Origin of the sequence: Erysipelatoclostridium sp. An173 (assembly GCF_002160495.1) — a bacterium.
Lineage (GTDB): Bacteria > Bacillota_I > Bacilli_A > Erysipelotrichales > Coprobacillaceae > Thomasclavelia > Thomasclavelia merdavium.
The window spans coordinates 1-51,341 of sequence record NZ_NFKR01000019.1; the positions used below are offsets into that span (position 1 = coordinate 1).

Annotated in this window: 48 protein-coding genes; 11 read left to right on the forward strand and 37 right to left on the reverse strand. The window is 29.7% G+C overall.

Annotation, left to right across the window (positions count from 1 at the left end; translation table 11 throughout):
* Positions 1-1,572 (forward strand): DDE-type integrase/transposase/recombinase (locus B5F09_RS08980; protein WP_087373712.1); only part of this gene is annotated, 1,572 nt, incomplete at its 5' end.
* A gap of 190 nt (positions 1,573-1,762) precedes the next feature.
* Here B5F09_RS08980 and B5F09_RS08985 read toward each other — a convergent pair.
* Both B5F09_RS08985 and B5F09_RS08990 read right to left on the reverse strand, forming a co-directional pair.
* Positions 1,763-1,867, reverse strand: coding sequence for a zinc-ribbon domain-containing protein (locus B5F09_RS08985; RefSeq protein ID WP_158095835.1), 105 nt, complete (start codon positions 1,865-1,867; stop codon positions 1,763-1,765).
* Positions 1,868-1,901: 34 nt separating this feature from the next.
* Positions 1,902-2,687, reverse strand: a complete 786-nt coding sequence (locus tag B5F09_RS08990; protein WP_087373716.1) for a YARHG domain-containing protein — start codon at positions 2,685-2,687, stop codon at positions 1,902-1,904.
* Between the two features lie 212 nt (positions 2,688-2,899).
* On the opposite strand from B5F09_RS08990, the gene B5F09_RS08995 reads away from it, so the two are divergent.
* Both B5F09_RS08995 and B5F09_RS09000 read left to right on the forward strand, forming a co-directional pair.
* Positions 2,900-3,040: a zinc ribbon domain-containing protein gene (locus tag B5F09_RS08995; protein WP_087373718.1), complete on the forward strand. Its 141-nt coding sequence runs from the start codon at positions 2,900-2,902 to the stop codon at positions 3,038-3,040.
* A 619-nt stretch (positions 3,041-3,659) separates the two neighbouring features.
* Positions 3,660-4,211, forward strand: a complete 552-nt coding sequence (locus tag B5F09_RS09000; protein ID WP_087373721.1) for a zinc-ribbon domain-containing protein — start codon at positions 3,660-3,662, stop codon at positions 4,209-4,211.
* A 40-nt stretch (positions 4,212-4,251) separates the two neighbouring features.
* Here the strand turns inward: B5F09_RS09000 and B5F09_RS09005 are convergent, their stop codons facing one another.
* Positions 4,252-5,124 carry an NADase-type glycan-binding domain-containing protein gene (locus tag B5F09_RS09005; RefSeq protein WP_087373723.1) on the reverse strand — a complete coding sequence of 291 codons (873 nt, stop codon included), beginning with the start codon at positions 5,122-5,124 and terminating at the stop codon, positions 4,252-4,254.
* Between the two features lie 133 nt (positions 5,125-5,257).
* On the opposite strand from B5F09_RS09005, the gene B5F09_RS09010 reads away from it, so the two are divergent.
* Positions 5,258-7,033 carry an ABC-F family ATP-binding cassette domain-containing protein gene (locus tag B5F09_RS09010; RefSeq protein ID WP_087373725.1) on the forward strand — a complete coding sequence of 592 codons (1,776 nt, stop codon included), beginning with the start codon at positions 5,258-5,260 and terminating at the stop codon, positions 7,031-7,033.
* Positions 7,034-7,050: 17 nt separating this feature from the next.
* Here the strand turns inward: B5F09_RS09010 and B5F09_RS09015 are convergent, their stop codons facing one another.
* Genes B5F09_RS09015 through ftsE form a run of 3 tightly spaced genes read right to left on the reverse strand, consistent with a single transcriptional unit; the run spans position 7,051 to position 9,390 of the window.
* The gene (locus B5F09_RS09015) at positions 7,051-7,737 is read right to left on the reverse strand and encodes a GNAT family N-acetyltransferase (RefSeq protein WP_087373727.1); all 687 of its coding nucleotides are present in this window, start codon (positions 7,735-7,737) and stop codon (positions 7,051-7,053) included.
* 58 nt (positions 7,738-7,795) lie between these two features.
* Positions 7,796-8,707 (reverse strand): permease-like cell division protein FtsX, encoded by a 912-nt coding sequence (gene ftsX / locus B5F09_RS09020; protein ID WP_087300389.1) that lies wholly within the window; start codon positions 8,705-8,707, stop codon positions 7,796-7,798.
* On the reverse strand, positions 8,707-9,390 hold the full coding sequence (gene ftsE, locus B5F09_RS09025; RefSeq protein ID WP_087300391.1) for a cell division ATP-binding protein FtsE: 684 nt from the start codon (positions 9,388-9,390) through the stop codon (positions 8,707-8,709). Before ftsE ends, ftsX begins: the two co-directional genes overlap by 1 nt.
* A gap of 180 nt (positions 9,391-9,570) precedes the next feature.
* Between ftsE and B5F09_RS09030 the strand changes: the two genes are divergently transcribed.
* Positions 9,571-9,774, forward strand: coding sequence for a hypothetical protein (locus tag B5F09_RS09030; protein ID WP_087300393.1), 204 nt, complete (start codon positions 9,571-9,573; stop codon positions 9,772-9,774).
* Between the two features lie 108 nt (positions 9,775-9,882).
* On the opposite strand, the gene B5F09_RS09035 is transcribed toward B5F09_RS09030, so the two are convergent.
* From B5F09_RS09035 to B5F09_RS09050, 4 genes are all read right to left on the reverse strand, one after another.
* The gene (locus B5F09_RS09035) at positions 9,883-10,740 is read right to left on the reverse strand and encodes a YitT family protein (protein ID WP_087300395.1); all 858 of its coding nucleotides are present in this window, start codon (positions 10,738-10,740) and stop codon (positions 9,883-9,885) included.
* Positions 10,741-10,750: 10 nt separating this feature from the next.
* Complete coding sequence (gene prfB, locus B5F09_RS09040) at positions 10,751-11,848, reverse strand: peptide chain release factor 2 (protein WP_087300397.1); 1,098 nt, start codon at positions 11,846-11,848, stop codon at positions 10,751-10,753.
* Positions 11,848-14,481: a preprotein translocase subunit SecA gene (gene secA / locus B5F09_RS09045; protein WP_087300399.1), complete on the reverse strand. Its 2,634-nt coding sequence runs from the start codon at positions 14,479-14,481 to the stop codon at positions 11,848-11,850. Before secA ends, prfB begins: the two co-directional genes overlap by 1 nt.
* Positions 14,482-14,670: 189 nt before the next feature.
* On the reverse strand, positions 14,671-14,868 hold the full coding sequence (locus tag B5F09_RS09050) for a cold-shock protein (RefSeq protein ID WP_087300401.1): 198 nt from the start codon (positions 14,866-14,868) through the stop codon (positions 14,671-14,673).
* Positions 14,869-15,137: 269 nt separating this feature from the next.
* On the opposite strand from B5F09_RS09050, the gene B5F09_RS09055 reads away from it, so the two are divergent.
* Together B5F09_RS09055 and B5F09_RS09060 are read left to right on the forward strand one after the other, a co-directional pair.
* Entirely contained in the window at positions 15,138-16,241 is a 1,104-nt protein-coding gene (locus B5F09_RS09055) for a helicase-related protein (RefSeq protein WP_087373729.1), read from the forward strand.
* Positions 16,208-16,837: a ComF family protein gene (locus B5F09_RS09060; protein WP_087373730.1), complete on the forward strand. Its 630-nt coding sequence runs from the start codon at positions 16,208-16,210 to the stop codon at positions 16,835-16,837. The genes B5F09_RS09055 and B5F09_RS09060 overlap by 34 nt, the downstream gene beginning before the upstream one ends.
* A 68-nt stretch (positions 16,838-16,905) precedes the next feature.
* Here the strand turns inward: B5F09_RS09060 and B5F09_RS09065 are convergent, their stop codons facing one another.
* A complete protein-coding gene (locus B5F09_RS09065; RefSeq protein ID WP_087300407.1) occupies positions 16,906-17,361 on the reverse strand; it encodes a MarR family winged helix-turn-helix transcriptional regulator in 456 nt (151 codons plus the stop codon).
* A 123-nt stretch (positions 17,362-17,484) separates the two neighbouring features.
* Between B5F09_RS09065 and B5F09_RS09070 the strand changes: the two genes are divergently transcribed.
* The gene (locus B5F09_RS09070; protein WP_087373731.1) at positions 17,485-19,032 is read left to right on the forward strand and encodes a ClC family H(+)/Cl(-) exchange transporter; all 1,548 of its coding nucleotides are present in this window, start codon (positions 17,485-17,487) and stop codon (positions 19,030-19,032) included.
* Between the two features lie 74 nt (positions 19,033-19,106).
* On the opposite strand, the gene B5F09_RS09075 is transcribed toward B5F09_RS09070, so the two are convergent.
* Together B5F09_RS09075 and B5F09_RS09080 are read right to left on the reverse strand one after the other, a co-directional pair.
* Positions 19,107-19,553 carry an S-ribosylhomocysteine lyase gene (locus B5F09_RS09075; RefSeq protein ID WP_087300411.1) on the reverse strand — a complete coding sequence of 149 codons (447 nt, stop codon included), beginning with the start codon at positions 19,551-19,553 and terminating at the stop codon, positions 19,107-19,109.
* The gene (locus B5F09_RS09080; protein ID WP_087373733.1) at positions 19,541-20,422 is read right to left on the reverse strand and encodes a DegV family protein; all 882 of its coding nucleotides are present in this window, start codon (positions 20,420-20,422) and stop codon (positions 19,541-19,543) included. The genes B5F09_RS09075 and B5F09_RS09080 overlap by 13 nt, the downstream gene beginning before the upstream one ends.
* A 93-nt stretch (positions 20,423-20,515) precedes the next feature.
* On the opposite strand from B5F09_RS09080, the gene B5F09_RS09085 reads away from it, so the two are divergent.
* Positions 20,516-21,118: a YigZ family protein gene (locus tag B5F09_RS09085; RefSeq protein WP_087373735.1), complete on the forward strand. Its 603-nt coding sequence runs from the start codon at positions 20,516-20,518 to the stop codon at positions 21,116-21,118.
* Between the two features lie 46 nt (positions 21,119-21,164).
* Positions 21,165-21,623: a dUTP diphosphatase gene (locus B5F09_RS09090; protein ID WP_087373737.1), complete on the forward strand. Its 459-nt coding sequence runs from the start codon at positions 21,165-21,167 to the stop codon at positions 21,621-21,623.
* Positions 21,624-21,676: 53 nt separating this feature from the next.
* Here the strand turns inward: B5F09_RS09090 and B5F09_RS09095 are convergent, their stop codons facing one another.
* The 20 genes from B5F09_RS09095 to B5F09_RS09185 all read right to left on the reverse strand — a co-directional run bounded on the left by B5F09_RS09095 (position 21,677) and on the right by B5F09_RS09185 (position 47,396).
* Complete coding sequence (locus B5F09_RS09095; protein ID WP_087373738.1) at positions 21,677-23,071, reverse strand: CotH kinase family protein; 1,395 nt, start codon at positions 23,069-23,071, stop codon at positions 21,677-21,679.
* Between the two features lie 3 nt (positions 23,072-23,074).
* The gene (locus B5F09_RS09100) at positions 23,075-23,746 is read right to left on the reverse strand and encodes a DUF4956 domain-containing protein (RefSeq protein WP_087373740.1); all 672 of its coding nucleotides are present in this window, start codon (positions 23,744-23,746) and stop codon (positions 23,075-23,077) included.
* 10 nt (positions 23,747-23,756) lie between these two features.
* On the reverse strand, positions 23,757-24,452 hold the full coding sequence (locus B5F09_RS09105) for a polyphosphate polymerase domain-containing protein (protein ID WP_087373742.1): 696 nt from the start codon (positions 24,450-24,452) through the stop codon (positions 23,757-23,759).
* A 45-nt stretch (positions 24,453-24,497) separates the two neighbouring features.
* Positions 24,498-25,484, reverse strand: coding sequence for a PepSY domain-containing protein (locus B5F09_RS09110; protein ID WP_087373743.1), 987 nt, complete (start codon positions 25,482-25,484; stop codon positions 24,498-24,500).
* Between the two features lie 3 nt (positions 25,485-25,487).
* Positions 25,488-26,009: an RNA polymerase sigma factor gene (locus tag B5F09_RS09115; RefSeq protein WP_087300425.1), complete on the reverse strand. Its 522-nt coding sequence runs from the start codon at positions 26,007-26,009 to the stop codon at positions 25,488-25,490.
* A gap of 275 nt (positions 26,010-26,284) precedes the next feature.
* Positions 26,285-27,427 carry a PepSY domain-containing protein gene (locus B5F09_RS09120; protein ID WP_087373744.1) on the reverse strand — a complete coding sequence of 381 codons (1,143 nt, stop codon included), beginning with the start codon at positions 27,425-27,427 and terminating at the stop codon, positions 26,285-26,287.
* A 239-nt stretch (positions 27,428-27,666) separates the two neighbouring features.
* Positions 27,667-31,098: a transcription-repair coupling factor gene (mfd, locus tag B5F09_RS09125; RefSeq protein ID WP_087373745.1), complete on the reverse strand. Its 3,432-nt coding sequence runs from the start codon at positions 31,096-31,098 to the stop codon at positions 27,667-27,669.
* An 8-nt stretch (positions 31,099-31,106) separates the two neighbouring features.
* Positions 31,107-31,661 carry an aminoacyl-tRNA hydrolase gene (gene pth, locus B5F09_RS09130; protein WP_087373747.1) on the reverse strand — a complete coding sequence of 185 codons (555 nt, stop codon included), beginning with the start codon at positions 31,659-31,661 and terminating at the stop codon, positions 31,107-31,109.
* A gap of 21 nt (positions 31,662-31,682) precedes the next feature.
* Entirely contained in the window at positions 31,683-33,767 is a 2,085-nt protein-coding gene (pulA, locus tag B5F09_RS09135) for a type I pullulanase (protein ID WP_087373749.1), read from the reverse strand.
* A gap of 200 nt (positions 33,768-33,967) precedes the next feature.
* Positions 33,968-36,364 (reverse strand): glycogen/starch/alpha-glucan phosphorylase, encoded by a 2,397-nt coding sequence (locus tag B5F09_RS09140; protein ID WP_087300435.1) that lies wholly within the window; start codon positions 36,362-36,364, stop codon positions 33,968-33,970.
* Positions 36,365-36,388: 24 nt separating this feature from the next.
* Complete coding sequence (gene glgB / locus B5F09_RS09145) at positions 36,389-38,251, reverse strand: 1,4-alpha-glucan branching protein GlgB (protein ID WP_087300437.1); 1,863 nt, start codon at positions 38,249-38,251, stop codon at positions 36,389-36,391.
* A gap of 406 nt (positions 38,252-38,657) precedes the next feature.
* Positions 38,658-39,545 (reverse strand): LysR family transcriptional regulator, encoded by an 888-nt coding sequence (locus B5F09_RS09150; RefSeq protein ID WP_087373751.1) that lies wholly within the window; start codon positions 39,543-39,545, stop codon positions 38,658-38,660.
* 207 nt (positions 39,546-39,752) lie between these two features.
* Positions 39,753-40,628 (reverse strand): DUF3737 family protein, encoded by an 876-nt coding sequence (locus B5F09_RS09155; RefSeq protein WP_087373752.1) that lies wholly within the window; start codon positions 40,626-40,628, stop codon positions 39,753-39,755.
* 142 nt (positions 40,629-40,770) lie between these two features.
* A complete protein-coding gene (locus tag B5F09_RS09160; protein ID WP_087373754.1) occupies positions 40,771-41,754 on the reverse strand; it encodes an aldo/keto reductase in 984 nt (327 codons plus the stop codon).
* 119 nt (positions 41,755-41,873) lie between these two features.
* Positions 41,874-42,140, reverse strand: coding sequence for a hypothetical protein (locus B5F09_RS09165; RefSeq protein ID WP_087373756.1), 267 nt, complete (start codon positions 42,138-42,140; stop codon positions 41,874-41,876).
* Between the two features lie 111 nt (positions 42,141-42,251).
* Positions 42,252-42,416, reverse strand: a complete 165-nt coding sequence (locus tag B5F09_RS14870) for a hypothetical protein (protein WP_158095836.1) — start codon at positions 42,414-42,416, stop codon at positions 42,252-42,254.
* Positions 42,417-42,564: 148 nt separating this feature from the next.
* A complete protein-coding gene (locus B5F09_RS09170) occupies positions 42,565-43,245 on the reverse strand; it encodes a fructose-6-phosphate aldolase (RefSeq protein WP_087373758.1) in 681 nt (226 codons plus the stop codon).
* A gap of 9 nt (positions 43,246-43,254) precedes the next feature.
* On the reverse strand, positions 43,255-44,196 hold the full coding sequence (locus B5F09_RS09175) for a glycyl-radical enzyme activating protein (protein ID WP_204215276.1): 942 nt from the start codon (positions 44,194-44,196) through the stop codon (positions 43,255-43,257).
* On the reverse strand, positions 44,159-46,513 hold the full coding sequence (locus B5F09_RS09180; protein ID WP_087373760.1) for a formate C-acetyltransferase/glycerol dehydratase family glycyl radical enzyme: 2,355 nt from the start codon (positions 46,511-46,513) through the stop codon (positions 44,159-44,161). The genes B5F09_RS09175 and B5F09_RS09180 overlap by 38 nt, the downstream gene beginning before the upstream one ends.
* Positions 46,514-46,634: 121 nt before the next feature.
* Complete coding sequence (locus B5F09_RS09185; protein WP_087300451.1) at positions 46,635-47,396, reverse strand: DeoR/GlpR family DNA-binding transcription regulator; 762 nt, start codon at positions 47,394-47,396, stop codon at positions 46,635-46,637.
* Positions 47,397-47,541: 145 nt separating this feature from the next.
* On the opposite strand from B5F09_RS09185, the gene B5F09_RS09190 reads away from it, so the two are divergent.
* The gene (locus B5F09_RS09190; RefSeq protein WP_087300453.1) at positions 47,542-48,033 is read left to right on the forward strand and encodes a hypothetical protein; all 492 of its coding nucleotides are present in this window, start codon (positions 47,542-47,544) and stop codon (positions 48,031-48,033) included.
* Between the two features lie 47 nt (positions 48,034-48,080).
* On the opposite strand, the gene B5F09_RS09195 is transcribed toward B5F09_RS09190, so the two are convergent.
* The 4 genes from B5F09_RS09195 to B5F09_RS09210 all read right to left on the reverse strand — a co-directional run bounded on the left by B5F09_RS09195 (position 48,081) and on the right by B5F09_RS09210 (position 50,993).
* Positions 48,081-48,623, reverse strand: a complete 543-nt coding sequence (locus B5F09_RS09195; RefSeq protein ID WP_143357494.1) for a pyridoxamine 5'-phosphate oxidase family protein — start codon at positions 48,621-48,623, stop codon at positions 48,081-48,083.
* An 85-nt stretch (positions 48,624-48,708) separates the two neighbouring features.
* Positions 48,709-49,254, reverse strand: a complete 546-nt coding sequence (locus B5F09_RS09200) for a flavodoxin family protein (RefSeq protein WP_087373762.1) — start codon at positions 49,252-49,254, stop codon at positions 48,709-48,711.
* Positions 49,247-49,606 carry a cyclophilin-like fold protein gene (locus B5F09_RS09205; RefSeq protein ID WP_087373764.1) on the reverse strand — a complete coding sequence of 120 codons (360 nt, stop codon included), beginning with the start codon at positions 49,604-49,606 and terminating at the stop codon, positions 49,247-49,249. The genes B5F09_RS09200 and B5F09_RS09205 overlap by 8 nt, the downstream gene beginning before the upstream one ends.
* A 217-nt stretch (positions 49,607-49,823) precedes the next feature.
* Positions 49,824-50,993, reverse strand: coding sequence for an ROK family protein (locus tag B5F09_RS09210; protein ID WP_239404301.1), 1,170 nt, complete (start codon positions 50,991-50,993; stop codon positions 49,824-49,826).
* Positions 50,994-51,341 lie beyond the last annotated feature (348 nt).

Consider the following 51,341-nt stretch of genomic DNA (forward strand, 5'->3'; position numbering starts at 1 on the left):
GGTTTCTTCATCATGGAAAGTATAACACAAATTTTACAATCTATAAATTCTTTTTCTAAACAATCTTTTAAATTCTCTCAATTTATCGAACCTTTGCTTCTCCTTAAGATGCTTCCTTCTGATATCTCTTATGAATTGAACGATGAAGACTTTATCTTTAATCTTCAACAGGCTTTTAAACATATCGATTGGCTGAATGATTATTTTAAAAATAATCTTCTAAAAAAAGAAATATGCAAACTTAAAAATCATAAACCTAAGGATAATACTATCCCTTATGCTGATTTCACTATTGATAAACCTCCGCTGTTTAAAAAGAATTTACCTGTTCGGCTTGATTTCCAGTCTATTCTGAACGATTCTTCTATCAACGGCAAACCTTTAAAACCTGTCAAACGCAGAAATCCTGATTCTTTTGGTTTTATAGTTGTTTGCCCTTTTTGTGGCGCTCCAAAAGAGTATATCTATGATAACAACAATGGTAAAGGTCAATTTCAATGCAAGGCCTGTAAGCATACTTTTACTGTTAAGACTTCTTTATCCGGTCAAACCGGTCTGTATTGTCCTTACTGTAATACCAAACTCGATTTGAAACATGATAGAAAAGGTTATCTTGTTTTTGCATGCGCCAATAAAAAATGTCCTCATTTCAAAGCCAACAAGAAGCTTTTACAGGAAGGTAATGCTGAACATCTGAAAACTTCTAGTGGTCAGTATCTTCTTCACTACCATTATCGAGAATTCAAGTTCGATCTGGAAACTTTACGTAAGGTCGATGAGGTCATCTCCGGTCCTGTCAACTTGTCTCGTATCCACTTCGATCAGAGGGTTCTGGATCTTGCTTTGACCTATTATGTCAACTATGGATTATCTTCCAGAAAAACTGCTTTGATCCTTAAACAGGTCCATGGTTTACGTATTTCCCATCAGACTGTCATTAATTATGCCAGTTCTGTTTCTGCTGTCATAAAATCACTGGTCGATAAATATCCTTATAAAATCGGTAGTACTCTTTCTTGCGATGAAACATATATCAAGATCAGAGGAAAGAATCATTATGTATTCTTTTGGTCTGATCCAGTAAGCAAGATCATTACTTCCTATACGATATATTCGATCAGAGATACTGAATGTGCATGTAAATCAATATGTGATTGTCTCAACAAATATAGCGAGATCCCTGATGATCTGACCTTGATCACCGATGGTAATCCTATTTACAATGCAGCTCAGGTTTTCTTTGAATTAAACGACATCAAATTTGATCTGCATCAAGTAATTGGTGTTAAAAACAAAGATGAAGAGTCCAAGAAATATCGTCCTTTCAAACAGATCGAAGAACGTCTTAATAGAACATATAAACGAAACTACTATGGTACGAATGGTTATGATAAGCTTGAATGTGCTAATAGCTATATGGTTCTGTTTGTATGCTTCTTTAATTTTTTGAGACAACATTCATCATTAGACTTTAAAACACCTGTAGATGATGATCTTTTTGATAATTCAATGCTTATGCCAGATAGATGGTTAAAGCTGATTGAATTAAGTTCACAATATCACATTAATTAGCATTGTTTAAAAATTACTGTGAGACCCGATACCCTCATTGCGCCCTTTTTTAGGGCTTTTTTTATCATTTTTCCAGTCTTACGATTTACGATTTTTCAAAACTGGATTTTACTCTTTTTATTTTTGCGGATTCGTGTAAAAAAGTACAAAAATTTTCAGTTCGATATTAATTTTTCATAAATTCTTTACACTACCCAATTGTATTTCCACTCTTTTGATTTTCTACTGTTGCCCCACATTCAGGACAAAACTTAGCACCCTCTTCTAATTTAGTTCCACATTTACTACAAAACATTTTTTCCCCTTCTTTCATGAATTTTAATTATTCATTAGCGATTTTCATGACTAGTAATAAAATCAGCATTTTTCTTTTCAATCTCGTTTAAAACTCCCTCATCAAAAGCATCCGCTTCAACAGTACCGCTATACCATGATTTAGAATTAAAGTAATTTTGTAATGCTTCATCATTAAATTTTCTGCCATGACGAGCATAGATTTCATTTCTACCAATTCTTAACTGTTCAGCAGTTTTTCCTTGAAGATCAGCTTCTGTCAATAATTGAGTATTACTATTTGGAAAAACGTAATCCTCACTATTTTGTAAAGCTGCTGTTGCATCTTCCTTAACAACCACTTTACATGTTACTTTTTGATCACCATAAGTAACAGTTACTTCTGTTTCTCCCGCTTTTATCCCTTTAACACGTCCAGAATCAGATACTGTCGCTATATTACGATCCTTGCTTTTATAAGTCACATCATCTTGATTACAATCAAGAAACTGGTTTTCACCAACTTCTATTTCTAATTCATCTGGTGAAACTTTTAATTTTGAACTCTTACTATCACTATCTTTGCTATCTTCTTCGCTTTCTTGGGCAGTGTATTCTGGTTTATCATTTGCGATAAAATTTTGATAAACGAAAAATCCACCGCCACCAATTACAAGTAGCGCTATAACAGCAATGATAATGATCTTTACATCAATTCCTTTGCTTTGTTTATTTTGTGCATTTTTACTGCTTCTTGTAAGCTCTGGTTCAACTTTTGCCCCACAGTTTTCACAAAACAAATCACCTTGCTGTATTTCATGTCCACAGTTTTTACATTTCATATTTTACTCCTCAACCCTCATTTTTTTACCTTCTAACAATAAAGAAATTATAGCATAAATCATCATATTTGTATAGATTTGTCAAAACATGTAGGCTTCAAATACATGCAAACTTCAAATAATTAAAACACAAATATTATATTTTTTACCAACACTTAATATTGGCATTCTGATAATACAAATAATAATATAGAAACGAGGAGGGATTAACTATGTTTTGCATTAATTATGGTAAACAAATACCTGATGATGCCACTTTTTGTCCAAAATGCGGCACAAAAATATTTGTCGAATCAACTAATCAATCAAATACTACTTATACAAACAATCAAAAAAACAAACAACAAAGTTAACTTAAACGAACCATTTAAATGGCATGCTGGAGCAATTATCTGGTTTATAATTTTAATCATAATATGCCTTTATACTATCTTTTTCCATTTACAATTGAATGCTTTATTAAATATAGATGAGCTATCTTTAAACATTAATGCATTCTATCCGATAAATCAGGTAACATTCTATCCGATAAATCAGGTAATTAGTTTAACGATTGCAACATTACAAATTTTATCTATTATATTCCTATTAATAAAAAGACTTCGCTTTTGTGTCTATTCATTTTTCATTTTAGAAGCTGGCGCTATGATTTATAATTTTTATCAAATTTATAATCTTAGTCAATTACACCCATATGCTAGTTATATAGCTCCATCTTTTATTTTTATAAACTTTGTTAAAATACTTATTTGCGCTACAATTACATATTTAGTGCTAAGAAATCATTGGCAAGATTTAAAATAATATAATATTAATAAAGTAAAAAATTGTTGTTTTTATTGTTGTGATAACTAATATTATGAAATATCAGTTATTTATATACTATTTATAATACATAAAATTGAAAAAATAATTTATATTTGACAATTTTTGTAATATTATTAATAATATATAAAAAGAGGAGGAATTAATATGTTTTGTACTAACTGTGGTAAACAAATACCTGATGATGCTCGTTTTTGTCCTGAATGTGGTGCTCAAACAGAACCACGAGCAAATACAGCATCCACTGCTAATCAAGCAAATACATATAGCCAGCAAAATCAAGGTTATAACAATTATCAGCAAATGAACCGCCAACAAAATATGAATATGCCAGGGGTTTTTAAATGGGGAACTGGAGCAATTGTATGGTTTGTTATTTTGATTTTGGGATGTCTTGCTTCGATTGGAATCTATTCTCAAGAAGAATTTTTGTACATGCAATTAGTTGGCTTTAATCCTAATATCGTTAAAATATTAGAAGGCTTAGCATTAGTTGCGATAGTTATTTTAATCATTAAAAGATTACGTCTTTGTATTTATGCATTTTATGGTTTAAAATTAGCTGAGGCTATTTATATTTTTATGACATTAGGTGCCTATATGCAATCTGAAATGTTAATAACAACAGTTGCTGGTTTACTAATTAATGTTGTAATTACATATTTAGTTTTAAAAAATTACTGGCATCAGTTAAGTTAAAAAAAACCAATAGAGCAGCAATGCTTTATTGGGTTTTTCACTATTTAACACTTATTTCACTTACGCAAGTATCACTATATTTATTTCCTGTATAAACCTCATCAATTCTTAAAACCATTTGTTTACTTTGATGTTGATTAGCTAACTTAAATGACTGACTTTGATTATAAATATCTTCAATATCAATTTGTTCTTCACCATCATCAAAAATCAATGTTACCTTTTTAATACGACTATTTTTATAATATAAATCTTCACTTTTACAATAACCGTTTAAAATATTAATCTCATTAATTGAACTTTCTTGTTCAAAAACAAATGTCAACGTTTCTCCAATACCATCACCATCAATACCATCACTCCAAGCTGTTGAATTATTTTGGTCTATTAAATTATTAGCTGAATAATCATAATTTTCCTGCATTAACGTTGATGAAGCATTAATAGCAGTGATTACAGCCTGGCTAGATTTAACCGTAACCTGACAGGTCTCTTTTTGATTGCCTGCAGTAACTGTTATTGTCGTTGTACCGTTTTTAATCCCTTTAACTCGACCAGAATCAGATACTGTTGCAATATTATGATCATCACTTTTAAAAGTTACATCTTTTAAATTAGTTTCAATAAATTGATTTTCCCCAACATCAATTTCCATTTTTTCTGGTGTTATTTCTAAACTTGTTATTTGCTCTTTAGTAACTTGTTTATTTGTATCATATTCCGGTTTATCATTTTTAAAAACATTCTGGTATAAAAAATAGCCACCACTTCCCACAACAATTACTATAATCAACGTTATAATAATTATCTTAATCTTTTTATTATCAATTCTATTTTTTCCTAGTTTAGTACCACAGTTTTCACAAAAAAAACTAGCTTTTTCATTTTCAAAACCACATTTTGGACATTTCATCACTAATACTCCCTTCTTTTAGTTTTATTTTATCATGATTTTAAAATAGAATATATAAATTTTTTTATCAACAATTAAAGTATCATGTTATAATACAATAACATAGAAAATAAAAGCAAAGGATGGAAAGAAAATGTTAATAACTGTTAATAATTTATCAAAATCTAATGGTATTAAAAAAATAGTTGATAATGTTTCTTTTACAATTGAAGAAAATGATAAAATCGCTTTAGTAGGTGTTAATGGTACCGGGAAAAGTACTGTTTTAAAAATATTGGCTGGTAAGGAAAACTATGAAGGTACACTATTACAAAAAAAGGATATCTCGATTTCATATTTACCACAAAATCCTGATTTCAATCCTAATAATACAGTCCTTGAACAAGTACATCACGATTTAAAAGATCATAAAGTAAATGAATATGAAATAAAGGCCATTTTAAATCGTTTTAACATTACTAATCATCAAGCTAAAATCAGCGAACTATCTGGTGGTCAACAAAAAAGAATTGCCCTGGCAATAACTTTATTACATCCCGGTGATTTATTAATTCTTGATGAGCCTACTAACCATCTTGATAATGAGATGATTGAATATTTAGAAAAATTTTTAATTAAGTTCAATAAAGCAATTTTCATGGTTACCCATGATCGTTATTTTCTAGAACGGGTAACTAATAAAATAATGGAAATTGATCGTACTAAAATTTATGAATATGAAGCTAATTATACTAAGTTTTTAGAATTAAAAGCAATTAGAGAAGAAAATGATTTAGCTTTACAGCATAAACGAAAACAATTTTTGAAAAAAGAATTAGAGTGGGTTCGAGCTGGGGTCCAAGCTAGAACAACTAAAAGCAAAGACCGGCTTCAGCGTTTTTATCAGCTAAGCAATATTGCTGATATCGAAACTGTTAATCAAGTAGAAATGATTAATATCGCTTCGCGACTAGGACGAAAAACCATTGAATTAGTTGATTTACAAATGCGTTATGAAAACAATATTTTATTTGATCATTTTTCATACTTGTTTAATCCCAATACTAGAATTGGTATTTTAGGTAATAATGGTTGTGGAAAAAGCACCTTATTAAAAATAATCGCTAAAGAATTGCCACCTACTCATGGTGAAGTAATTCATGGCCAAACAGTAAAAATTGGTTTTTTTAAACAAATGAGTGATGATCTTGACGAGTCACTTACTGTCATCGATTATATTAAAAAAACTAGTAACTATTTGCAAACCAGCGAAGGAAGTTTTAGCGCTAAACAAATGTGTGAACGCTTTTTATTTGATACTACTTTACAACATACTCAAATTTCGCGTTTATCCGGTGGTGAAAAAAGACGTTTATACTTATTAAATATATTAATGCAGGCTCCTAATGTTTTATTACTTGACGAACCAACCAATGATCTCGATATTACAACTTTAACTATTTTAGAAGATTATTTAGATAGCTTTAATGGGTTAGTAATTACTGTATCCCATGATAGATATTTCTTAGATCGAGTTTGTGATGGCCTTTTCGTCTTTAAAAATCAACAAATAACTTATCATAACGGCGGTTATAGCAGTTATATTGATTTAAAAGAAGAAAATAAAGTTAAAGAAAAAAGTGATGGTGCTAAACGTTATCAAGAACAAAAGCAAAAACAGCGCGAAACAAGAGTCCGCTTAACTTCTAAAGAACAAAAAGAATTAGAAACAATGGAAGATACTATTTTAGATTTAGAAAATCAAATTAATGAATTAAATCAACAAATGAGTTTATATCAAAACTATTATGATAAATTAGTTGAAATCTCAAATCTTGCCAGCAAACTAAACAGTGAATTGGAAGCAAAAAATGAACGCTGGTTAGAATTATTAGAAAAACAAGAACAAAGTCAAAACAATTCCCGATAATTTTAATCGGGAATTGTTTATTCATACCAGCTAATAATATCATCAGCCTTTTTAAAACCTAATTTTTCATGAAATTTCATTGATCCAAAATTATTACACTCAACTTGAAGATAAACAATCTCTTTATTTTTTAATAAATTTGCAATCAATGTCGTTTCTAACATCGTACCGATTTTCATGCGCCGATATTGTTCAAGAACCTCAACAAAACCAATCGTTCCTTCACTATGAATACCAGCAAAACCAACAATTTCATCTTCAATAAAAGCCCCAATAAAAACATTAGCTTCTAGTCGCGTAATTAAATACTCTTTAGTAACCGGTGCTTTATAATTAGCCATAATAAAATCTAAATAGTTTTTATCAAGCAATTTAATTTTAACTTTAGGATTATTTATTGGGAAAATATCGTCTTTTAAATAACTATATTGATAAGCACTAATTACTTTATCTAATTTAAATTTATCTTTTATTAGTGAATCAAAAATACTATTATGAATGACTAACGACTTGCAATTTGGTAGTTGATTTAAATATTTGGCTATTTGCTGATTAGTTCCTTTAATAAAATAAGTACCATTAAAATACATAACAATTAAATTTTCATTACAACAAATAACTTTTGCCCCATGAAAATAAACATAAATAAAATCAACATTATTTAAATAATCTTTTTTCAATTGTTTAGATATTAATTCATCCATTTTATCTCCTAAAAAAAACAGGATTGATTTCAATCTATCCTGTCTTTAATAAATAATATTACATCTTCAAGAAACGTCTAATTGATACAAAACTTCCAATTAAACCTACTCCTGCACCAATAGCAGCAAGAATTAATGAGAAATCACGAATAAAAGGCATTGGTTCTTTTAATGCTAACATCGCCGATAATAAAGCACCGCCAGCATAATCATAAATCGTTTGATATCCATATATTAATACAATAATCGGGATAATAGAACCAATCAATCCAATTAACATTCCCTCTAGCATAAATGGAATTCTAATATACCAGTTACTAGCACCAACCATACGCATGATACTAATTTCTGTTTGTCTTGCAGTAATAGTAATCTTAATTGTATTTGCAATCATGAATAGGGCAACTACAGATAATCCAACAATGAAAACAGTTCCACCAGTTTGAATTGTTTGTAATGTTTGAACCATGTTTTCAGTTGACTCCCCACCATAAGTAGCACTATTTACATTAGGAATTTCTTCGATTTTTTTAGAAATAGCTTCGATTTGACTAGCATCTTTAACTTCTACTTCATAAGCTGCTCCTAATGGATTTTCATCACGATATGATTCAAATAACTCTGCTCCATCTTCACCTTGTTTTTCGATTAATTTATCCAATTCCTGATCTTTAGTATAATAAGTACTCTTAGTTACTCCATTAATCGCATTAATTTGATCACCAACAGCTAATTCAGCTTCACTATCAATATTTCGTTCAAGTTTAACATAAATACTAACACCTTCTTCAATATTAGCACTAATATCTTGAACATTTAACGCTAAAACACCAATTACCCCAATTAACAATAATGTAATTGTAACAGCAAAAATTGATGAAAATGACATAACTCCATTACGCCAGATATTTTGAACGGCAGTTACAAAATGTCTCGGTAAGTTTTTTATACAGCTAACAAATTCTTTCATTAAATTTCATAACCTCCTAAACTAGTATCAGCATTAATACATCCATTTTCAATTAAAATGGTTCTCTTTTTATGTTCTTGAACAATTTTACTATCATGAGTAACAACTAGAATAGTGGTATTTTGTTTTTCATTAATTCGTTCTAAGATCTTAATAATTTCTTCAGATGTTTCTGGATCTAGATTCCCTGTTGGTTCATCAGCAATTAATACTTTAGGACGATTAACGATCGCACGAGCAATTGCTACCCGTTGTTGTTGTCCCCCTGATAATTCATGAGGAAAAGAATTTACTTTATCCTCTAAACCAACTAATTCTAATGTAGCTCTAACACGTTGACGAATCTCAGCTCTTGGTGTATCAATTACTTCCAAGGCAAAAGCAACATTTTCAAATACAGTCTTTTTAGGTAATAATCTAAAATTTTGGAAAACTACACCGATATTACGACGGAAATAAGGGATCTTACTATTACGTAATTTAGATACATCCTGCCCAACTACTTCTACTTTCCCTGAAGTAACCTTTTCTTCCCGATATAATAATTTGATAAAAGTAGACTTTCCTGATCCAGTAGAACCGATGACATAAACAAATTCACCAGGTTCAATGGTAAGATTTATGTTATTAAGTGCTCTTACACCAGTTTTGTAAATTTTTGTAACGTTTGTAAGTTTTATCATATTGTTGTCGTTTAGACTATCTCCTTTCTTATTTTTATTTATATATATTTAGTTTTCAAATATTCAATTTTCCAAGAGCCCTTTTGCTCCACGGTTATTATAGCACACTTTGTCAAATAAGGGCATAAATACTGTCATTATCACTTAATTTTTGATACAATAAAATAAAGAGGTGACAATATGAAAAGAATATGTCCAATATGCCAAACAGAACTAAAAAATAATTGTTTTATCAAAGACAATGGCATGTCAAGTCTAAGTTATCTTGAGTTAATTATTAAAAATGATGATTTAAAAAAAACTAACTATGAACTAAAAAGCTGCTATTGTCCTAACTGTGGCCACGTTGATTTTTACATCGATTTAAATAGTCATAATAAATAAATCAACGGTAGAAAAGAAATCGCGAGATTTCTTTTTTATTTAAAGAAACCAAATATTTTTGATAATGATTTAAAAGTGTTGACTTTTTAAATCAACACTTTAATTAATTTATAAATCAATTGATGGTAGCGTAAAGCCACGTCCTTTTACACTATGAGTAGCATTACTAATGATAAAAGCCGTTGGATCGATTTCTAGAACCATATCATTTAATAAATGTAATTCCCGTTTAGATACTACTGACATTACTGCATATTGATCTTTTTGCTGGTATCCAGTAGTAATATTTAATAAAGTACAGCCACGATTAATATTATCGAAAACAACTTTACGAATCTCTTTCCATTTCGGTGAAATAATCGTTACTTGAACTTTTGTTTCACCAAGCATCATTACTTGATCCATTACAATTGTTAAGATAATAACAACAGCTATGGCGTATAAAACTTCTTCGATTGTAATTGGACAAAAGATTACCTGAATTACTAAAACTAAACAATCAAATATATTTATTAACCAGGCTAATGAAATTCCAGTTTTTTTACTAATGATCATTGGTGGAATATCCATTCCCCCAGTACTACCACCGACTCTAAAAACCAGCCCAGCTCCAATTCCCATACAAAGTCCCGCATAAATTGTCGCTAAGATTGGGTCATTAGTAATAGTTGAAAATGCATCAACTCGTTCTAATAACGCTAAAAAAGTCGGATAAATAAAAGTACTCAATAATGTTCCATAAGCAAACTTTTTACCTAAGTAAAAATACCCAATAATAAACATAATGATGTTAATTGCATAAACAGTATAAGAAATGTTGATTCCTGTTACTGCTTTAACTGCAATCCCAATACCAGAAGCACCACCAGTAATAAATCCTGCCGGTGTAATAAATGCACAAATACCTAGTGCTAAAATAAAGTTACCTAAAATAATAATTAATGTTTCTTTTAATATTTTCTTCATTACACCCTCCTTATAAACTTGTTTTTAAATATGCATAAATAAAATCATCTAAATCACCATCTAAAACTGCTTTTGGGTTATTAGATTCATAATTACTACGATTATCCTTTACTAAAGAATATGGATGTAATACATATGATCTAATTTGCGAACCCCAGGCAATCTCTTTTTGTTCACCTTTTAATTCTTGTAATTGACTAGCCTGTTTTTCTAACATCAATTGATATAATTTACTCTTTAACATGATCATTGCCTGCTCACGGTTTTGAATTTGACTACGCTGACTTTGACAAGTAACAACAATATTTGTCGGTAAGTGCGTTATTCTAACAGCAGAATCAGTTTTATTAATATGCTGTCCTCCAGCACCACTAGCACGATAAGTATCAATTTTTAAATCACTACTTTGAATTTCAATTTCGATTTCATTATTAAACTCCGGCATAACATCAACAGAAGCAAATGATGTATGACGCCGTTTAGCTGAATCAAATGGTGATAACCGCACTAATCGATGAACACCTTTTTCTGCTTTTAAATGACCATATGCCATGTCGCCTTTAATCAGCATAGTTACTGACTTAATACCAGCAACATCACCATCTAAATAATCAAGAACTTCAACTTTCCAGCCTTTATTGGTTGCATAACGCTGATACATTCTAAATAACATATCGGCCCAATCCTGGCTTTCAGTACCACCAGCACCTGGATGAATTTCTACGATAGCATTTAAATCATCATGTTCACCTGATAGTAACATTGTTTTTTCAAACTCACCTAAATCATGTTGAAAAGTTAAAAAATCGCTTTCAAGAATTTCCATGAACTCTTTATCTTCAGTATTTTTTACTAATTCATAAGTTTCATTTAATTCATCAAGTTTTTGTTTTAGTGAATCATATTGTTCAACTGTTTTTTTCATTCGATTTAACTTATCGTAAATCCCTTTAGCTTTATTAGCATCATTCCAAAATCCCTCTTGTAATGTAATAACAGTTAGTCCTTCAATCTCTCGACGATATGCTTCAATATCGATTGATTGATAAAACTCATCTATTAATAAATGGGCTTTAGAAAGCCCATTTTTAATTTCATATAATTCCATTATTTAAACGTTAATTCCATTTTTAAATGAGGAATTTTTTGCTCAGTTTCACTACCTGGACGCACTCCCATATGAACAATATTACGAGAAATCGTATCAGCAATACTGCTAGTCATTTGTTCAAACATATAGAATGCTTCTTCAGTATACTCAGCTAAAGGATCTTTTTGGGCATAAGCTCTCAAATAAATACCATTACGTAACTTAGTCATGGCATCAATATGATTGATCCAAGTATAATCAATTACTCCTAAAAGAATACTTCTTTCATATTGTAATTTCTTTTCTGGTGGTAAATCTTTATTAAAACGACTAGTATATTGATTGAATACTAAATCTGTTAAGGTATCAGTTAATTTTTTAGGATCATGTTGTAAGGATTCACAGTTATTAGCATGAATTTCTACTAATAACATGTAGTTTTTAGCAACAAAATCAACAACTCCAGCAACATCAATCGTATCATGTTTACCATCATGTTTAGTATATTGACGCACTGTCATTTCAATAGCTTGATTGAACATTCCTTTAACAATATCATCTAAACTATCTTCAGACATGATATCATCACGTTCTTTATACATAATTTCACGTTGTTGACGCATAACATCATCGTATTCCAAAATATGTTTACGAGCATCAAAGTTTTGTCCTTCAACTCGTTTTTGGGCACTTTCAATGGCTTTAGTAACCATTTTATTTTCAATTGCCTGATCATCATCTAAATAATCTTTAAATGAACTTAATCTTTCACCAGCGAAACGTTCCATTAATTCATCTTCAAAAGATACATAGAATACTGAATACCCAGGATCTCCTTGACGACCAGAACGTCCTCTTAACTGATTATCAATACGTCTAGATTCATGTCGTTCAGAACCGATAACTGCTAAACCACCAATTTCGGCAACACCTTCACCTAATTTGATGTCAGTACCACGACCAGCCATGTTAGTAGCAATTGTAACTGCTCCACGTTGACCAGCTTTTTCAATAATTTCAGCTTCTTTAGCATGATTTTTAGCATTTAAAACGTTATGTTTAATTTTACGACGATTTAACATTTTTGATAAAACTTCTGATGTTTCAACAGATACTGTACCAATCAAAATTGGCTGTCCATAAGAATTACGGGCAACAACTTCATCACATAAAGCTTTAAATTTATTTGCTTTAGTTGAATAAATTTTATCATTGCGGTCATCTCTAATAACTGGTCGATTAGTTGGAATTTCAATAACACGCATGTTGTAAATTAATCTAAATTCTTCTTCTTCAGTTTTAGCAGTACCAGTCATCCCTGCTAATTTATTAAATAATCTAAAGAAGTTTTGATAAGTAATTGTGGCACGAGTTTCAGTTTCTTCTTTGATTGGAACTCCTTCTTTTGCTTCGATTGCTTGATGTAATCCATCTGAATATGCACGTCCTGGCATAACACGACCAGTGAATTGGTCAATGATCATGATCTTAGCATTTTTAATATCATGACTACCATCATCAGTAGCAATCATATATTCAACATCACGAGTCATAACATAATTAGCTTTTAAGGCCTGATTAATACGATGTACTAATGATGTATGTTGTGGATCATATAAGTTATTTAATTTAAATCCTTTTTCTGCTTTAGCAATACCACTAGCAGTTAAAGCAACTGTTTTACTTTCAATATCAACTTCATAATCTTTATCTGCCTGTAAAGATTTAACAAACTTATCAGCTTGTAAATAAAGGGCAGCAGTATTCTTTCTACCACCAGAAATAATTAATGGTGTTCTTGATTCATCAATTAAAATTGAGTCAACCTCATCAATTAATGCATAATTTAACCCTTTTACTAACACTTTATCTTCTAAACGAGTTACCATGTTATCACGTAAATAGTCAAAACCTAATTCTGCATTAGTAGTATAAGTAATGTCACATCCGTGAGCCTGTTGTTTTTGTAATGGGGTTAATTCACGTTTATTTAAACCAACTGTAAGTCCTAAAAAATTAAATACTAAACCGTTATTTTGGGCATCACGTCCAGCTAAATAATCATTAACTGTTACAACATGTACCCCTTTATTAGTTAAAGCATTTAAATAAACTGGAAAGATTGATGTTAATGTTTTACCTTCACCAGTTTTCATTTCTGCAATATCACCTTCGTGTAAAGTAATAGCCCCCATAATCTGTACCTTAAATGCTTTAAGGCCAAGTTTACGATAAGCCGCTTCACGAACTACTGCATAAGCATCAATAATAATATCATCTAGAGTTTTTCCACTGGCTAAAGCTTCTTTAAAAACATTAGTTTGATTAGCTAATTCATCATCACTCATTGCTTGATATTTAGGTTCTAAGCTTAAAACTTCATCAGCCATCTTATCTAATTTTTTTAATTGCTTTCTTTCATCATCAAAGACTCCTTTGATCTTAGCAACTAATCCTTTTTTTGTTGAATGAGGCGTAGTACTAAAAGGAATTACTTCTCCGTTATATTCACCATGGAAATCTTCTACTTTTATATCTTCCCCAGTATCATCTTTTAAATCAACGATATCTTTTACAGCATCTGGGTTAAGTCCTTCTTTTTCTTGTTTCTTTTTCAATTCTCTACGAATTTGCTCTTTTCTACTTGCCATGAAATACGCTCCTTATTCTTTGTCTATCGTATTATAACATTTAAAGTTATTAATTTAAACCCCTTAAGTGAATTAGTAAATTATATTCTAATTACGATGTAAAATCAAGATTAAATTATTGTTTATAAATTGTAAAATAAAAGCCAATATTCCTTGAATCACTTCAAGTCTATTGGCTTTTAAATATTTTTAAACTTTTACTACATGTTTGGCCTGCATCCCACGATCACTTTTATAAAGCTCAAATTCAACTAATTCGCCTTCATTTAAAGTTTTATATCCATCTTGTAAGATTTGACTATAATGTACAAATACATCTTTTCCATCGCCACGGTCAATAAATCCAAAACCTTTTTCCGCATTAAACCATTTTACTTTTCCTTGCATTTCATTCACCCCTTTAATCATCTGGTCAACTTTAGTATATTACTATTATTTTTTAAGATAAATTAATTTCACTCGACAAAAAATGCATCGTTACCTTTTTTAGCTTATTTTGGCTTATTCATTGTCAAAATAACAATCAATAACTAAAAAAACAAATAAAATTATCATATTTTAACTAAACAAAAATAAAACATCAACGAGACAAATTTATCACCAATTTAAGACAAAAATCACCACAATTTGCGTTATAATATAGTCAGGTGATAAAGATGATTTGTCCACGATGTAAAAATCAAGATCCAAAATATTTTTATACTTTCAACCAAATAACATATTGCCGTAAATGCATTAATGTTGGTAGCAAACAAATAGTCAAAAACAGCTTTAATCTGCCAAAAGCCAAGATAGATTATCATTTAGACTATCAGCTAACCCCCTTACAACAAAAGATTTCTAAAGATCTTTTAAATCGCTATATTAACAACAAAAATACTAATTTAAAAGCGGTATGCGGTGCCGGTAAAACAGAAATAACCTATGAAGTAATCAAATATGCCCTTAACAATAATCATTGTGTTTGTTTTACGACCCCACGTAAGGAATTAGTAATTGAATTAGCTAATCGAATTCAAAGTCAATTTTCAAACATTGACATTACATGTGTTTATGGTGGTCATACCAAAATCACCTCAGGACAATTTATTATTTGTACAACTCATCAGCTTTATCGATATCCCAATACTTTTGATTTATTGATTTTAGACGAACTAGATGCTTTCCCATATGCCAACAATGACGTTCTTCAAAGTATTTTAGAAAATAGTATTAAAGGTAACTATATTTATATGTCAGCAACAATGAATGATAACCCGGATTTATTAATGACTAAACGTTATCACGGTCACTTATTAGACATCCCTAAATGTTATATCACACCTAACTGGCTCGCTTACATAATTGCTGTTTTTAAAATAAAAGCAAATGTAAAAAACAGCAAGCCTACAATAGTTTTTGTTCCCAGTATTAAACAAACTTACAAATGCACTAAAATCTTTAAATTATTTAAGCTGAAGTGTTTAGAATGTAGTTCTAAAACTACTAAAATTGAAAAAAGATTAGCTGCTTTAAAAAACGGAAAACTTGATGTTATCGTTGCAACAACAATATTAGAGCGCGGAATTACCGTTGATAATGTTCAAGTAATTGTTTTACAAGGCAATAATCGTGTTTTCAATCAAAGCACCTTGATTCAAATATGTGGACGAGTGGGACGAAATATAAATCACCCAAATGGCTCGATAAGTATTTTTACCCCATATAAAACTAAGGCGATAAAAAAATGCATATCTACAATAAAGCAAGACAATGCTTAATTTGTTTTCAAGAAATTGAAAGCCAGCCTAGTTTATATCATTTTTGTCACCAGTCATCACTATGTTTAGATTGCCTTAACAAATTTGATATCTATAATCAACAACACTACTTTCACAATTATCCTTTGACTATTTTATATTATTACAATAGCTTTTTTAAAAAAATATTATTTCAATACAAAGGACAAGATGATTATGCTTTAAAAGATGCCTTTTTAAATCCTTTCTATGATTTTAAAACCCGATATCGGCGTCACTTAATTGCCATTGTTCCTAGTAGCGATGAAGATAATAAGCGACGGGGTTTTAATCCTAATGAAATGATCGTTCAAAGTTTTAGTAATAATATTTTTACTGGTTTATATAAAACTTCTTCATATAAACAAGCTAGTCAAAACGATCGTAGTTTAATTAAACAGCATATCAAAATTAAAGATGGTCATCGATTATTTAATCAAGATGTAATTATTTTTGATGATGTTATTACATCTGGTAATACTATCATGGCTTGTGCAAATCTAATTGCATCTTTTCACCCCAAATCGATTTCAATCATTGTTTTGGCAAGTAATCAAATTGATAATTTGTTTACATGATATCACACACCAGATATTTCACTAATGATATGTAATATAGTGATAAAGAAAATAGTGGCATCACGCCACTATTTTGCTTCTAATTCTTTTTTGAAACTTTCAAGATCAATTTTAATTTTTTTTAAAGTATCAAAAACCCAGTCAAGTCGTTCGTCTGGAATTGCTGATTTATAAATATTAGCTAATTCACGATGAAAATTTTCATGAACTACTAAAGCTTCATGCCCTTTTTTGGTTAATTTCAATAAAAAAACTCGTTGATCTTTTGTAGAACGTTCTTTAACTAAAAATCCCTTTTCAGCTATCTTTTTTACAGCAGTTGTTAAAGTACCTACAGTAATATGCAATTCTTTAGCAACATTTGTCATTGAAGGAAAATCGACTTTATCAATGGCATCAAGAACATGGGTTTCACTCATCGACAATTCTTTAAACTTACCTTTTTTTAAATATATTTCTTGAATTGCCATTGCTTCGTTAAAAACTGCTACTACGGTTTCAATTGCATCTAAACGTCTACTCACTTCTATCACCACTTTAATTGTACCTTATTTTTTTGAGAAATAAAACAATTATTCACCAAATAAAAAACAGCCTTTACTAATTCACACATTTCGATTTATAATAATTTTGAAATGGGGAATTTTATGAAAAACAGATTAACAAAAATATTAGATTCAAAAAGATTTAAGTTAGTTTTATTATTGGAGGGATTAATTGTTGGTATTGCCAGTGGTTTTATTATTGTTGGCTATCGAGTTTGTTTAAGCCAGGGTGCCCTGTGGCTTAATAAAATTTTAACCTTTTGTAAAGAATCAATTTTTACAATTGCATTATGGTTTGTAATTTTAATAATACTTGCTAAGATCGTCTCTAAACTAGTGACTTTTGAACCCTTGATATCAGGAAGTGGTATTCCACAGCTTGAAGGTGAACTTAGTGGTAAAATTGATGCTAACTGGTGGCGAGTTTTAATATGTAAATTTGCTGGTGGCTTTTTATCAAACATTGCCGGTCTAGCATTAGGACGTGAAGGTCCTTCTATCCAGTTAGGGGCAATGACTGGTAAAGGAATTGGTCATATTTTAAAAAGAAATAAAACTGAAGAACGATATTTATTGACATGTGGGGCTAGTGCCGGTTTGGCTGCCGCCTTTCATGCTCCATTAGCTGGTGTAATGTTTGCTTTAGAAGAAGTTCATAAACATTTTTCCGCACCATTATTAGTATCGGTAATGACTTCATCAATTGCTGCAGATTATGTAATGAGCCAGCTTTTAGGAATGGATCCTGTTTTTAATTTTAATGTAGTTAGCACCATCCCAACTAATTATTACTGGATGTTATTAATTTTAGGAGCTGTTTTAGGATTATTAGGCGCTTTTTATAATAAATCATTGCTTTACATCCAAAATCTCTATAGTCATTTTAATCTGACTCCTTTTAAAAAATTATTAATTCCTTTTATTTTAGCAGGAGTTTTAGGGTTTACTATTCCAGAATTAATCGGCAATGGTGATACATTAGTTGACTTATTAACAGAAGGTAAACTTACAGTTTCCTTGATCTTATTTTTTCTAATTGGCAAATTTCTATTTGCTCAAATTAGTTTTGGTTCTGGCGCTCCAGGCGGAATTTTCTTCCCGTTATTAGTTATTGGCTGTATGATTGGGGGACTAATGGGTAATCTTGCTCATATTTATCTTGGTTTAGAAGCCCAATATATCAATAATTTTGTTTTACTAGCTATGGCTGGTTATTTTACCGCAATCGTTAGAGCCCCAGTGACTGGAATAATTTTAATTTTTGAAATGACCGGTTCACTAAATCATCTTCTTTCAATTGCTTTAGTTACAATCGTTGCTTATATCGTAGCTGATTTATTAAAAGCTGAACCAATTTATGAAAGTCTATTAACAAATTTATTGAAAAAACGGAATTTCCCTATCCCACAAGGAGTTGGTGAAAAAGTACTTTTAGATTTTATGATTGTTCCTAATTGTAAGCTTGAAAACTGTCTTTTAAAAGAAGTTGATTGGCCTAGTCAATGTTTAATTGTATCTTTACAACGTGATGGAAAAGAATTTATTCCTCGTGGCGATACATATTTAAAAAGCGGTGATAGTATTATCGTTATGTGTGATAAAGCACAGGAAAGCTTGATCTATGATCAAGTATCTGAATTGATTAGTTAAACGTGAGATTAAAACTCACGTTTTATTATATAAAAAATCACTGACAAACAATGCCAGTGATTATAAGATTTCTATTATAAATAATGGTACTGATGTTCCCATTTGCTTTCAAGAAAATTGGTTGCCACATTTTTAGCTGTCTTTAAATCCATAAATGTATAATTACCACATTCTTCTTTTTTAGCCCCCGGAATTTCTTGATCCCAGTTGGCAATTTGGATAAAAGTTTCTTTAACAAGTTCAATAACTGTATCAAAATCTAAATCTTTAGTAATTAAATAAAACCCTGTCATACAACCCATTGGCCCGAAATAAATTATTTTATCACGGTACTTACCATTTCTTAATAACGTTGCCCCAATATGTTCAATTGTATGAGCTGCTTCTGGTTTTAAAGCCGGTTCGATATTTGGTGAAGTCATACGAATATCATAAGTAGTTAAATTATCATCAACTCGAGAAATATAAACTCCCTTAGTTAATTTAGTATGGTCAACACTAAAACTTGTTATTCGTTCCATGATAACCCTTGATATTTACGTATATATTGATATCCAATACCGCCAACACCCATATGTGCACCAACTACAGCTGGTAACTCACGAACTGTAATATAACAATCTCCAATTCTTTTAATTAATTCTTCTTTCATTTGATTTGCAAGATCATTAACTAAAACATGTTCAATGGCAATAACATAATCTTTATTATTAACTCCACAATCATTAACTAAATGATCAATAATTCTTAAGTTTGCTTTTTTTACTGTTCTTACTTTATCAAAAGTATCAATCTTACCACCAAGTTTATAATTCAGTTTCATAACTGGAACAATTTTTAATAAATTTCCTAAAATAGCAACCGCTGGAGTAATACGTCCGCCTTTTTTTAGATGATCAAGATTAGGAACCATGATCAATGTTCCGGAATCTTCAACCAATAAAGTTAAAATAGATTCAATTTCAGCAACACTTTTACCATCATCAATCAATTTTTTAGCTACTCTAATTAAATAACGCTGAATACAAGCTGTTGCCTTAGTATCAATCAAAGTGATTGGAATTCCCACCATATCACAAGCTAACTTCATCCCATTTAAGGTAGAAGATAAACCAGTAGCAATTGGTAAACCAATAATATGGTCATAACCTGCATCTTTGATTCTACGAACTGTTCTTTGGATTGAACCAGTTGATGGTTGTGATGTTAATACCATCTCATTAGTTCTTTCCATACGCCGAAAAACTTCCTCGGCACTTATTTCTTCTAAATCTAAATATGACTGTTCTCCCATTGTTATTGTAAGAGGAACAATATAAATTCCCTCAGCTTCTAATGATCCGATTGGAAATTGACAACCACTATCAGCTAAAACTGCTATCTTTTTCATAGTATGCCTCCTATAATTACGTTTCTAATATACCAAATTTATTAACTTTTTGCTAGTAATATGTGTTATGATAATAAAGAAATGAGGGATTAGATGAAATCAGTACGTGAAATTACCGTTTATCGCTGGACGATTAAAAAATCAGAATTTATTTGTACTTTAATACCTTGCAATAATGAAGCACAAATTAATGATATAATTGATGAATATAAACAAAAATATCATGATGCTACTCATAACTGTGTTGCATACATCGTTCAAAATGCTAAAAGAGCTAATGATGATGGTGAACCTAGCGGTACTGCCGGCTTACCAATGTTGGATGTTTTAGAAAAAAATGACTTATCTAATGTTATTGCAATTGTAACCCGTTATTTTGGTGGAATCAAACTAGGGGCTGGCGGTCTAACTAGGGCATATCGTCAAAGTGTTGCCGATGCTTTAAAAGAAGCAGACATCGTTGAAAAACATCTGGTACCACTATATAAAATTACAATTGATTATTCTTATACTAAAAAATTTGATCATCTTTTAAAAGTTCATCAAATAAAATGTATAAATAAAGAATATTTAGATTGTGTTAATTATTATTGTTATCTAGAAAATCTGGATTTTTTAGATGTCGTTCAAGATTTAACTAATAACACCTACAAAAAAGAATATCTTCATGATGACTATATTGAACAAAATTCATGAAAAGGTCATAAAAAAGAGTATAATACTTAATAAGAGGTGAAAATCAATGAATGAGATTAATAAAATTTATCAACAACACGTTACTCATGAACTAAAATTAGTCAGTACTCCTGACCATGCCATTTTAAACAAGGATAAAGTAGAAGCTAAAGTTTTAGCATTCTTATGTGAACTTGGTAAATTTGGTGAAGAAGCACATATTTTTAGTTTCTGGGATAATTCTTCAACTAATAGTAAGGATTTAATTGATTATTATATTGATGGATTGCATATGTTAATGTCAATTGGTTTTGAATTGCATGTTGATAATTTAAAAAATTATCAGGAAATAAATGACCAGATTAGTATCGCTAATCAATTAATCAAAGTTTATCAAAATGCTTTAAAAATCAATGAAACATATACTTTTGAAGCTTTCCAAAATTGTGTTGATGATTATTTTACGTTAGGATTTAAAGCTGGTATTGATTTTGATACTATTTTAGAAAACTATATCAAAGAATAAAAATAAGGCCTGTAAAACTGTATTAATTACAATTTTATCTGGCCTTTTATTAACTAATCCTTCAAATCAGCAATTTCTCCCATATCCGGCAACCAAATATGATCAGCATTTATTTTAGTAGTATTTGTTTCTTGTTCTTTCCAGGTTGAAGCAATCTTGCCTTCTAATTGACCACGAACACTTTGAAAGCGTAAACTGCAAAATTCTTTAAAAGTTTCTATCCCTAGTAAATAATCTTCATAACTACAAAAAGCAGTTGGATCTTTTTTTACATAAGGAGCAATCATTTTAGTTGTTTTAGCTATTTTCTTTTCAAAATAACCATTTCCATAATACTCTTTTACAAAATAATCAAAATATTCATGATACTTTTTATAATAATCATCATTTTTCATTACATGATGGTATAAAGGACGATTTTTCATAATTGTTCCTGAAGCTGGCGTATTAATTGGATAATTAACATATAACGTTGCATCATTAATAGGATTAGGCATTCCAAGTGAATAAGTAGCAAAAGCTAAATTATAATCCCAAGGAATCATTGTCATAATACCATCTTCTTCATACAAAAAATAATTATGACCAGTTCGCCCTAAATAACTATCCATATTTACAACAAACACTTGAACCACAAAATATGCTAACACTTCATCAATATTAACTGCTGTTTCTAAGTTTTTGCCACTATCAAGTATTTTAATTGCTTCAATCAATCTTTTTTTATCTTCCAATGTAATATCAAATCGAGCATTATTAAAAATATTATTATAATTTTCAACATCATCACCAATATATTTAAGGGCAATATCAGCATTTTCATCATCTAAGCTTCGATAACCTGGTTTATATAATTTACCATAATTTTTGCCAAAGTTTCTTTTTACAAATGCTTCTTCTACTTCTTCAATCGCTAAAAAAAGCCCCCAATCCTTATCATTAATAGTTACCCAGGTATAACTACACAACGATGATGGTACTTCCATAAAACTCATCATCTGATAAGTCATATAGTTTTTTAGATAACTATTATCCTGAAACGAACAATCTAATGACATTTTATCCAAACCATAGTAATTTAAATCCTTATTATAATGATCAAATTCAATTTTCATACTATATCTTGTCAAACCATAACGTTCAACTAAACGTAATGAATTATTTCCTTTTACTCGTAAACCTACATTTTCAAATACTTCACCATCGATCGTAATTGTTGCTTCAACATATTTTTCCTCTTTGGCATTTGCAAAAAAACTTTCCGGATCATTAAACTGCAAATCAATTTGATGAACATAACTATCATCAAATAATTTATTTGCATATGGTGGCATAGAATCAGTTGACTGTAATCCCCATTGTCCTTTAAAAAGTAGTCCAGTTGCAAAAATCAATGCTAAAACTGTTGTTACAATAACAATTTTATCAAAATGTTTATGCCTAATCATAACTTATCCCATATAATCACCATTATAAGAAACTAAAACCGCATATGTGATTCCTTCCATATTCGATAATTCATTTATAAATAAAGCACTTTGATCTTTTATTCTTACTTCATAGTTCAATTCAATTGATTGTTTTTTTATACTTTTACTCTTCAAAGAAAAAGCATCTACCTGTTCTTTAACAAACTGACTTGCTTTTTTTTCAATCTCATCATCTTGACAATGAACAACTAAAATATATGGTCGTAAGACATTTTTCCGATTAGAAAAAATTATCAAAACTAACCCAACCATAACACTGCCAATTACCGCTAAAGGAATTAAACCCGCTGCTAAAACAATACCAGCAGCTATGCTCCAAAACAAAAATGCAATATCCATTGGTTCTTTAATTGCCGTTCTAAATCTGACTATTGATAACGCCCCTACCATCCCTAGTGATAAAACAATATTACTAGTTACAGCTAAGATTACTAAAGTTGTAATCATCGTTAAAGCTATCAAAGTAGTACCAAAACTCGCTGAATACATTAAACCACTATAACTTTTTTTATACACAAAAAAGATAAACAAACCAATACTAAATGCCAATAATAAGGCCACTAGCATATCAAACAAAGAAATTGCTGTAGCATTTTCTAAAAAACTTGATTTAAAAATATCACTAAAATTCATTTTTCCTCTCCTACCAATGTTTCAATCGACATTGAGCAAATTTTGAATATGCTCCTGTTTTTTGAGAAATGCCTTGAACCATTTTTAATACAATATCTGGTAAAAATTCATCATATTTAACTTCTAAAATAGAAACACCTAGATCAGCTGCAATTCCATTTGATAAATCAAAGAAATTCAAAACATTTGTTTCCGTATGTAAATCACGATCAATTGTAATCCTTACATTTCCTGGTAAATAACGATAAGCTTCCCGCCTGTAAAAAACTATTACTGAAGGTTGTAACATTTCCCCTTTGATCTTACTATAAAATTCAATTAATAACGGATTTTCACTAGCCAATAGAAAATCAATATCTCCAGCTAATATTTTTTCAACTTCTTCTTTACTAAGTTGCGCACTTCTTTTAGCACATAATCCATTATTTTTTATCTTTTTTTCTAATCTTATAAAACTAAAATCATTATTATAATAACGTATTCTAAACTTCTCACGTTTTTTAACACCATTCAATTTTTCAAATAACGCTTTATCTTCAGGAGTATCAAAATATAAACTATTAACCTGATACATCCCATCTTCATTGCTATGATCATCTAAGTCAAATAACAATTTTAATCGATTTGAAATCCAAAAATCCTCACCACTATTCATCCGATGTTTTAATTCATGGCGATAAGAAATTGGCTCTTTTTCAAGTAGCATAACTGTTCTCCTTATATTAAATTAGGAGTTTATTTTAATAAACTCCTATACATTTACTTCAACATTAAAAGTGATAATTTCACCACTAATAGCATTTAACTGATAATTATAAATAGCATAAGAATCTTGCATTTGAACATTAAAAATCAAACGATTATCATCACAATCCATATTTGATTGATAGCTAATAACTTCATTTTCAGATACTTTTGCATGTTCTAAAACCTTTTCTTTTACTTCTTCATCGCTTAAATATCCATCATGACTTTCAACACCATCAATTGTAATAGTTTTAAACTGAATATTTTTATAATGAACAAGTGTATTTAAATCATTGATCGTTAAATTAGTTAAATCACTAAACTCATAACTAGGATTGGCATTGATCAACTCTTGAATTAATGTTGCTTTACCAACAGAAATCTGATATTCATCAGCTAATTTTTTTACTTTACTAGAGTAATCAATATCCTGGGAAACTACTGATGCTTGAATTGAATATCCATCTAATACTTCTTTTACATCATTAGCAACCCGTTTTTTCAATTCTTCACGAGTATTACGATCATCCCCTTGAACAGTAACTAAAACAGAGTTTTTAATTTCATCGATATACCCATTTTTAAACATACTACCGATAATAGCATTAACAGCAACATCAATATCAGTATCAATTAGATCCATATCTTTAAGAACTAATTTACCTTCTTCATTATGATAATCAAAATCCGTTACTCGATTTTCATCATTAACTTCTAATTCAATATTAGGATTTACATCAAAAGAAACAATACAACCATCATGTGATCTTTGATTAAAATTAACAGTTACAAAACTTAATATAATTATCATTGATAAACATATCGCACTCATTTTCCAATGACTAACCAGTTTACGATGAGTCTTTTTACTACTAGAAGCCTCTACTTGTTTAACATATTTAATTTCATCTAGTAATTCCTTTTTTATATCATTCATCTGGAGTTGTCGAAATTCTTTTTTTAATTGATCTTTAATTTCACGATTTTTCAATTTTTACACCTCCATGCTATTTCTTAATTTTTTTAATGAGCGATGATATTTACTAAGAACTGTTGATAAGCCAATATCCATGATGCTAGATATTTCTCGAAAGGCAAATCCTTCAATGATATGCAAAACAATAATTTCCCTTTCTTCATTATTTAATAATGTCATCATTTTTTCAATTAAGATTTTATCATGAATTGTTTCTTTCATTCCTTGATCTGGATGATCAATTTCATAATCAACAAGCAGTTCCCGATTAGATTTACGTAAAGACATATAAGTTATATTTCGAGATATCGTTATCATCCATGCTTTAGCATGACTTTTTTGATTATAACGTCCTGCGTTTTTATATATTTGAATAAAAGTATCATGAGTCAAATCTTGGGCATATTCTTTATTACGAACTATACTGTAAATATATCGAAAGATTTCATCATGCATGATATCATATAATTCTGCAAAAACTTCTTGATTTTTTTCTTTTAATAAATTTAATAATTCATCTAATCGTTTATCCTTAACCATCCAACTTCTTTCCTTCCCATTTCAAAAAAATTATAGCAAATTTACAATGTCGCTATGTTAAGCTCATGTAAATTTTGTATTAATTATGTTAAGAAAACGTTGGATTTTACTACGTTTTTCCAATAAATATCTTTACATTACTAAAATTTTACGATCATGATTTTCCACTATTTTTAACCTATAATTTACAATCTTTTTTAAATCATAAATTAATCACTAATTAATCTCAACTTTATAAAAATATCAGGAAAAGTGAATCATATGATTCACTTTTTTTAATCATCGTAATCAGTATCGTCGTAGTTAGTATCCCCATCATCATCGTTATCATCATAATCAGTCACACCATCATTATTTGGTCCATAATCAGTGTCATCATAGTTTGTTACACCATCATTATTTGGTCCATAATCAGTATCATCATAGTTTGTCACACCATCGTTATTTGGTCCATAATCAGTATCATCATAATTTGTTACACCATCATTATTTGGCCCATAGTCACTATCATCATAGTTACCGCCACCAGAATTAGAGCTGGCATTTGGTGTTACTGCTGGTGTTGCTGGTGATGAAGAAGCACTTTCTATTTCTCTTTCGATAACTCCTTTAGAAGCATTGATTTCATATTCGTATTCTTTACCATTACCTTTAAATTCAATTTCATATGTTAAAACACCATTTTCAATATCATAATCAATTTCTAAATCAGCAATTTGATTTTGAGCTAAACCAGCATCACTTAATGCTACTGCTAAAGCTTCATCACTAGTAATGTATTTTGATGTACTAACACTACCTAATAATATATCATCATCATCTTTTCTTTCCATTGACTGATAAATCATGATTAATTCCTGAGCATTTAATTTTACTAAATCTTCAACTTTATAAGCTTTTTGATTATCATCATTTTCATCTAAGATCTTTTCAATTAAAGTAGCTTTACCATAAGAAATATCATATTTTTTAATTAAACTTTCAACATCGTCATCAATATCCATATCTTGTGAAAAGATTGCGCCATCAATTGAATTTTCTTTTAATGATGATTGAATTGTTTCACCTAATTTTTGTTCTAATTCAATTCTTTTATCATCATCATCGTTATCAACTGATAATAAAACAGTATTATTTTCTGTTGATAAATGCCCCTCATCTACTAAAGAATCAACAATTTTATCAACTGCCTTATTAGCATCATCATCTTCAACATCAACTTTTTCTAAAATCTTTTTAGCATCTTCATTTCCAGCACTAATTCCAACTACTTCATCATTCTGATTTAATTCAAATTGGATGCTTGGATTAACATCCATTGTAACTATTGTTTCTGTCTTTGATGCTGTATTGCTACCACAGCCACTCAAGATAACCATTAACATCGTTCCACAAATTAATAAACTAACCTTTTTCATTTTATTTTCCCCTTTCAATTTTCTTTTGTTTTGCTTTTCACTATATCAATGCTTTAATATCCTGCTCTATTGCATAAATTTTAAAATTTTTTATAAAAAATTAAATATAGTAAAAAAATAATTATATACATCAAATATTTGATGTTTTTATTGCTTAAAATTATAAAATAAAAACAGAAGCTTAAAATCATTTAAAAATGATATCCACTTCTGTTTTCATAAATTTAATTTTTAATATCCTAAGAAGCACTTAATGTTGATATTAATTGATTAATTCGTTCTAACCATTGATCAGATTTAGGCAATAATAACATAACCTGTCCACCACTTTGTTTAAAGCCAGGTCGTGTAAATAAACGATTAACTAATTCAAATAATTGATCACCTTTTAATTCTTTACTATATTGTTTTGTAAAAGTAACCTGCATTTTCCCTTTAACTTCAACAATATCTTCTATTATTTCACTATTAGCTAAAATATCTAACTTTCTCTTTTCAATTAATACGGCAACCTCTTTAGGTAATTTACCATAATAATCAATAAATTCTGATTTTAAATGATCGATAGCTACAATTGTCTTAGCCTGATCAAGGCGTTGATATAATTCTAATTTTTCAATATCACTTGAAACATAGTCATGAGGAATATAACCGTCAACATTAACATTAACTGACTTAATTTCTTTTTCCTCATTAACTTTACCCATTTTTTCATTAACAGCTTCTTGAAGAATTTTCATATACATGTCAAAACCAATCGAATCAATAAATCCAGATTGAGTACCACCTAAAATATCACCAGCACCACGAATCGCTAAATCACGCATTGCAATTTTATAACCGCTACCCAATTCTGTAAATTCTTTAATCGCTTTTAAACGTTTACTAGCTTCTTCATTTAAAATCTTGCCTGGATTATATAATAAATAAGCATAAGCACCACGATTACTGCGGCCAACGCGTCCTTTAATCTGGTATAACTGGCTTAAACCAAAACGATCAGCATCTTCAACAATTATAGTATTCGCATTAGGAATATCAATTCCAGTTTCAATAATTGTTGTACAAACCAAAACATTAAACTCTTTATTTACAAAGCGCATCATAACATCTTCAAGTTCATTTTTATCCATTTGACCATGCCCAATCGCCACTTTAGCTTGAGGTACTGCCAAAGAAATATTATATGCAACATTAGCAATTTGGTTAGTTCGATTATATAAATAGAAAACCTGACCATCACGTGCTAATTCACGTTCAATAATCTGTTTAATTAAAACATTACTTTTACCAACCACATATGTTTGTACTGGTTGACGGTTTTTAGGTGGCGTTTCAATTTGTGATAGTCCCCTAATTCCCATCAATGACATTTGTAAAGTACGTGGAATTGGTGTTGCTGTCAATGTTAAAACATCAATTGTTTTTCGATATTCTTTGATACGTTCTTTTTGACGTACTCCAAAACGCTGTTCCTCATCGATACATAATAAACCAATATCTTTAAAAATAACATCTTTAGATAAAATCCGATGTGTTCCCACTAATAAATCGATATTACCTTGTTTTAAATCAGATAAAATCTGTTTTTTATTTTTTGAAGAAGTAAAACGATTCAATAAAGCAATCCTTACTGGAAAATCTTTAAATCTAGCTTCCATGGTTTTATAATGCTGCATCGATAAAATTGTCGTTGGACATAAGAAAGCTACCTGCTTATTAGCTAAGATTGCTTTAAAAGCAGCCCGTAAAGCTACCTCAGTTTTTCCAAAACCAACATCCCCACATAACAAGCGATCCATTGGAGTTGGCTTTTCCATATCAGCCTTTATTTCATCAACTGAACGCTGTTGATCAGGCGTTAATTCATAACCAAATGCCTGTTCAAATTCTAATTGAATTTGATCATCTGGCGGAAAAGCAAAACCAGGCTGGTTAATTCTCGCTGAATAAATTTCGATTAATTTATCAGCAATATCATCAACTTTATTACGGGCCTTAGCCTTAGTCTTTTGCCAATTAGAGCTTCCTAATTTATTAACTTTAGGGATTTTTCCCTCACTGCTTGAATATTTTCTAATTAATTTAAATTGTTCTACTGGGATATATAAAGTATCATTATTAGCATAAGCCACATACAAATAATCTTTATGAAAACCTTGAACCTCTAAAGTTTTGATTCCTAAATACTGACCGATTCCATAGTTGTCATGAACTACATAATCACCAACATTTAACTCTTGATAATCTTTAATTATCTTAGCGTTCTTATATTTTAAATACTTAGGTTTATTTAAATTACGAGTTTTAAATAACTCATTAGCACTGATGATTACTAGTTTTTCATCAACTAACTCAATCCCCGCATTTAATCGATAAATACCAATATTTAATCCTGGATATAATTCATCCTTGATACCAACTAATGTATATAACATTTCATGACGATCAAATAATTCACACATAAGTTTTATTTGATGTTCATCATCTAATGCAATTAATACTTTAGAAACTTTTAGATAATCCCTAATTTCTTTGATCAACAGATTTTCATCATTATTATCTAACATGATACCCCGAGCATTAAAGAAGACATCTTTGTCATCTTTAGCAAACGGATTAAAGAATACTGCATCCTGATCTAAAATTTGATACAAATCACTAAATAAATTTAATCCTTTAACACTTTTACCAATACTAGCTAGTTCTTGATAATAATAAAAGTTTTCTTCTAAGTAATTCTTATATGCTATTTCAATATCATGACGATTTACTTGAATAATTAATGGATCATTAACATACTCCAACAAATTAGCAGTTTGATTAAACAAATTATAATAGCTATACATATTAAAGCTAGTATCATGATTACGTAAATTTTCCTGGTCAATAGCAACCTTGTTTAAATATTCATCCTGATACATTTCTTCTAATTCTTCAAACTGCTGATCACGTAAATCATTTATTTTTCCTAATACTGCTCGTACTTCTTTTTCTTCATATAAAATATCACTAGCAGGTATAATTGTAATTTGATTTACATGTTCAATTGTTCGCTGGCTGTTTTGATCATAGAAACGAATATTATCAATTTCATCATCAAAAAACTCAATTCTAACTGGATTTTCATATTGAATCGAAAAAACGTCAATAACTCCACCACGCTTAGAAAAATAAAATGGCTGATCGACTCGCATCGCATTTTGATATCCCGCATTAATTAATTTTGTTTGTAACTGATAGATATCGATATGATCGCCAACTTTAATATCCAAACAATTATCACAAAATAATTGTTTTGTTGGTAAATATCGAACCAGTGCCTGACCGTGAGTAATTAAAATTTTAGGCTTATTTTGGCTCAATTGATATAATGCATCAATTCTTTGTCCTAATAATTCTGGTGATGAAGCCAATGTTTCAATTCGATATGACTCATCAACTGGAAAAAATAAACAATCCTGTTCATTGATCAAAGCTAATTGCTGATACAATAGATTGGCTTCATATTGATTCGGCTTAATAACAACAATATCTTTTTTCAAGTGCAAAAAGGCACCAGCTATTAATAGTGCCTCATCATTTACATTGTTTACAACGATACTTCCCTGGCCATTAAGCAGAGTCTTAAAAGCCAGATTTTTCTTTAAAATCTCATCTATTTTTTTCATAATTACCTCTAATTATAATGATTCATAGCATAATCAAAATCATGATCCAGACAATCTATAACAGCATCACAAGCTCGATCAATACCTTCCCTAATAGCCGCTGTTTCTTCTTTAGTAAATTTTGATAATACATAATCTACTACTTTTATATAGGGATGACGGTCAATTCCAACACGAATTCGTTTAAAATTCTGTGATGATACATGTGAGATAATATTTTTTATTCCATTATGACCCCCGGCACTTCCACTTTTACGTAAACGTAATTTACCAACCGGCATATCTAAATCATCATAAATAACTAGAATATCATCGATATCAATTTTGAAAAAATTCATTGCAGCAATAACTGCTTCCCCTGATAAATTCATATATGTTTGCGGCTTTAATAAAATAACATCTTCACCATGATATTTAAATTTAGTATATAAACTTTTAAATTTCTTTTGATCAACTGTTACATTTAATTTATCGGCAAGCTCATCAATAACCATAAAACCACAATTATGACGTGTTGCTTCATATTCCTTACCAGGATTTCCTAGTCCAACAATTAATTTCAATTTAATTCTCCTTATCTAATATTATTTAGCTAATACAACGACTGTTTTAGCTCCAATTTGACTATCAGTAATCAATCCATAAAGAAGCTGATAATCAGTTTCGTCATAATCAAACGTAAAATTAGACGGATTAATATAGATTACAAATTTCTGATATTCTCCCTCATCTTGTTTGAGAGTATATTTTAACATCTTAAAGTCAATATTTTCAACTATTATATTTTTTTCTATATCTTCTACCGTAGAATAACGGAAGCATTTATTATTTTTCCTTAATTGAATAATCTTTTTAATGTCTTCAACATCATCTTTATATATATCTCGAAAATCCCAATTTATAGAATTGATATTATCTGGAGAATTATAACTATTACCAATTCCTCCTTTGGTACGATAAAATTCTTGACCAGCATGAATAAAAGGAATACCTTGTGATAGTAATGTTACAATAGTTAAATTTTTCTGCCGTTCTAAAATTCCATTTAACCCTTCTTCAACATTAGAAATATATAATTTATCAAAGATAGTTGCATTATCATGACATTCTACATAATTTATAGATTGATCTGGTGATGTATAACGATTACATGCCATAATACAATTACGTGCTCGTTCAGTTTCATAAAGATTTCCAGTAATAAATCCCTTATTAACCAAAACACCATCACTGCTGCCACCTTTAATAACTTCACGAAATTCATCATTGAAAAAACTAATATTTGGCATTTTATAATGATTAAACTGCATCGCCTTTTGATCATCAGGTAAACTAGTTGGCATATTCCATCCTTCACCATAGACCATAAATGATTTATCATATGAATGGCAAATTTGATATACTTGATTTATTGTTTCAATATCAATGATTCCCATTAAATCAAAACGATAACCATCAACACCATAAAAACTTTGCCATCTTCTTGACATATCAATAATATACTTACGAACCATATAATTACAGCTTTCTAAATCATTACCACACCAAGAACCATTTGACAAAGTACCATCCATATTTTTTCTAAAATAATAACCAGGCACAATTCGTTCAAATGGACTAGCATTTACATCATACATATGATTATAAACCACATCCATAATAACTCTTAAACCATGACGATGTAATCGAGCAATCATTTCTTTACACTCTAAAACACGGCTATAACCATCATTAGGATCACTGCAATAACTTCCTTCAGGAACATTATACTGCGCTGGATCATAACCCCAGTTATATAATAGATGAGGCTGATTTTCATCAACCGTTGCAAAATCAAAAATCGGCATTAGCTGAACATGCGTAATCCCTAAATTTACTAAGTAATCTAATCCAGCGTTATTTCCATGTTTAGTAATTAAGCCAGCTTCACTAACACCTAAAAACTTCCCCTTATGTTTACTTGGGCTATTTTCATACATCGTAAAATCACGGACACTAAGTTCATATAAAATGGCATCCGTTTTTTGTTTCAATGGTTTTAAATATTGACGATTCAAATCGATCATACATTTATTCAAGTCAATTATTATACTACTTCTACCATTTGCTGAAGAACTATATGCATATGGATCTAATGCATTAATAAAACTATCATGATGCCTTACTTGATAAAGATATTCACAATTATCATAATCTCCTGATAAATATAAACTAAAAACGCCATTTTCTACTCTTTTCATGTCATAGCTAATGAACTCATGGTTTTTCTTTACCATTACCTTAACCTCTAAAGCAGTTGGCGCCCAAACTTTAAAAACAGTATAATCAGGATAGTAAGTACTTCCTAAATCATGTCCGTCATAATAATTAACTTTCATAAACTCGGGATCATTAATAAGTGGGGTATACTGTAATGTCTCACTTAAACCATAAGCATCTAAAACTTGATAAACTTGTGTAAAATCAATATTGACATCATCAAAAAAATAATGCGTATACTTCTCTTCAACATATTTAGCTGAAATCATAATTTCTTGTAAATCACCAGTCAATACATTGCGTAAATAAAATCTATCTGAATTTCCATCATAATATTGTCTAACTAGTAATACTTCCATTTTGTTTGCTAAAATCATTTTAGCAATCATTCTTACAGCACTATTTTCCATGACATTCATCCTTTCATCTCGAACTCATTATATCTTATCATTTACAATAAGGCAATGAAATGAGTGAAGTTAACAAGCCATTTATTAAGATTTTATTAATATAATTTAAATAACTTTTTTATAAAAAATAATTTAGTTATTTTCAATAAAACAAGGATAAATCCCCAATCGATTTATCCTTGTTAATATTTAGCTTAAAACTAGAATTTAAGTTTTTCTAAATGCCAGATATCATCAACATATTGTTGAATTGTACGATCTGATGAGAAGAATCCACTTTTAGCAATATTTACAAGACATGCTCTAGCCCAGCGATTACGATCTTGATATAAATCACGTACTTTTCTTTGTGTTTCACAATAAGATTCATAATCAGCTAAAACAAAGTATTCATCATTTTTGTTCATTAATTCTTCAAAAATAACTCTGAATTCTTCACGATTATCGATGAATGTTCCATCCATCAAACTATCAATAACACGTTTTAATCTTGGATTATTGTTGTAGTAATCCCATGCCCGATAAGTTCCGCTATCACGTAATTCTTTTACTTCGAAATCTTTCAAACCAAAGATTAAGCAGTTATCTTCACCAACAAGTTCAGAAATTTCAACATTAGCACCATCTAAAGTACCTAAAGTAATTGCACCGTTCATCATGAATTTCATATTTCCAGTACCACTAGCTTCTTTACCTGCTGTTGAAATTTGTTCTGAAACATCAGCTGCTGGCATAATTTTTTCTGCCAATGTTACTCCATAGTTTTCTAAGAAAACAACTTTTAAGTATTTATTAGTTTCTGGATCGTTATTTACAACTTCTCCAACGCTATTGATTAATTTGATAACTTTTTTAGCAAAATAGTATCCGCTTGCTGCTTTTGCTCCAAAAATGAATGTTCTTGGTTCAATACGATAATCAGGATTATCTTTCATTCTAAAATATAAATCAATAATGTGTAATACATTTAATAATTGACGTTTATATGCATGTAGACGTTTTACTTGAATGTCAAAGATACTATCAACATCTACTGTAATACCATTATGTTCTTTGATATAGTCAGCAAGAATTTGTTTTCTTTCTCTTTTAACATCTAAGAAACGTTCTTGAAGTACCGGATCATCAACATGATCTAGTAAATCTTCTAATTTTTCTGGATGTTTGATCCAGCTATCACCAATATATTCAGTGATTAATGATGATAATTCAGGGTTACAATATGCTAACCAGCGACGATGAGTTACCCCATTTGTTTTATTGTTGAATTTATTTGGGTATAAAACGGCAAAATCTCTTAATTCACGTTCAGCTAAAATATCTGAGTGTAATTTAGCAACACCGTTAACACTAAAGCTTCCAACAATTGCAAGTTTTGCCATATATACAGTACCATCGCGTAAAATCATTACTCGATCTACTAATTCATCATCGTGTCCACTAACCATTTTAGCATACCCAACAAAACGACGATGAATTTCTTCAATAATCTGATAAACTCTTGGCAATAATGATTGCATTACATCAATTGGCCAAGTTTCCATTGCTTCAGCTAAGATAGTGTGGTTTGTATAAGCAAATGTTTGAGTAGTAATATCCCAAGCTTCTTCCCATTCATAATCATGTTCATCAATTAAGATTCTCATCAATTCTGGAATTGCTAAAACTGGATGAGTATCGTTTAATTGAATAACATTTTTTTCATGGAAATTACTTAAACTAGGATATTGTCTTAAATGTGCTTTAACAATAGAAGCTAATCCTGCACATGTAAAGAAATATTCTTGTTTTAAACGCAACACTTTTCCTGCTGGTGTTGAATCATCAGGATAAAGCATTTGACAAATATCGCGAACATTTTGAACGTATTGTCTAAAATCCTGATTTGCAGGAATATTATCACTAGCTTCTGCAGACCACAAACGTAATGTGTTTGTTGTTACTGTATCATTACCAACGATAGGTACATCATAAGGAACTGCAAATACTTCTTCAGCATCTACATGTTCATATTTTCCTGTTTCTTCATTGAAAACAATTTTTCCAAAGAATTTTACTGGTACACGATGTTTTGGTTTTCTTACTTCCCAGTTAAATCCTACCTGCATCCATTGATCAGGTAATTCAATTTGATAACCATTTTCGATCTTTTGTTTAAATAAACCATATTCATAACGAATAGTATGTCCATGACCTGGATATTTTAATGAAGCTAAAGAATCCATAAAGCAAGCTGCTAAACGACCTAAACCACCGTTTCCAAGTCCAGCATCGCTTTCTAATTCTTCTAAATCATGAATGTTAATACCATATTCAGCTAATCCTTCTTTAGCAATTTGATAAATACCAAGATTCATCATATTATTTACTAGAAGACGTCCCATTAAAAATTCCATTGAAAAATAATGCATTTGTTTTTGACAATTGTTACGAATCATAGCTTTACTAGTTGCCCAGTTAACTGAAGCATAGTCACGAACCATTGTTTCTAATACTAAGAAACGTTCAGTAATATGACTTTCTTCAACAGTACGTCCATATGATTCAATAATTCTACGTGAAAACTCAAATTTAAATTCTTCTTTGTTCTTAAACATATTATCTCCTTTTTGATACCAGTTTTATTTTGGTGCTTTATATTCGAAAATCATGCTGCCAAAAGGAGCAATATTCACTGGTATATAATATTCTTTATTTAAAGTTTGACCTTTTTTAGCTCTAATAGCACGTTTGTTAGTATAGTTACTTCCACTATAAATATCAGTATCGCTATTAAGAATTTCTTTATAAGATCCTGGTTTGTTTACTGGAATCTTATAACCTTCATGCTTATTAGCAGTAAAGTTCATTACTGCAATCAATGAACTACCATCAGTTCCTTTTCTTTCTATTGCAAAGACGCTTTGAGCCCGATCATCAACAACAAGCCATTCAAAACCGTCCATGCCATAGTCTTGTTCATACATACATTGATAATTTTTATAGATTTCATTTAATCTAATCATGAAATGATGGAAAGAATCATGAATTGGGTATTTTAAAATATTCCATCCCAATGCCACTTTTTCGTCCCATTCCTTATATTCACCTAATTCATTTCCCATAAAGTTTAATTTCTTACCTGGATGAATCATCATATAAGTATATAGCGTTTTTAATTGCGCAAATTTTTGTTCATGAGTACCCCAGATTTTATCAACAATGGTACCTTTACTATGAACAACTTCATCATGTGAAAATGGCAATATAAAGTTTTCGCTATAAAAATATGCCATTGAAAAAGTAATTAAATTGTGGTCACTTTGACGATATACTGGATCCAATTTCATGTACTTCAAAGTATCATTCATCCAACCTAAATCCCATTTGTAGTCAAATCCTAGACCACCAACGTCTGGTGATTTAGTAACGCCATTAAAATCACTAGAATCTTCTGCAATTAACATAACCCCAGGGAAATATCCTTTCATGTGGTTATTCATTCTACGCATAAATTCTACTGCTCCGTCGTTTAGACCAGCTTCTTTATTTCCCTTCCAATAAATTAAATTGCTTACTGCATCAAATCTAATTCCATCAACGTGGAAATATTTAGCAAAAAAGCCAACGCTACTCATCAAAAAGCTGCGTACTTCTTCGCGCCCAACATCAAAATAAACACTATCCCATTCTGTATAACGGCGATTAATATCTGGATAATCATAAACAAAACCGCCATCAAATTGATATAAACCATGTCCATCTTTTACAAAATGAGCTGGAACAAAATCCATGATAACACCAATTCCAGCTTTATGACAAGCATTTATGAATTTCATCAATCCCTTTGGTTCACCATAACGGCTTGTTACACTAAAGTAACCAGTTGCCTGATATCCCCAAGAACCGTCGAATGGAAACTCAGTTAATGGCATTAATTCAAGATGAGTATAATGATTTTCAACTAAATAAGGAATGATCAAGTCTATCATTTCTTCATAAGTATAAAATTCACCATCTTCTTCATCTGTAAAATCTTTTTTCATTTTCCAGGAACCAATATTTGCTTCATAAATATTCATTGGTTTATCAAAGTTTTTAGTTCTGGCATTTAACCAGCGTTTATCCGACCAGCGGAAATTTTCAATATTGTATACTCTTGATGCAGTTCCAGGCCGTAATTCACTATAAAAAGCGTATGGATCTGCACGATCAACAGTCGCAAAATTTTGGGTTTCAATTCGATATTTATACAATGCTTTTTCCTTAACTCCAGGAATAAACAAAGTCCAAATACCACCATCGGTATATTTTTCCATATAGTGATTGCTTCCATCCCAATCATTAAAATCACCTACGACTTGTACACTACGTGCATTAGGTGCATAAACGGTGAAGCGGACACCTTTTTTATGGTTGTTTGTCTCCAAATGAGCACCAAAAATTTTATACGCCTCTAAAGTATTTCCTTTATGAAATACGTGAATCAAAAAATCATCGAGCATGTGTCACTCCCCCTTTTCTAAGATAAAATCATTATATCATAATTAAAGGTGCATTTCATCAAAAAATGATAACGCTTTCAGAGTGCTGGTAAAAATATATAGTAATCAAAACAAGTATTCTTTTACTATGATCGACTACTTATCTTGATTAAATCAGTAAAACTTAAAAAATTGTTGGATTGGACCCGCTCCCTATTCTAACAAAATATCAAAAAAATGAAAAGCAATTTTTTTACTTTCAAACCTAATTAATAGTCATTCTATCAATAAAAATCATATTTTTACTTAATATTCAGCCTTGTTGACTTATTAAAAAACCATATTTTTATTAAATTCATCTTTTTGTATCAATCTTTAAAAGAATAAAAAAACAAGTAGATATTATTTGATAATATCAAACTTGTTTTTATTTACCATCTTTAATCTCTTTAGAAATAAAATCAATAAATCTTGAAATTGTATAACTAAAAGACTGATATTTTTTCCAGATAACTATTGAAGCTGTTGTCATTTTAGGATAAAGCGGTCTAAAACATAGCTGGTCACTAATAACATTGCTTGTAGAACCTTCAATAACGATTGCATAACCTACATCATTTTCTACTAAAGTAGCCGCAGTAGATGATAATTCAGAGACTGCAACAAAATTAAGTTTTTCATAATCGTTTCCCATCCAGTTTTTCAACTGATTTTGTGTTTCAATTCTTGCGGTATTTATTAATGGTATATTTATTAAATCTGATGCTTCTAAATAATCTTTACTAGCTAGCGGTGAATCGGCTTTCATCAATATTCCCCATGTTTCTAATTGATTCATTTTCAAAAAATTTAATTTTTCCGAATCAATTGGTTCAATAACAAAACCCAGATCAACTAAACCATTATCGATTGCTTCCATGATAAAATCAGAATTTCCGTTTTTTACTTTAAAAACCACATCTGGATATATTTCCTTAAATTCTTTAATATATCTTCCCATGGTTTGAGTTGCTTCAGTTAAACCACAAGCTAAAACAATTTCACCACTCACATCATTATCTTGATTACTAATTTCCAGCTCGGTTTTTTCAGCTAAACTAACAATTTCTTCAGCTCTTCTTTTTAATAACATTCCAACATCTGTCAAAATCATTTTTCTTTTGCCACGAATAAATAACGCTACACCTAATTCATCTTCTAATTGCATTAACTGACGACTAAGGGTTGGCTGGGTAATATGTAATACTTCTGCAGCTCTAGTAATATTTCCTTCTCTAGCTACAGCTAAAAAATATTTTAAAACTCGTATTTCCATCATGATCACCTCAATTTTTATTTAATTTTATCATTGATGTTAGCTTGTTGTAAACAAAAACGGCTAACTATAATAATCTAGTTTTCATCAAATAAACAGAGTAAATATTAATCAATATAATATAGAAAAATCCCACTAAAGCAGATACATTTATTTTATATATCTACTTTAGCGGGAACCTATCATAAGTTAGTTTTTAAGCTCTATTTAATTTGTGATAGTACACTCTTTGCATTCTTGATTAAAATTCATAACATTGCAGCAATGAATTTGACATTTTGTTGGTGCATCTAATACGATTTGATCAATGCTATCAGCACAAATATAACCTGATTCAGGATTTTTTACACTAACAATATTTCCTTTAATTGTTGCTTGAACATCACTTTTTTCAAAACTCAAATCAGTATCGATCATTTCACAATCTTCTAAAATTAATCCTTTAGCATAACATAGCGGCTGAGTACCAATGATTTTACAACGTACTAATTTTAAATTCTCACTATACCAGGCTAAATATTCTCCTTTTAAAACACTATCATAAACAGTAACATTTTTACTATGCCAAAAAGCATCTTTAGTATCTAAATATGAATTTTTAATAACCATATTTTCTACATATTGAAAAGAATATTTACCACTTAACTCAAAATGATCCAACTCAATATCATTACTGTGTAAAAATGGATACTCACCAGTTAATTTACAATTGCTCAATTTTAAATTAGCACTCATCCAGCCAAATTCTGGTGAAATAATATCACAATTATTCAATGAAACATTGTGACATTCACGGACTGCTTTAATACCATGTAATTTACTATTTTCAATAGTGACATCATTATCATACCATAAAGCTGCCCGGCATAAATCAGTCATTTCAGTATTTATAATCTTAGCATGATTAACATGCCAAAATGGATATCTTAATGCAAAATAACAACTATCTACAAGAATATCATGGGTTTCTTTAAATGGTGATTCACCATCTTGAGGACCTTGAAAATTACAACTAATTACTTCACTATCATGAAGCCCATATAAAGCTCTTTCTTCATCGAAATTTTGATTTACTATTTTCATAATCTCACTTCTTTCTAATTGTATTCTTTTGACAATATTATCTTAAACCTGTTTTTTATATATGTCTAATACTTATTAATTATCCTTTCTATACCTTAAAGGTATACCAAAACAAGAGCGGTTACGCTCTTGTTTGAAATATTTAATTACCAGTTCTTCTTTTTTCTGATTCTGGATAACGATCACCAACAATTTCAATTTTACTTAAAGCATCATTGATCGTCTTCATTTCTTCATCACTGAACTTAATATTAGCTGCTTTAATATTTTCATGAATTCTAGAAATTTTAGTAGTTCCTGGAATTGGAACGATCCATGGTTTTTGAGCCATGACCCATGCTAAAGCAATCTGAGCGGCAGTAGCATTTTTAGCTATTGCAAGCTCATTGATATAATCAATAACTACTTGATTGGCAGCCATAGCTTCTTTTGTAAATCTTGGTAAATCTGCACGATTATCATTTTCACCAAAAGTAGTATTTTTATCTAATTTACCAGTTAAAAAACCTCTACCTAAAGGACTATATGCAACTAAACCAATTCCTAATTCTTCTAACACTGGTAAAACATCTTTTTCAATTTCACGCCACCACATTGAATATTCATATTCAACAGCTGCTAATGGCTCAACTTTATGAGCACGACGAATAGTTTCGACACCAGCTTCAGATAATCCCCAATGTTTAATTAATCCTTCTTTTTTAAATTGTTTCATAGCCATTGCAACATCTTCAATTGGCACATTAGGATCAACACGATGAATATAATATAAATCAATATAATCTGTTTTTAATCTTTTTAATGAATCCTCTAATTGTTTTCTAAGTGATTCAGGACGACTATCTAATTCATTATTTAAGCCATCAATTTTAAAACCACCTTTAGTAGCAATCTGCACTTTATCACGGTATCCAACTAAAGCATCACCTACTAATTCTTCATTTGTATATGGCCCATAAACTGCTGCTGTATCAAACATTGTAATACCTGCATCGATTGCTTCATGGACAACTTTAATCATTTCATTACGATCTTTAGCGACACCACGATGATAATTTAACCCCATACAACCAAAGCCCATTTTAGAAGTAACTAAACCGCTTTTACCTAATTCTCTTTTTTCCATAACTTATCTTCCTTTCTAAGTATCTTTTTTCTTGACACTTATATTTTAACTAGCACAATTTAAAATGTCTAATACCTATAGTAAATATATACAATGCCTATAAGCTATGATTTTTAGAATTACTTTTCATATTTAAAAATAATTTTTAAAGCATGATATAGATATTCTTCACATGTAGCAATATTATGGCGGCCATTTTTTCTAATAGCATAACAAAAATTATTTTCATTAAAAGTTTGACTTTGCATCATTTCTACCATCTGGCTATTGACCTGATTAAATACTTGAATTTCTGCTACAGAGCGCATAAAATTTTGGGGCTGATTTAAAGCATCAAAAGTAGCACTAACAACAATTAGTGGTTGAATGTCTTTATTTTCAATCATTCGATCTAATAAATTAATTAAATTTCCTTTTTTACGGTCAAAAAAATCACCTGCATGCTCCAGCCATGCATCAAATACAAAATATTATATTTAATGTGATGATGATTTTTATTATAACCAAATGGTAAATACACATAAGCTGGTTGGGTTATTTTTAATTGTGTAATCAACCGAATCATAAAATACATGAATAACTGTTCCTTTATTATTAGCTTTTTTAAAATACAAATCAGGAATTTTATTTATAAATTCAATTTCTCTTATTTTATTAATCATTATTTTATCGCCATCCTTTTATCATATTTTGATATATCAAAATATAAAAGTACAATATCAATAATTAATAAAACTATTACTATAACGCATAATAAAAACCCTAGTATTTAAATACCTAAATACCAGAGCTTATATCAATCATAATTTTTTATAAATCACAAATTCCTTTATTCTCACCATAGATTGCATACCAGTCATTATTAAAATCTGCTACTGCTTTTTCAATGTTTGGATTCTTGAAGATTTGATTTAATACAGCTACTGGTGCTGTTATTGCATGTGAGCCACTATTAAGGGCATCTCGAACTTGTTGTACCCCTTTAAAGCTTGCTGCTAATATTTTACAATCATATCCATCTACTTCAATTCTTGATGATAATTCATGGATCAATTCAAATGGATCACTTCCTAGATTACCGATACGATTTACATATGGAGCAATATAATCAGCTCCGGCTTCTAATGCCATATAGGCTTGCATTAAATCATAAACAGCTGTCGCCGTTACATTCATGCCACGATTTTTTAATTCTTTAATAGCTTTAATTCCTTCATATGAAACTGGTACTTTAATATATACTAAATCATCGATTTCCTTTACAATTCGTTTAGCTTCTTTAACCATAGTTTCACAATCCAAACCAGTTACCTGGATATGCAAACTGTTTTCCATTCCAATCATTTCTCTGATTTTACGCATATGATCAAAGAAATTTTCAGGATTAGTTGCTTTTACTATTGAAGGATTACTAGTAACCCCCATAATTGGTAAATACTCTACTGCTTCTTTAATTTCATTTAAATCTACTGTATCAATTATAAATTCCATAACTATCTCCTATTCTTTAATTATATTTTTTAATCCATTTTGATTAACTAGCTGATAAAAATGTTCCATTTGTTCATTATTAAACATTTTTAATTTACTATCTAATGTATATTGCTCATTTATTAATTCATATTTAGACGCTGCTAGTGGATTATAATTTAATAATTCATATTTAACATCTGGATATATATTTACTAAAAACTGCACAATTTGACTAATATTACTATCTGTTGCCGTCATTGATGGTATCAATGGTGTTCTAATAATTACTTTATCTTTATAAGGACTCGTTAAAACATAAGTAATATTTTCTTTAATCAGTTTTGGTAAAACACCTGTATATTGTTGATGCAACTTTTCATCAAATAACTTTAGATCAATATATATTAAGTCTAAATACGGTAAAATACTTTTAATTAAATCTAAAGATGCATACATAGTCGTTTCAATTGCCGTATGAATTTTTTCATCTTTACAACGTTTCAATATTTCTAATAAAAACGCCCCTTGTAATAATGGTTCACCTCCAGAAAAAGTAACCCCACCATCATCACGATAAAAAACCTGATCATCTTTAATTTTTTCAATTAAAGTTTCAACATCATATTCAATACTATCATAACGAATCGCCCCACTAGGACAAGCATCAATTAAATTGTCAAAACTTCCTATATAATCATAATTAAAATATGGTCGTTGCTTTAAATATTCTATTTGACCAGGTTTACTAAATTCAAGGCATCTTTGACAATGAATACAATCATTTTTAAAATATAGCGGTTGTCTTTTAGGTGATAATCCTTCGGGATTTTGACACCATTTACATCTAAGAGGACATCCTTTAAAAAATATCGTTGTTCTAAGTCCAGTACCATCATGAACCGCAAACCTTTTAATATCAAACACTAATGCTTTAGATGTCACTATAAGTCGTCCTTTCAATAATTTCATTTTGTAATTTATCGGCTAACTCAACAAAATATGCAGTATATCCAGCAACCCGAATCGTTAAAGAACGATGTCTTTCAGGATGAATTTTAGCATCTAATAAATCTTCACGATTAACGACATTAAATTGAATATGAGGTACTTTTAAATCAACAAATGCCCGCAAGAAGTTTTCAAATTTTTGCATTCCAGTTTTAGTAGCAAAAAATTCTGGTAAAAACTTCATATTCAAAAGACCACCATTTGTAGTATATGAGTTTTTCATCCGTGATACTGATTTTAATACTGCTGTTGGCCCCGCTAAATCGCGACCATAAACCGGTGACATCCCACCATCAGCTAAAGGTGTCAAAGCATTTCTACCATCTGGTGATGCCCCAAGATTTTCTCCCATTGGTACATGGGCAGAAACAGTATACATACCAGTATGATATAGACCACCTCGATAATTAGTATAGTCATTCATTCGACTTCTAAAATATCCAGCCCACTTACTACCTAATTCATCAACCCATTTAACATCATTTCCATACTTAGGAACTTTACGCAATAGCATTGTTTGAATAATTTCATAACCTTTAAAGTCAGCTTGTAAAGCTTCTAGTAACTGAGATCTTGAAATCATTTTTTTATCATAAACTAATTGTTTTATAGCGGCTAATGAATCAGCTAAATTGGCAACTTGAATCATTTGAATACCTGATAAATTATATTTAGCACCGCCTCTTGTAACATCAATACCATTTTCTAAACAATCATCGATTACAGTAGATAAAAAGGCTGTTGGTAAACATTCTTGATGAATTCTTTCAACTACTTCTTCAGCTTTCATCATTTCATCAATAAAATAATCAATTTGTTTTTTAAATGCTGCTTCTAATTCTTCAAAATTATTATATGTTTCTAAACTGCCTAAATCCAAACCAATTTGTTTTCCGCTAAGCAAACACTTACCATGATTTAATGTCAATTCTAATGCTTTATTCAAATTAAACATCGCTGCATCTGACCAGCCTAAATTATTACCATGGGTTGTTAGTTCTACACATCCAACAATAGCATAGTTACGAGCGTCTTTTTCTTCAATTTTTAAATCATTGATCATCGCTGGAATAATTGCTTCATCATTGAAAAACTGTGGCATGCCACTACCTTTAGCGACTACTTTAATTGCTTCTTGCATTAATTCATGTGATGTATTTTTGTTTAATCGCACTGATAAATTAGGTTGTGGTAATCCTAGATGATATTGTGCTTTTAAACATAACAATGATAATTCATTGTACGTATCATTATCATCTTCATCTTGTCCCCCAATAGCTACATTAAAACCAATTGGAAAACCGGCAAAATATTTAGCACTGTTTTGATTTCTTAAATAGACAATCTGATTAAATTTTAACCATAAGCATTCTAATATTTCTAAAGCCTGTTGTTTAGTAATTATATTATTAGTAATATCATGATAATAATATGGATATAAATATTGATCAATTCGTCCTGGTGAAAACGAAGAAGCATTAGATTCCATATGCAAGATTACAAATAAAAACCATAGTGACTGAATAGCTTCATGAAAAGTCTCGGGCGGTCTTTTAGCTAAGTTATAACAATTATTAGCAACCTGCTTTAATGATTCTTGATATTTAAAATCAACATCATCAATAATCTCCATAATGTAATCATGATAGCGAATCATAAAATTACAAGCGCCCTGTAAGACTAGAATAGTACATTGGTAAAATTCTTGATGTTCTTTACAACAAGTTTTCAATTTTTCTTGGGCTTTTTCCATCAAACCCTGAGGTCCTAAACGTAGCCATAAAGCAGTATCAGGACAAATATGACCTTGAGCATGATCTTTTTGATTAATTTTTACAACTTTACTAATTGCATTAATTTTATCACCATACTCTTGTTTAATTTTATCTTCCAATGATTTACCTTGCCAATAAGGATAAATTTTTTCTTTAAATTCTTTAATATCTTCATCATTAACTAAAAATTTATCCTGAGGTCTAGTTGGTAAAGTTTCAAACTCTTTTACTACCCAGGAACTACCACTTTCAGGAAATACAACTCCCGCTCTAACTCCTTTAGTTCGATTCCCTACAATTAGTTCTTCTGGTTCTACTGCTATTTCCATTTGTTCTAAAGCTGCTTTTAAAGATAATGCTCTTTTTTTGCTAATTGATAACCCTTCGTTTTCTTGATAAACCTTTGTAATAATTCTAGCTTGTTCAATCGAAGCATAACGCGGTGCCTTTAGCATCTTATCTTTTAAAATTCCAATTCTTTCACTTTGGTACAAATCATCCATCTAAGAAACCCCCTTTTTATTGTTTTTTATTGATTACATCTTAATTATACATTGTTTTTTATTAAAATAAATAAAAAACAATAAATTTCACTAATTTTTCAATAAAAAAAAGAAATCATCGCTAAATGATTTCAATTCCAATATCTTTTAATTTATTTTCTATTCTACTATCTAGTCCACCTTCGCAAATATAACCACTAAAATCACTAATATCACCAAACAAATAATTACCATCTAATTCAAACTTAATCGTTTCACCTGCCATATAACATTTTCGACTGGCATTAAGAACTTCTTTTTTTGTTAAACCATCATTAATATCATAAGTAGCTACTTTATTATTAAAAACATCAATTCCAACTACCCCTAAAAAAGAAAGATCAAACTTATATTTCTTTATTTGTTCAATAGTAATAGCACCAATAAATCCATCACGAGCCCGATTCAATTCACCACCAATAAAAATCAAATTAGTATTACAATCACGGGTAAAAATTTCCATAATATCAATCATATTTGTAACAACAGTTATTTTTAAATTGCGCTGATAAATTAATTTAGCGATTTCTAAAGTAACTGTAGAAATATCTAAAAAAATCATCATCCCTGGTTTAATTAACTCAATCGCTTTTAAAGCAATTGCCTTTTTTTCTTCTACCCGAACATCTCGTCGTTGACTTACATTTACTGTATGTAAATTTGAACGCATGCAGGTTGCCCCACCATGAATTCTTTTTAATTTATTGGCTTTTTCTAAAATATTTAAATCTTTTCTAATACAGTCTTCAGTAACATTAAAATCTTTACTTAAATCTTTTACTCTAACTTGACCTTCTAAATTCAATCGAGCCAAAATTTGATTATGTCTTTCTTGTTGTAGCATAGTAGCTTACCTCCTTGTTTTATTATGCCATTATCTTTTTTAAAAAACAAGAACGATACTAATTGTCAAAGTCAATCTAATTTGATACATTTTAATTAGAAAAACAATTAAACTTTTTAGCACCACTTTTATAAAAGGAGGACAAATGAAAAAATTAAAAATAATTTTATCACTGATCTTTGTTTTAACTATATTTACTGGTTGTCAAAACAATAATCAAGATAGTGGTTATAATGTTATCATTGATGATAGTAATATAATTACCGTTAATCATAACATAGATGATCATGATGGCTTTTTTAATCAAGATTTTCTAACTACTACAAATAATGATACTACTATTTATTCAAACGATGATATGGTAATAACCGTGGATCCTTCGAACTTAATTCAAGAAATTGTTTTAAAAACTGATCATTATCAATTAGATAATGGGGCAAAAACAAAAATGAATTACCAGGATATTTGTGATCTTTTTAACCAGGAATATTATAGTCAAATTATCAAAGATCAAAAAGATAATGTTGTCTCTGGACAAATCGGTATTACTTATAATGAAGCTAACATCAAAGTAGTCTATGACTTTAATGATAACAAATTAGACACTATTACAATTTCTCCAATTTTTACTTTTTAATAAAGGATGCTACAACTAGCATCCTTTATCCTTATTTATTTTTTCTTTTAATCAGCTTCTTTAGAGTATACATCAATAAACGGAACATCTTCAACACTATGTAGCGGGAATTCAGATTTAGCCGTAATATTAGCTAAATCACATTCAACCATACCAATATACATTGGTGGTATGGCTGGGCGATTTTCTAATGATTTTATTTCACGGTTATTACATAGATACAATAAATCATATCTTCGTTTAAATGTTTCATAATCTTTATTACCATCTATTAATTTCATAGTCCCCTTGGCAATAACACTACGATAATCATGATAATGCCCTTTATATTTATGATCAGGAAAATCATTAAAAGCACTAAATTCCAGACATACTTTTGGATTTTTTTTGATTAAATCAACTTTCAAGCCTCTTTTCATAAAATGAGTGTAAAAAATAAACTTGTTGTCTTTTACCTCAAAACCAAAATTAAGTGGTACGACATAAGGATAACCATCATCACCATTGATACCCACATTTACAATATTAAACATCTTTAACATTTCTTCAATTAATACTGGATCTTTAACTTCTCTTTCAAAATTAATCATAATTTTCTCCCCTTTTGATAATAATTATAAAATTAAATTATTATCAAAACGATAATCCTTTAAACAAATAACCAGTACTAATCTTTTAAACTATACTCTTTCCTAATTCATAAGCTTCATTTAAAAACTTTTTATCAACAATTTTATTTCCTATCTGTCCACTACAACCATCAGCAAGTACCATGCCCTTATCATTCCAGCCTAAAGCCTTTGTTAAAAAGCGATAAAATGATACTGACTGTTCAAAAGCATAAAATTCATCACTTCCACTTGTCATTAATAATACTGTATCTTTACTAGGATATTTATCATCTGTAGAAATAGCATATAAACGATCAATAAATGATTTTAACCTTCCAGAAATACTCCAAAAATAAAGCGGTGAAGCTAAAACAAGCACATCAGCATCTTCAAATAAAGAATAATAGTCTTGCATAGCATCTTTAATAACACATTGATGTCCATTATGTTGACAAGCCTGACAACCTTGACAGCCTATAATATTTTTATTTAATATAATTTTAGTAACATCATGATTAGCTTCCTTAGCCCCTTTGATAAAAGCATCTGATAATTGATCAGTATTACCATGAACGTTTCCACTACCAACAACAACTAATATTTTACTCATCTTCATTTTCCACCTTTTCAATAAGGATCGTACCTGATAAATTTTTAATATTTTCTTTTCCCTTAATGGCCTCACCTAAAACATATAAACCATTATAACTGCCACATCGATCATAATACATAACAACATTTTTCCATGGTGAAAAATAACCTAAAGTACCTTCTTGTCCACTTGATAATAATGGCGTGTTTTTGGTAGCTAAAGACTTAGATGGATAAAAAATTTTTTCGTTATTTGAATAATTTTCTACTTTTGTTTCTAATGGTAATTGTTGATATAGTGATTTTGCTCCATCACTTTCATTTAAAGTAAAAATAATTTGTTTTGATTGATTTGTCACTTTTATTTTCATATCATTACACTCCTTTATTTAAATATATTCTTATAATCAATACCGTTTAGCTTTATTAAATTATATATTTCAATATTTTTAATATCAAATGCTTATATTGAAGTAGTAACTATACTTATAAAGCATATATACTACTAAAAAAATCTAGAATTAATGGCTTTTAATATCCACAATTCTAGATTTGTTTTTAAAATATTTGATAAATATTAAAGGCATCTTACTCAAATGCCTCGTTTTGACTATTTTTAATATCATCAACACATAATTTAGTAGTTCCATCTAATAAATATGAACTTACTTCTTTAATACAATAAAACTCTGGTAAAAATTCCGCTGGAATAAATGATTTCAACTTGTTTTTTATTTCATCCATATCTGGTGTCATTGGTGAAAACAAAGCTACTGCTTCTGGTCCTACAGCACAAATAGTAGGTAAAAGGGCTTTAGTTACTAATTCTAAAACGCCCGGTTCACTCCATGCCAGTTTTTGAATATCATCAGAAAATTGCATTCTACGCATAAAATATCTTATTTCACCAGCAATACCGTTTTTTCCAGTAATTAAATTACCATTAGAGATAATCCCTTGACCACCAACACCATAGCCAAATGGTTGTGAATGGAAAACAATATTTTTATATTCAGGATGTTCCAAAGCAAAACCAACAACAGTTGCATTAGCATTATTATAAGTAAACACCTCAATACCATATTTCTTTTCAAAATCATTTTTTAAATCAATGTTTTTACCATCAATTGAGCTTTTTAACTGATTATCTCCTCTAACTATCCCCGGTATAGCAATTCCAATTACATCAATATATGAATGTTTCAATAAAACTGTATCAATAATATCGTATAAATCATAAACATTCATCGTTGGTTTAATTATCATATTACTATCAATTATTTCACACTTATCATTTAAACGATAATAAATTCTTGTTTGCGCTTGATCAGTAGAAATGACAATCGATAAAATTCTTTTTTCATATTGAATACAATGACTTTTTTCTTTTTTATCTTCAGTTTCCGCTTTTCTACTATAATATTTTTCAACCTCGCTACTTACAAACTTCAACGCTTCTAAAGCATCATAGCTTGCAAAGATTGATGTTGGAATTTGTAGTACTAATTTATCTGATAAACTGTCTTGTAATCGTTGTAACATATAACCGATTTGCGGTGCAATCAATACTACATCATATTTATCTACTTCTTCATAAATATTCAAATATGATACGGCATCAAATTGATAATCTAAATTCATCATACCAGCAATTGAATTTAAATTTTCAGCAAACATTGATGTTGTTAAACCGGCAGTACAAGATAAAAGAACTTTTATTGTTTTTTCATTTTTTAATGATAATAAAGTTCCAACCATTTCATCATATAATTGTTTAGCGTGTTCTTCATCTTTTAATTCAAAATGTAAGTAGAATTTAACCGAATCATCTTTTTTAGATAATATTTTAAATTCAACTATTAGGCTTTCTTCAATCTTGATAAAATTAATCTTAGCTTCACCATATTCAGTTTTTAACTTAATAGTTTCATCACTAACAACTTCAACTTGATAATCATCGCTGTCATGTTCTTTGATCCATGTTTTAAAGTCAAAATTGGTACTATGTCAAGATTTCGGACTACATAAATATGAGAAATTTAATTAATTGTTACTGATTAGATAGTTGTATTCATATTCATTTGGTGATTTGAAATCACAATGTGA

What these genes read in the sequence shown, in the direction of transcription:
- B5F09_RS08985 (WP_158095835.1), bottom strand. Translation starts at nt 1,867, where the DNA reads ATGTTTTGTAGTAAATGTGGAACTAAATTAGAAGAGGGTGCTAAGTTT.
- B5F09_RS08990 (WP_087373716.1), bottom strand. Translation starts at nt 2,687, where the DNA reads ATGAAATGTAAAAACTGTGGACATGAAATACAGCAAGGTGATTTGTTT.
- B5F09_RS08995 (WP_087373718.1), top strand. Translation starts at nt 2,900, where the DNA reads ATGTTTTGCATTAATTATGGTAAACAAATACCTGATGATGCCACTTTT.
- B5F09_RS09000 (WP_087373721.1), top strand. Translation starts at nt 3,660, where the DNA reads ATGTTTTGTACTAACTGTGGTAAACAAATACCTGATGATGCTCGTTTT.
- B5F09_RS09005 (WP_087373723.1), bottom strand. Translation starts at nt 5,124, where the DNA reads ATGAAATGTCCAAAATGTGGTTTTGAAAATGAAAAAGCTAGTTTTTTT.
- B5F09_RS09010 (WP_087373725.1), top strand. Translation starts at nt 5,258, where the DNA reads ATGTTAATAACTGTTAATAATTTATCAAAATCTAATGGTATTAAAAAA.
- B5F09_RS09015 (WP_087373727.1), bottom strand. Translation starts at nt 7,737, where the DNA reads ATGGATGAATTAATATCTAAACAATTGAAAAAAGATTATTTAAATAAT.
- ftsX (WP_087300389.1), bottom strand. Translation starts at nt 8,707, where the DNA reads ATGAAAGAATTTGTTAGCTGTATAAAAAACTTACCGAGACATTTTGTA.
- ftsE (WP_087300391.1), bottom strand. Translation starts at nt 9,390, where the DNA reads ATGATAAAACTTACAAACGTTACAAAAATTTACAAAACTGGTGTAAGA.
- B5F09_RS09030 (WP_087300393.1), top strand. Translation starts at nt 9,571, where the DNA reads ATGAAAAGAATATGTCCAATATGCCAAACAGAACTAAAAAATAATTGT.
- B5F09_RS09035 (WP_087300395.1), bottom strand. Translation starts at nt 10,740, where the DNA reads ATGAAGAAAATATTAAAAGAAACATTAATTATTATTTTAGGTAACTTT.
- prfB (WP_087300397.1), bottom strand. Translation starts at nt 11,848, where the DNA reads ATGGAATTATATGAAATTAAAAATGGGCTTTCTAAAGCCCATTTATTA.
- secA (WP_087300399.1), bottom strand. Translation starts at nt 14,481, where the DNA reads ATGGCAAGTAGAAAAGAGCAAATTCGTAGAGAATTGAAAAAGAAACAA.
- B5F09_RS09050 (WP_087300401.1), bottom strand. Translation starts at nt 14,868, where the DNA reads ATGCAAGGAAAAGTAAAATGGTTTAATGCGGAAAAAGGTTTTGGATTT.
- B5F09_RS09055 (WP_087373729.1), top strand. Translation starts at nt 15,138, where the DNA reads ATGATTTGTCCACGATGTAAAAATCAAGATCCAAAATATTTTTATACT.
- B5F09_RS09060 (WP_087373730.1), top strand. Translation starts at nt 16,208, where the DNA reads ATGCATATCTACAATAAAGCAAGACAATGCTTAATTTGTTTTCAAGAA.
- B5F09_RS09070 (WP_087373731.1), top strand. Translation starts at nt 17,485, where the DNA reads ATGAAAAACAGATTAACAAAAATATTAGATTCAAAAAGATTTAAGTTA.
- B5F09_RS09075 (WP_087300411.1), bottom strand. Translation starts at nt 19,553, where the DNA reads ATGGAACGAATAACAAGTTTTAGTGTTGACCATACTAAATTAACTAAG.
- B5F09_RS09080 (WP_087373733.1), bottom strand. Translation starts at nt 20,422, where the DNA reads ATGAAAAAGATAGCAGTTTTAGCTGATAGTGGTTGTCAATTTCCAATC.
- B5F09_RS09085 (WP_087373735.1), top strand. Translation starts at nt 20,516, where the DNA reads ATGAAATCAGTACGTGAAATTACCGTTTATCGCTGGACGATTAAAAAA.
- B5F09_RS09090 (WP_087373737.1), top strand. Translation starts at nt 21,165, where the DNA reads ATGAATGAGATTAATAAAATTTATCAACAACACGTTACTCATGAACTA.
- B5F09_RS09095 (WP_087373738.1), bottom strand. Translation starts at nt 23,071, where the DNA reads ATGATTAGGCATAAACATTTTGATAAAATTGTTATTGTAACAACAGTT.
- B5F09_RS09100 (WP_087373740.1), bottom strand. Translation starts at nt 23,746, where the DNA reads ATGAATTTTAGTGATATTTTTAAATCAAGTTTTTTAGAAAATGCTACA.
- B5F09_RS09105 (WP_087373742.1), bottom strand. Translation starts at nt 24,452, where the DNA reads ATGCTACTTGAAAAAGAGCCAATTTCTTATCGCCATGAATTAAAACAT.
- B5F09_RS09115 (WP_087300425.1), bottom strand. Translation starts at nt 26,009, where the DNA reads ATGGTTAAGGATAAACGATTAGATGAATTATTAAATTTATTAAAAGAA.
- B5F09_RS09120 (WP_087373744.1), bottom strand. Translation starts at nt 27,427, where the DNA reads ATGAAAAAGGTTAGTTTATTAATTTGTGGAACGATGTTAATGGTTATC.
- mfd (WP_087373745.1), bottom strand. Translation starts at nt 31,098, where the DNA reads ATGAAAAAAATAGATGAGATTTTAAAGAAAAATCTGGCTTTTAAGACT.
- pulA (WP_087373749.1), bottom strand. Translation starts at nt 33,767, where the DNA reads ATGGAAAATAGTGCTGTAAGAATGATTGCTAAAATGATTTTAGCAAAC.
- B5F09_RS09140 (WP_087300435.1), bottom strand. Translation starts at nt 36,364, where the DNA reads ATGTTTAAGAACAAAGAAGAATTTAAATTTGAGTTTTCACGTAGAATT.
- glgB (WP_087300437.1), bottom strand. Translation starts at nt 38,251, where the DNA reads ATGCTCGATGATTTTTTGATTCACGTATTTCATAAAGGAAATACTTTA.
- B5F09_RS09150 (WP_087373751.1), bottom strand. Translation starts at nt 39,545, where the DNA reads ATGGAAATACGAGTTTTAAAATATTTTTTAGCTGTAGCTAGAGAAGGA.
- B5F09_RS09155 (WP_087373752.1), bottom strand. Translation starts at nt 40,628, where the DNA reads ATGAAAATAGTAAATCAAAATTTCGATGAAGAAAGAGCTTTATATGGG.
- B5F09_RS09160 (WP_087373754.1), bottom strand. Translation starts at nt 41,754, where the DNA reads ATGGAAAAAAGAGAATTAGGTAAAAGCGGTTTAGTTACTTCTAAAATG.
- B5F09_RS09165 (WP_087373756.1), bottom strand. Translation starts at nt 42,140, where the DNA reads ATGATTGAAAATAAAGACATTCAACCACTAATTGTTGTTAGTGCTACT.
- B5F09_RS14870 (WP_158095836.1), bottom strand. Translation starts at nt 42,416, where the DNA reads ATGATTAATAAAATAAGAGAAATTGAATTTATAAATAAAATTCCTGAT.
- B5F09_RS09170 (WP_087373758.1), bottom strand. Translation starts at nt 43,245, where the DNA reads ATGGAATTTATAATTGATACAGTAGATTTAAATGAAATTAAAGAAGCA.
- B5F09_RS09175 (WP_204215276.1), bottom strand. Translation starts at nt 44,196, where the DNA reads ATGAAATTATTGAAAGGACGACTTATAGTGACATCTAAAGCATTAGTG.
- B5F09_RS09180 (WP_087373760.1), bottom strand. Translation starts at nt 46,513, where the DNA reads ATGGATGATTTGTACCAAAGTGAAAGAATTGGAATTTTAAAAGATAAG.
- B5F09_RS09185 (WP_087300451.1), bottom strand. Translation starts at nt 47,396, where the DNA reads ATGCTACAACAAGAAAGACATAATCAAATTTTGGCTCGATTGAATTTA.
- B5F09_RS09190 (WP_087300453.1), top strand. Translation starts at nt 47,542, where the DNA reads ATGAAAAAATTAAAAATAATTTTATCACTGATCTTTGTTTTAACTATA.
- B5F09_RS09195 (WP_143357494.1), bottom strand. Translation starts at nt 48,623, where the DNA reads ATGATTAATTTTGAAAGAGAAGTTAAAGATCCAGTATTAATTGAAGAA.
- B5F09_RS09200 (WP_087373762.1), bottom strand. Translation starts at nt 49,254, where the DNA reads ATGAGTAAAATATTAGTTGTTGTTGGTAGTGGAAACGTTCATGGTAAT.
- B5F09_RS09205 (WP_087373764.1), bottom strand. Translation starts at nt 49,606, where the DNA reads ATGAAAATAAAAGTGACAAATCAATCAAAACAAATTATTTTTACTTTA.
- B5F09_RS09210 (WP_239404301.1), bottom strand. Translation starts at nt 50,993, where the DNA reads ATGGTTGGAACTTTATTATCATTAAAAAATGAAAAAACAATAAAAGTT.